48 protein-coding genes and 3 pseudogenes are annotated in these 56,715 nt (G+C 67.2%); 16 read left to right on the top strand and 35 right to left on the bottom strand.

Annotated features, from left to right (window positions below; all coding sequences use genetic code 11):
* Positions 1-171 precede the first annotated feature (171 nt).
* Complete coding sequence (locus DIE08_RS22745; RefSeq protein WP_059524072.1) at positions 172-1,392, top strand: CaiB/BaiF CoA-transferase family protein; 1,221 nt, start codon at positions 172-174, stop codon at positions 1,390-1,392.
* A 111-nt stretch (positions 1,393-1,503) separates the two neighbouring features.
* Here DIE08_RS22745 and DIE08_RS22740 read toward each other — a convergent pair whose 3' ends face one another.
* Together DIE08_RS22740 and DIE08_RS22735 are read right to left on the bottom strand one after the other, a co-directional pair.
* Positions 1,504-2,052, bottom strand: coding sequence for an alpha/beta hydrolase (locus tag DIE08_RS22740; protein ID WP_124903684.1), 549 nt, complete (start codon positions 2,050-2,052; stop codon positions 1,504-1,506).
* A gap of 172 nt (positions 2,053-2,224) precedes the next feature.
* Positions 2,225-2,434, bottom strand: a complete 210-nt coding sequence (locus DIE08_RS22735) for an ornithine acetyltransferase (RefSeq protein WP_006497729.1) — start codon at positions 2,432-2,434, stop codon at positions 2,225-2,227.
* A gap of 253 nt (positions 2,435-2,687) precedes the next feature.
* Between DIE08_RS22735 and DIE08_RS22730 the strand changes: the two genes are divergently transcribed.
* Positions 2,688-4,397, top strand: a complete 1,710-nt coding sequence (locus tag DIE08_RS22730) for a glutamine--tRNA ligase/YqeY domain fusion protein (RefSeq protein WP_059606487.1) — start codon at positions 2,688-2,690, stop codon at positions 4,395-4,397.
* Between the two features lie 119 nt (positions 4,398-4,516).
* On the opposite strand, the gene DIE08_RS22725 is transcribed toward DIE08_RS22730, so the two are convergent.
* From DIE08_RS22725 to DIE08_RS22715, 3 genes are all read right to left on the bottom strand, one after another.
* Positions 4,517-4,987, bottom strand: coding sequence for an NUDIX hydrolase (locus DIE08_RS22725; protein WP_124626563.1), 471 nt, complete (start codon positions 4,985-4,987; stop codon positions 4,517-4,519).
* An 11-nt stretch (positions 4,988-4,998) separates the two neighbouring features.
* Positions 4,999-5,385, bottom strand: a complete 387-nt coding sequence (locus tag DIE08_RS22720) for a hypothetical protein (RefSeq protein WP_059606483.1) — start codon at positions 5,383-5,385, stop codon at positions 4,999-5,001.
* A gap of 112 nt (positions 5,386-5,497) precedes the next feature.
* Positions 5,498-6,847, bottom strand: coding sequence for a cytochrome-c peroxidase (locus DIE08_RS22715; RefSeq protein ID WP_124903682.1), 1,350 nt, complete (start codon positions 6,845-6,847; stop codon positions 5,498-5,500).
* Between the two features lie 223 nt (positions 6,848-7,070).
* Here DIE08_RS22715 and DIE08_RS22710 point away from each other — a divergent pair, with 223 nt between their 5' ends.
* The gene (locus DIE08_RS22710; protein WP_124903680.1) at positions 7,071-8,657 is read left to right on the top strand and encodes an acid phosphatase; all 1,587 of its coding nucleotides are present in this window, start codon (positions 7,071-7,073) and stop codon (positions 8,655-8,657) included.
* Positions 8,658-8,762: 105 nt separating this feature from the next.
* On the opposite strand, the gene DIE08_RS22705 is transcribed toward DIE08_RS22710, so the two are convergent.
* The 5 genes and pseudogenes from DIE08_RS22705 to DIE08_RS22685 all read right to left on the bottom strand — a co-directional run bounded on the left by DIE08_RS22705 (position 8,763) and on the right by DIE08_RS22685 (position 12,380).
* Positions 8,763-10,265, bottom strand: coding sequence for an alginate export family protein (locus tag DIE08_RS22705; protein ID WP_124903678.1), 1,503 nt, complete (start codon positions 10,263-10,265; stop codon positions 8,763-8,765).
* Positions 10,262-10,960 carry a YoaK family protein gene (locus tag DIE08_RS22700; protein WP_124903676.1) on the bottom strand — a complete coding sequence of 233 codons (699 nt, stop codon included), beginning with the start codon at positions 10,958-10,960 and terminating at the stop codon, positions 10,262-10,264. Before DIE08_RS22700 ends, DIE08_RS22705 begins: the two co-directional genes overlap by 4 nt.
* Positions 10,957-11,871, bottom strand: coding sequence for a glyoxalase (locus DIE08_RS22695; protein WP_124903675.1), 915 nt, complete (start codon positions 11,869-11,871; stop codon positions 10,957-10,959). The genes DIE08_RS22700 and DIE08_RS22695 overlap by 4 nt, the downstream gene beginning before the upstream one ends.
* Positions 11,872-11,924: 53 nt before the next feature.
* A pseudogene (locus DIE08_RS35720) lies at positions 11,925-12,082 on the bottom strand (DoxX family protein); the annotation flags it as partial.
* A gap of 130 nt (positions 12,083-12,212) precedes the next feature.
* Positions 12,213-12,380, bottom strand: a complete 168-nt coding sequence (locus DIE08_RS22685; protein WP_059467730.1) for a DUF1427 family protein — start codon at positions 12,378-12,380, stop codon at positions 12,213-12,215.
* Positions 12,381-12,493: 113 nt separating this feature from the next.
* Between DIE08_RS22685 and DIE08_RS22680 the strand changes: the two genes are divergently transcribed.
* Positions 12,494-13,417, top strand: coding sequence for a LysR family transcriptional regulator (locus tag DIE08_RS22680; RefSeq protein WP_124903674.1), 924 nt, complete (start codon positions 12,494-12,496; stop codon positions 13,415-13,417).
* Positions 13,418-13,435: 18 nt separating this feature from the next.
* On the opposite strand, the gene DIE08_RS22675 is transcribed toward DIE08_RS22680, so the two are convergent.
* Positions 13,436-14,122: a hydrolase gene (locus DIE08_RS22675; protein WP_124903673.1), complete on the bottom strand. Its 687-nt coding sequence runs from the start codon at positions 14,120-14,122 to the stop codon at positions 13,436-13,438.
* A gap of 284 nt (positions 14,123-14,406) precedes the next feature.
* Here DIE08_RS22675 and DIE08_RS22670 point away from each other — a divergent pair, with 284 nt between their 5' ends.
* Genes DIE08_RS22670 through DIE08_RS22655 form a run of 4 tightly spaced genes read left to right on the top strand, consistent with a single transcriptional unit; the run spans position 14,407 to position 17,612 of the window.
* Positions 14,407-14,667, top strand: coding sequence for a DUF1427 family protein (locus DIE08_RS22670; RefSeq protein ID WP_059508791.1), 261 nt, complete (start codon positions 14,407-14,409; stop codon positions 14,665-14,667).
* A gap of 10 nt (positions 14,668-14,677) precedes the next feature.
* Complete coding sequence (locus DIE08_RS22665; protein ID WP_124903672.1) at positions 14,678-16,258, top strand: Na+/H+ antiporter; 1,581 nt, start codon at positions 14,678-14,680, stop codon at positions 16,256-16,258.
* Positions 16,259-16,310: 52 nt separating this feature from the next.
* Positions 16,311-16,703, top strand: coding sequence for an OsmC family protein (locus tag DIE08_RS22660; protein WP_124903671.1), 393 nt, complete (start codon positions 16,311-16,313; stop codon positions 16,701-16,703).
* A 24-nt stretch (positions 16,704-16,727) separates the two neighbouring features.
* The gene (locus tag DIE08_RS22655) at positions 16,728-17,612 is read left to right on the top strand and encodes a pirin family protein (protein ID WP_059606463.1); all 885 of its coding nucleotides are present in this window, start codon (positions 16,728-16,730) and stop codon (positions 17,610-17,612) included.
* A 60-nt stretch (positions 17,613-17,672) separates the two neighbouring features.
* On the opposite strand, the gene DIE08_RS22650 is transcribed toward DIE08_RS22655, so the two are convergent.
* The 9 genes from DIE08_RS22650 to bcsB are packed head-to-tail and all read right to left on the bottom strand — an operon-like array spanning position 17,673 to position 32,397.
* Complete coding sequence (locus DIE08_RS22650; protein WP_059691215.1) at positions 17,673-17,867, bottom strand: hypothetical protein; 195 nt, start codon at positions 17,865-17,867, stop codon at positions 17,673-17,675.
* On the bottom strand, positions 17,849-19,402 hold the full coding sequence (bcsG, locus tag DIE08_RS22645; protein ID WP_124903670.1) for a cellulose biosynthesis protein BcsG: 1,554 nt from the start codon (positions 19,400-19,402) through the stop codon (positions 17,849-17,851). Before bcsG ends, DIE08_RS22650 begins: the two co-directional genes overlap by 19 nt.
* A 27-nt stretch (positions 19,403-19,429) precedes the next feature.
* Positions 19,430-21,967, bottom strand: coding sequence for a UDP-forming cellulose synthase catalytic subunit (gene bcsA / locus DIE08_RS22640; RefSeq protein WP_124903669.1), 2,538 nt, complete (start codon positions 21,965-21,967; stop codon positions 19,430-19,432).
* A complete protein-coding gene (gene bcsQ, locus DIE08_RS22635; protein ID WP_124903668.1) occupies positions 21,964-22,752 on the bottom strand; it encodes a cellulose biosynthesis protein BcsQ in 789 nt (262 codons plus the stop codon). The genes bcsA and bcsQ overlap by 4 nt, the downstream gene beginning before the upstream one ends.
* A complete protein-coding gene (locus tag DIE08_RS22630) occupies positions 22,749-22,958 on the bottom strand; it encodes a hypothetical protein (protein WP_059606456.1) in 210 nt (69 codons plus the stop codon). Before DIE08_RS22630 ends, bcsQ begins: the two co-directional genes overlap by 4 nt.
* Entirely contained in the window at positions 22,955-24,910 is a 1,956-nt protein-coding gene (gene bcsE / locus DIE08_RS22625; protein WP_124903667.1) for a cellulose biosynthesis protein BcsE, read from the bottom strand. Before bcsE ends, DIE08_RS22630 begins: the two co-directional genes overlap by 4 nt.
* 9 nt (positions 24,911-24,919) lie before the next feature.
* The gene (locus DIE08_RS22620) at positions 24,920-28,861 is read right to left on the bottom strand and encodes a cellulose synthase subunit BcsC-related outer membrane protein (RefSeq protein ID WP_124903666.1); all 3,942 of its coding nucleotides are present in this window, start codon (positions 28,859-28,861) and stop codon (positions 24,920-24,922) included.
* The gene (gene bcsZ / locus DIE08_RS22615) at positions 28,846-30,066 is read right to left on the bottom strand and encodes a cellulose synthase complex periplasmic endoglucanase BcsZ (RefSeq protein WP_124903664.1); all 1,221 of its coding nucleotides are present in this window, start codon (positions 30,064-30,066) and stop codon (positions 28,846-28,848) included. The genes DIE08_RS22620 and bcsZ overlap by 16 nt, the downstream gene beginning before the upstream one ends.
* A gap of 3 nt (positions 30,067-30,069) precedes the next feature.
* Positions 30,070-32,397, bottom strand: a complete 2,328-nt coding sequence (gene bcsB / locus DIE08_RS22610) for a cellulose biosynthesis cyclic di-GMP-binding regulatory protein BcsB (protein WP_124903662.1) — start codon at positions 32,395-32,397, stop codon at positions 30,070-30,072.
* A 504-nt stretch (positions 32,398-32,901) separates the two neighbouring features.
* Here bcsB and DIE08_RS22605 point away from each other — a divergent pair.
* Complete coding sequence (locus DIE08_RS22605) at positions 32,902-33,924, top strand: sensor domain-containing diguanylate cyclase (RefSeq protein WP_124903660.1); 1,023 nt, start codon at positions 32,902-32,904, stop codon at positions 33,922-33,924.
* A gap of 37 nt (positions 33,925-33,961) precedes the next feature.
* Here the strand turns inward: DIE08_RS22605 and DIE08_RS36285 are convergent.
* Together DIE08_RS36285 and DIE08_RS22595 are read right to left on the bottom strand one after the other, a co-directional pair.
* Positions 33,962-34,234: pseudogene (locus DIE08_RS36285) on the bottom strand (serine aminopeptidase domain-containing protein); the annotation flags it as partial.
* Positions 34,235-34,302: 68 nt separating this feature from the next.
* Positions 34,303-34,908, bottom strand: coding sequence for a CDP-alcohol phosphatidyltransferase family protein (locus DIE08_RS22595; RefSeq protein ID WP_124903658.1), 606 nt, complete (start codon positions 34,906-34,908; stop codon positions 34,303-34,305).
* 190 nt (positions 34,909-35,098) lie between these two features.
* On the opposite strand from DIE08_RS22595, the gene DIE08_RS36280 reads away from it, so the two are divergent.
* Genes DIE08_RS36280 through DIE08_RS22580 form a run of 3 tightly spaced genes read left to right on the top strand, consistent with a single transcriptional unit; the run spans position 35,099 to position 36,959 of the window.
* A complete protein-coding gene (locus tag DIE08_RS36280) occupies positions 35,099-35,362 on the top strand; it encodes a hypothetical protein (protein ID WP_260436554.1) in 264 nt (87 codons plus the stop codon).
* Positions 35,359-35,991 (top strand): lysophospholipid acyltransferase family protein, encoded by a 633-nt coding sequence (locus DIE08_RS22585; RefSeq protein ID WP_059467781.1) that lies wholly within the window; start codon positions 35,359-35,361, stop codon positions 35,989-35,991. The genes DIE08_RS36280 and DIE08_RS22585 overlap by 4 nt, the downstream gene beginning before the upstream one ends.
* A 38-nt stretch (positions 35,992-36,029) precedes the next feature.
* Positions 36,030-36,959, top strand: a complete 930-nt coding sequence (locus tag DIE08_RS22580) for a phosphatidate cytidylyltransferase (RefSeq protein ID WP_124626602.1) — start codon at positions 36,030-36,032, stop codon at positions 36,957-36,959.
* A 104-nt stretch (positions 36,960-37,063) separates the two neighbouring features.
* On the opposite strand, the gene DIE08_RS22575 is transcribed toward DIE08_RS22580, so the two are convergent.
* Positions 37,064-37,648, bottom strand: a complete 585-nt coding sequence (locus DIE08_RS22575) for a flavin reductase family protein (protein ID WP_124903654.1) — start codon at positions 37,646-37,648, stop codon at positions 37,064-37,066.
* Between the two features lie 434 nt (positions 37,649-38,082).
* Between DIE08_RS22575 and DIE08_RS22570 the strand changes: the two genes are divergently transcribed.
* Positions 38,083-39,243: a porin gene (locus tag DIE08_RS22570; RefSeq protein ID WP_124626604.1), complete on the top strand. Its 1,161-nt coding sequence runs from the start codon at positions 38,083-38,085 to the stop codon at positions 39,241-39,243.
* Here DIE08_RS22570 and DIE08_RS22565 read toward each other — a convergent pair.
* Positions 39,231-39,527, bottom strand: a complete 297-nt coding sequence (locus tag DIE08_RS22565; RefSeq protein ID WP_124903652.1) for a hypothetical protein — start codon at positions 39,525-39,527, stop codon at positions 39,231-39,233. The two genes, DIE08_RS22570 and DIE08_RS22565, sit on opposite strands and share 13 nt — an antisense overlap.
* Positions 39,528-39,660: 133 nt before the next feature.
* Between DIE08_RS22565 and DIE08_RS22560 the strand changes: the two genes are divergently transcribed.
* Entirely contained in the window at positions 39,661-40,875 is a 1,215-nt protein-coding gene (locus tag DIE08_RS22560; RefSeq protein ID WP_124903650.1) for a transglycosylase SLT domain-containing protein, read from the top strand.
* A 21-nt stretch (positions 40,876-40,896) separates the two neighbouring features.
* Here the strand turns inward: DIE08_RS22560 and DIE08_RS22555 are convergent, their stop codons facing one another.
* Together DIE08_RS22555 and DIE08_RS22550 are read right to left on the bottom strand one after the other, a co-directional pair.
* Positions 40,897-41,232 (bottom strand): hypothetical protein, encoded by a 336-nt coding sequence (locus DIE08_RS22555; RefSeq protein ID WP_059606433.1) that lies wholly within the window; start codon positions 41,230-41,232, stop codon positions 40,897-40,899.
* Between the two features lie 273 nt (positions 41,233-41,505).
* Positions 41,506-42,264 carry a MipA/OmpV family protein gene (locus tag DIE08_RS22550; RefSeq protein ID WP_260436553.1) on the bottom strand — a complete coding sequence of 253 codons (759 nt, stop codon included), beginning with the start codon at positions 42,262-42,264 and terminating at the stop codon, positions 41,506-41,508.
* A gap of 246 nt (positions 42,265-42,510) precedes the next feature.
* Here DIE08_RS22550 and DIE08_RS22545 point away from each other — a divergent pair, with 246 nt between their 5' ends.
* Together DIE08_RS22545 and DIE08_RS22540 are read left to right on the top strand one after the other, a co-directional pair.
* Positions 42,511-43,236, top strand: coding sequence for a response regulator (locus tag DIE08_RS22545; protein ID WP_124903648.1), 726 nt, complete (start codon positions 42,511-42,513; stop codon positions 43,234-43,236).
* On the top strand, positions 43,237-44,607 hold the full coding sequence (locus tag DIE08_RS22540) for an ATP-binding protein (protein WP_124903646.1): 1,371 nt from the start codon (positions 43,237-43,239) through the stop codon (positions 44,605-44,607).
* Between the two features lie 24 nt (positions 44,608-44,631).
* On the opposite strand, the gene DIE08_RS22535 is transcribed toward DIE08_RS22540, so the two are convergent.
* The 9 genes and pseudogenes from DIE08_RS22535 to DIE08_RS22495 form a co-directional block, all read right to left on the bottom strand.
* Entirely contained in the window at positions 44,632-45,069 is a 438-nt protein-coding gene (locus DIE08_RS22535; protein WP_124903644.1) for a nuclear transport factor 2 family protein, read from the bottom strand.
* Positions 45,070-45,160: 91 nt separating this feature from the next.
* Positions 45,161-46,141 carry an NADPH:quinone oxidoreductase family protein gene (locus DIE08_RS22530; protein WP_059606595.1) on the bottom strand — a complete coding sequence of 327 codons (981 nt, stop codon included), beginning with the start codon at positions 46,139-46,141 and terminating at the stop codon, positions 45,161-45,163.
* A 126-nt stretch (positions 46,142-46,267) separates the two neighbouring features.
* Positions 46,268-48,097 (bottom strand): acyl-CoA dehydrogenase, encoded by a 1,830-nt coding sequence (locus DIE08_RS22525; protein WP_124903642.1) that lies wholly within the window; start codon positions 48,095-48,097, stop codon positions 46,268-46,270.
* Positions 48,098-48,296: 199 nt separating this feature from the next.
* Complete coding sequence (locus DIE08_RS22520; RefSeq protein WP_124903640.1) at positions 48,297-48,863, bottom strand: S-layer family protein; 567 nt, start codon at positions 48,861-48,863, stop codon at positions 48,297-48,299.
* A gap of 30 nt (positions 48,864-48,893) precedes the next feature.
* Complete coding sequence (locus DIE08_RS36275; RefSeq protein WP_260436552.1) at positions 48,894-49,019, bottom strand: hypothetical protein; 126 nt, start codon at positions 49,017-49,019, stop codon at positions 48,894-48,896.
* A 719-nt stretch (positions 49,020-49,738) separates the two neighbouring features.
* Positions 49,739-49,993: a hypothetical protein gene (locus tag DIE08_RS22515; RefSeq protein WP_124903638.1), complete on the bottom strand. Its 255-nt coding sequence runs from the start codon at positions 49,991-49,993 to the stop codon at positions 49,739-49,741.
* A 110-nt stretch (positions 49,994-50,103) separates the two neighbouring features.
* A complete protein-coding gene (locus DIE08_RS22510) occupies positions 50,104-50,535 on the bottom strand; it encodes a hypothetical protein (protein ID WP_124903636.1) in 432 nt (143 codons plus the stop codon).
* 501 nt (positions 50,536-51,036) lie between these two features.
* Positions 51,037-52,233, bottom strand: coding sequence for a hemolysin (locus tag DIE08_RS35715; RefSeq protein WP_185715887.1), 1,197 nt, complete (start codon positions 52,231-52,233; stop codon positions 51,037-51,039).
* A 1,464-nt stretch (positions 52,234-53,697) separates the two neighbouring features.
* Positions 53,698-56,715, bottom strand: a pseudogene (locus tag DIE08_RS22495) (hemagglutinin repeat-containing protein); the annotation flags it as partial.

Genomic DNA, 56,715 nt, shown 5'->3' with positions numbered 1-56,715 from the left:
AATATCGTAAACGAACGATTATACGATACAGACCGGCGCCCCAGACGGCAGCGGCCCGGCGCGGCGGACGACCGGCCTGGGCCACCCGTGCGGCCGATTCGCCTTAAGATGCTCGGCATGCCAATCCGCCTTGCCCCGGCCAGGCGAGCCATGAAAGGAGACGATTCGACGATGGGTGCCTTGAGCCATATCCGCGTGCTTGACCTGACCCGCGTGCTCGCGGGCCCGTGGTGCGCGCAGACGCTCGCCGACTTCGGCGCGGACGTAATCAAGGTCGAGCGCCCCGGCGCCGGCGACGACACGCGCCACTGGGGGCCGCCGTACCTGAAGGACGCGAACGGCGACGATACGGCGGAGGCCGCGTACTATCTCGCGGCGAACCGCAACAAGCGCTCGGTGACGGTCGACATCGCGACGCCGGAAGGCCAGCAGATCGTGCGCGAGCTCGCCGCGCAGAGCGACGTCGTGCTCGAGAACTACAAGGTCGGGCAGTTGAAGAAGTACGGGCTCGATTACGAATCGCTGCGCGCGGTGAAACCCGATCTCGTCTACTGCTCGGTCACGGGCTTTGGCCAGACGGGCCCGTACGCGCACCGCGCGGGCTACGACTTCATCGTCCAGGGAATCGGCGGATTCATGAGCATCACCGGCGAGCGCGACAGCGAGCCGGGCGGCGGCCCGCAGAAGGCCGGCGTCGCGATCGCCGATCTCGCGACGGGCCTCTACTCGACGATCGCGGTACTCGCCGCGCTTGCGCACCGCGACCGGACGGGCGAAGGCCAGTACATCGACATGGCGCTGCTCGACGTGCAGGTCGCGCTGCTCGCGAACATGAACACCAACTTCCTTGCGAGCGGCAAGCCGCCGGTGCGCTGGGGCAACGCGCACCCGAACATCGTGCCGTACCAGACGTTCCAGACGAGCGACGGCTGGATCATCGTCGCGGTCGGCAACGACGGGCAGTTCCGCAAGTTCGTCGAGGCCGGTGGCCGGCCCGAGCTGGCCGACGACGAACGGTTCGCGACCAACCCGTCGCGCGTGCGCCATCGCGATACGCTGGTGCCGATCCTCGCCGAGATGGTGAAGACGCGCGGCAAGGCCGACTGGATCGGCGCGCTCGAAGCGGCCGGCGTGCCGTGCGGGCCGATCAACGAACTCGACGAGGTGTTCGACAACGAGCAGGTGGTCGCGCGCGGGATGCAGGTGTCGCTGCCGCACCCGTGCGGCGCGGACGTGAAGCTCGTGCGCAATCCGATCCGGATGAGCGCGACGCCGCCCGATGCGCGCACCGCCCCGCCGCTGCTCGGCGCGCAGACGGAAGACGTACTGCGCGACATGCTCGGCTACGACGAGGCGCGCATTGCGGCGCTGAAGGCGAAACAGGCGATCTGAACCGACCCGGACGAGCGCGCCGCGGCGTCTTCCGGGGGCACGCGGCGTGCCCGAGCGCCGGCGGACGCTGACGGATCGATGGACCGGCGGTTAACGGTTAGCAGCTAACCACTAGCGCGCGAGCGCATCGAGCCAGCCTCGCGCGTCGGGCCAGTCGCCGAGTCCGCTGTCCGCGTTGATGTGGCCGCGCGGGCCGAGGTCATGGAAGGCGCTGCCCCACGCATCCGCGCAGCCGCGCGCGAACGCGATCGAGCCGTACGGATCGTCGCTGCTTGCAACCACGCAGGTCGGAAACGGCAGCCGCTCATGCGGCACCGGCCCGAAGCCGTGCGCGTCGGCCGGAAACGCCGGCCCGGCAGGATCGGGCAACGCGACGAGCAACGCGCCGCGCACCTTCGCGAGCGCGGCCGGCCGCGCGTAGCGCGTCGCCCACCACGCGGTGGTCAACGTGCCGAGGCTGTGCGCGGCGATCGTCACGGGGCCCGGCGCGGCCTCGACCGCGCGGTCGAGCGCGAGACACCAGCCGTTGCGGAACGCACTGTTCCAGTCGGGCATCGCGACGCGCACGAAACGCGCGTCGGCGCGCTCCCAACGGCTTTGCCAGTGGAGCGGACCGGAGTTGCCGTAGCCCGGCAGCACGAAAACGAGAGAATCGCTCATGGATGGTTCGTCGACGAATGAAGTCGTTATGTAACGTCGACGAAGTGTCGCACACCCGCTCCTCCCTGATGCTGCCTGTCGAATCGCGGAATGGATGTGCGAAGCAGAAACGGGCCGTGACGCTGCGGCAACACCGTCACGCCCAGCCGGCGCTCACGCGCGCCGGCCTCAATCAGCGCACGCCGGCGCCGACCAGGCCACCCGCCGCGGCGCCGGCAACCGTGCCGACCGGGCCGCCCGTGATCAGGTAGCCCAGCGCGCCGCCCGCGGCCGCGCCGATACCGGCATTACGCTGCGTATGCGTCATCGCGCATGCGCCGAGCTGCGACAGGGCCGCGACGATTACCGCGGTACGAACGAGAAAAGTGGTCTTCTTCATCATGATTGTTGGTGTCCTCCCGCCAGCAAAAAATACGAATGGCGGCATTGAATCGGTAAAAGCCATCATAGGAAAAGCCGAATGCGGCGGGCAATCCGATTTACGTCGTGTTACAGCCGACACACAATCGAGATATTGCGGTTCCGCGCCGCGAACCGCCCGCCCGGTGGCGCAACCCGCGCGGGACGGACCCCGGTCAGGTAGAATTGCGGGATTACCCCGGCGCGACGCGCCGACACAACCTGACGCCAACCGCATGAGCACCGAACGCAACGACGCCCCCGCGGCTTCCAATTTCATCCGCAACATCATCGACGACGACAACCGCACCGGCAAATGGGGCGGCCGCGTCGAGACGCGCTTTCCGCCCGAGCCGAACGGCTATCTGCACATCGGCCATGCCAAGAGCATCTGCCTGAACTTCAGCGTCGCGCGCGACTACGGCGGCGTGTGCCACCTGCGCTTCGACGACACGAACCCGGAAAAGGAAAGCGTCGAGTACGTCGACTCGATCGTCGACGCGGTCCGCTGGCTCGGCTTCGACTGGCGCAAGGATGCGGTCGATCACCAGTATTTCGCGAGCGACTACTACGACAAGCTGTACGAATTCGCCGAGTTGCTGATCCAGCGCGGCAAGGCATACGTCGACAGCCAGAGCGCCGAGGAAATGCGCGCGAACCGCGGCTCGCTGACCGAAGGCGGCAAGCCGTCGCCGTTCCGCGACCGTTCGCCCGAGGAAAACCTCGACCTGTTCCGCCGCATGAAGGCCGGCGAGTTCAAGGAAGGCGAGCACGTGCTGCGCGCGAAGATCGACATGGCTTCGCCGAACATGAACATGCGCGATCCGGTGATCTACCGGATCCGCTACGCGCACCACTACCGCACCGGCGACGCGTGGTGCGTGTATCCGATGTACGACTACACGCACTGCATCTCGGATGCGCTCGAAGGCATCACGCATTCGCTGTGCACGCTCGAGTTCGAGGATCACCGCCCGCTGTACGACTGGGTGCTGAACGAACTCGCGGAAGCCGGCGTGTTCACGCGCCCGCTGCCGCAGCAAATCGAATTCTCGCGGCTGAACCTCACGTACGCGATCACGAGCAAGCGCAAGCTGCTGCAGCTCGTCACCGAAGGCCACGTCGACGGCTGGGACGACCCGCGGATGCCGACGATCGTCGGCGTGCGACGCCGCGGCTTCACGCCGGAGAGCATCCACTTGTTCTGCGAGCGGATCGGCGTGACGAAGATCGATTCGTGGATCGACATGAGCATCTTCGAAGGCGCGCTGCGCGACGACCTCGACGACAAGGCGGCGCGTACGGTCGCGGTGCTCGATCCGCTGAAGCTCGTGATCGACAACTATCCGGAAGGCCAGGAAGAAGCGTGCACGGCGCCCGTGCATCCGCATCACCCGGAGCGCGGCGTGCGCACGTTCCCGATCTCGCGCGAGCTGTGGATCGAACGCGAGGACTTCGTCGAGAACCCGCCGAAGGGTTATTTCCGCCTGTTCCCGGGCAACAAGGTGCGCCTGCGCTACGGCTACGTGATCGAGTGCACGGGCTTCGACAAGGACGCCGACGGCAACGTGACGGCCGTGCACTGCAACTATTTCCCGGACAGCAAGTCGGGCACCGAAGGCGCGAACACCTACAAGGTCAAGGGCAACATCCACTGGGTCAGCGTGAAGCATGCGCAGGCGGCCGAAGTCCGGATCTACGACCGGCTGTTCAAGGAGCCGCATCCGGACGCGGGCGGTGCGAACTTCCTCGAGGCGCTGAATCCGGATTCGAAGAAGGTCACGCAGGCCTACGTCGAACCGGGCGCCGGCGACGTTGCGCCGGAAACGCGCCTCCAGTTCGAGCGTCACGGCTATTTCGTCGCCGACCGCGTTGATTCGAAACCGGGCAAGCCCGTGTTCAACCGGATCGTCGGGCTGCGCGACAGCTGGGGCAAGCCGGCCTGACGGCCTGCTCCATGCACGGCGCGCGGCTCCGGGCCGGCGTCGCGCGACGATAAAAAAACCGGCCTTCGGGCCGGTTTTTTATTGCGCGCGCGGGATCGTCGGAATCGACGCGGCAGCGCTCACGCGCCCGCCAGTCGCCGGTGCAGATCCGCGAGCGACAGCGTCGTGCGAAACAACCGCGCGAGGCTGCGGCTTGCATATGCGTCGACGTCGCCGGGCGCGGTCCAGCGATACGCGTCCATCTCGGGAATCGGCGAGCCGTCGCGACGGCTCGGGAACATCGACGTGCACGTGCAGTGCGCGAGATCGATCTCGTCGTCCGCGACCTGCACCGCGAACAGGTGCAGGTCCTTGTCGTGACGATATGCGAAGCGGCCGAGATCGAGCAGCCGCGCCGCCGCGAGTTCGATGCCGGTTTCCTCGCGCAACTCCCGCAGCGCCGCGTCGGCCGGCGACTCGCCGGGCTCGCCCTGCCCCTTCGGGATGTCCCAGTGCGTGGTATCCGTCGCGTGCGCGAGGAACACGCGGCCGGCCCCGTCGAGAATCACGACGCCGCACGATACCGTGCGCCGCGCACCGCTGCGCTTCATTGCTCGCGCGCTCAGCGCTTCTGCAGCTGCCACTTGCCCGCGGCGGTCTTGCAGTAGACGGGCTTGAGCGTCATCGTCTGGCCCTTCGCGGTAATGTCGGTGGCGATTTCGCGGCAGGTCTTGCCGTCGTTCTCGGACGTCGACGGCGTGAGCTTCGCGTCGATCTGCGTGCCGCGGCCGCTGCTCTGCCACGTCGTGGTCTCGCCGTCCTTGCCTTCGTCGCGCACCTGCACGACGGCCTTGGCCAGCGACGCGCGGTCGGTCTTGCTGAAGTAGGTCAGCGGCGTGTCGTTCAGGAAGCCCAGGTTGCTTTGCGCGTGGGCGGGCAGCATCGCGGCTGCGCACGCGGCGCCGGCCAGCACGCGCGTGACGACGGAAAGGGATGCACGCATCGACATGTGTTGTTCTCCTTGGATGTTCGATCGAACGGCGTGGCGCACGGCCGGCGACCCGGCACGCGCCACGCCCGTCAGCCAGCGAGCATAGCATGCGTGCCGCAAGGCCCGTGTTCTAGCGCGCGGCCGACGTGGCCGCCGGTTGATATCCGTCGGTCAGCGTGTTCAGGAACGCGATCACGTCCTTGATCTCGGCCGCATTCAGCGCGGGGGCGTCGCCGCGCTTGCGGTCGAACGGCGGCTCGCGGTTGATGTTCGGCCAGTAGCGCTTCGGCAGGTCGTCATACACCTGCACCTTGCCGTGCACGACCGGATAGAACTTCTCGGGATGGATGTCGCGCTCGACATAGAAGCGCATCACGTCCTCGAGCGAGTGGTACACGCCGTTGTGGAAGAACGTCTTGCGCAACGCGACGTTGCGCAGCGACGGTGTGCGGAACAGCCCGCAGAATTCGTCGCGGCCCTTCAGGTCGGTGCGCTCGGGGCCGCACGCGCCGAGATCGTGGAAGCGCGGATCGCGATTGACCGGCAGCGCGCGGTTGCGCGGCACCGCGATCGCGATCAGGCCGAAATCGCTGAACTGCGGCGGCCCCCCTTCGAGCGTGCGCTGGCTCACGTGACAGCTCGCGCAGTTGCCCTTCTTCTCGTCGTTGAACAGCTGCAGCCCGTGCAACTCGGCGGGCGTGAGTTGCGCGTGGCCGGCCAGATACGCGTCGTACTTGCTCGTGTACGGATCGAACAATGCCGGCTGCTGCTGGAATACGTCGAGCGCACGCAGCACCGCTCCGAACGTCGCCTGGTCGTCGCCGAGGACCCGATCGCCGAATGCCTTGCGGAACGCGTCGGCATAGGGCGCGGCACGCACCGCCTTCGCGACCCGCGCCGGCGAGCTGCTCATCTCGAATGGCGACGTGAGGGGAATACGCGCCTGCGCATCGCGCGTGTCGACGCGACCGTCCCAGGTCAATCCACCGGTCGGGCCTGCATCGATGCTTTCGTCGCCTTCGTCGGGCGAATCGTGGAAGTGCTCGGTGAATGGCGGAATGCCGCGCACGTACTTCAGCGACGGCACCGCGCGAAAGCCCATGCGATGCATGTCGTCGCCGCCGAGCTGCACCGACAGCGCGTTCGGCGGGCCGAACGCATGCTCGGCGCTATGACACGACGCGCATGCGAGCTTGCCGGAGCCGGACAGCGACGGATCGAAGAACAACTGCTTGCCGAGCGCCGTCATCTGCTTCACGCCCTCGAATACCTGCGCGCGTGTCTGCGGCTGGCTGGCCGGCGCGATCGCCGGGGTGGCCGGGGCGGCTTGTGCCGCCGACACGACGGAGACCGCCTGCGCGTTCGCACCGGGCCGCGCATCGCAGCCGGCGAGCGGCGCGAGCCCGCCCATCAGCGCGAGCGTCGCCGCGGCGGGGATCAACGATCGCGCGAACGCGAAGGATTTCAGAAGGCTGTGCATCGTCGTTCTTCTTGTAGCGGTGGGCAATCGGCCGGAGCTTATGTCAGTTCCGTGACCGGTGCATGACGTTCGACCGACAGTCAATTGAAAGCGCCCCTACACCCGGCTGTCAAACGGGTTCCAGATAATGCGCGCAGCCGGTTGGTGCCCCGTGGTTCCTGCGCCGGCCCGACGCCAACCCGGTTCCCACACGCGACAAACGACGAAAGAGAGAGAACATCGCATGAAGAAGCACGCCTGGATTCGCTACACGCCGATCGCCCTCGCGGCCGCGCTCAGCCTGACCGCCTGCGGCGGCGACGATGTCACGCAGCAAGGCCTGTCGGCCGTCAAGAACGTCGTCGTGATCTACGCGGAAAACCGCAGCTTCGACAACCTCTACGGCAACTTCCCGGGCGCGAACGGTCTGCAGAACGCAACGACTGCGAACTCGGTGCAGAAGGATCGCGACGGCTCGACGATGGCGACGCTGCCGAAGGTCTGGGGTGGCCTGACCGCAACCGGCATCACGCCCGCGGTCACCGAAGCGATGACGGCGAACCTGCCGAACGCACCGTTCGCGATCGACGATCCCAACGGCTTCAACCAGTCGATGAGCATCGCGACGCGCGACATCGTGCACCGCTTCTACCAGGACCAGATGCAGATCGACGGCGGCAAGAACGACATGTATGCCGCATGGACCGATGCGGGCGGCCTGACGATGGGCCACTACACGCCGGATCCGTCGAAGCTGCCGCTGTGGAAGATCGCGCAGCAATACGTGCTGGCCGACAACTTCTTCATGGGCGCGTTCGGCGGCTCGTTCCTGAACCACCAGTACCTGATCTGCGCGTGCGCGCCGTTCTACGCGAACGCCGACAAGAGTCCGGCGGCCGGCAAGATCGCAGTCCTGAACGCCGACGGCAAGTCGCTCGCAGTCGCCTCGAACTCGCCGGCCTCGGCGCTGAGCGGCCCGCCGAAGTTCGTCAACGACGGCGCACTGACGCCGGACTTCTACGGTGTCAACACGATGCAGCCGGCGTACCAGCCGAGCGGTAACAAGGCCGCCACGGGCGGCGACCCGCTGCTCGCCGACCCGGCCAATCCTTCGACGATGCCGCCGCAGACGGCAACCAACATCGGCGACCTGATGACCAATGCAAACGTGTCGTGGGCATGGTATAGCGGCGCATGGGGCCAGGCGCTGCAGGCGAGCCAGAACGGCACGTCGAACGTGATCTACGGCGCCGACCTCTCGACGCCGAACTTCCAGCCGCACCATCAGCCGTTCAACTACTACGCGAACCAGGCACCGGGCACCGCGAGCCGCGCGCAGCACCTGCTCGACGGCGGCGCGAACGGCGCGGACTTCATCAAGGCGATCGACGCGGGCACGCTGCCGCAAGTTACGTTCTACAAGCCGCAGGGCAACCTGAACGAGCACCCGGGGTACACGGACGTCACCTCCGGCGATCAGCACATCGCGGACGTGATCGCGCACCTGCAGGCCAGCCCGCAATGGAAGAACATGGTCGTGGTCGTCACGTACGACGAAAACGGCGGCTTCTGGGATCACGCAGCGCCGCCGAGCGGCGATCGCTGGGGCCCCGGCACCCGCATTCCGGCGCTGATCGTGTCGCCGTTCGCGAAGAAGGGTTTCGTGGACCATACGCAGTACGACACGGGTTCGATCCTGCGCTTCATCACGCGTCGCTTCTCGCTGCCGCGCCTCGCGGGCCTGCAGCAGCGCGACGACGCGCTGAAGGCGAACGGCGCGCAGCCGATGGGCGACCTGACGAACGCGCTCGCGCTGTCGCCGAACCTGTAACGCCATCGCGGCGAACGGGCCGGCCGCGGTGCCGGCCCGGACGAACGAAGGGCGGCCCCGCGGGGCCGCCCTTTTTTCATGCGCGCGCGGTGCCGCGCGGCCGCGTCACCAGCCGTACTTCAGCTCGATGCCGGCGTAGTCCGCGTTGTGCCCGCCCGCCTGCCGGATCGCGTCGCCGACCTGGAAGTGCACGGCCTCGACCGCGCCGATCAGGTTCGCGGCGATCGTCCAGTCCGCACGCAGCTGCACGTACATCCCCGTCCACAGGCCGCCCTTGCCTGCCGTGCCGGGCACCGCGACGTTCGGCTGCTGATAGACGGCGTCGCCGGCGGTCTCGCGCCACTGGAAGCCGAGCGCACCGAGCAGCGACAGGTTCGGCGACGGCTTCAGCGTCACCGACGGCTTCACGTGGATCAGGTTCGAGTAGCCCGTGTAGCCGGCCAGCGTGAAGTAATAACCGTTCGGAAAGAGCGGGTTGAAGGTGCCGACGCGGCCATCGTGCGGATGCCGGTCACCCGATGCCGCATCGACCTGCAGCGCGATGCGCGGCGACCACGGCGCATCGAGCTTGTAGCCGGCGATCGAGCCGACAGCCCACGCACCGATCGTGTTGTTACCGACCGTCCCCGTCTGCAGCATCGTCTCGAGATCCCAGTCGAAGCGGCCCTGCGTGCCGGTGTAGCGCAAGTCCCATACGTCGCGATGCTCGGGGCCGCTCGCATCGAGGAAACGCGCGTTGCTGCGGTTGTAGCGCGACCAGTAGCCGGACAGATCCCCCGGCCCGACCGACTGCCGCTCGAAGCGCACGCCGCTGAACGTGAGGTCGCGGTTCGACACGTCATCGAACGCTGACATCGTGCGGTTCTGCACGGGCTGCGTCGCATACCCGATGAAGCGCCACTTCTGATATTCGTAGTCGGCCCACACTGCATCAAACGCCTGCCTCACGTTCGGGCCGTCGCGCGTGGCAATGAAGCGCTGCAAGTCGAACGCCATTTCCTGCCGCCCGACGCGGAACTTGAACGTGCCGCCGCCGAGCGCGCCCGTGTAGGTCGCGAACGCCTGTTCGAGATCGAGCGGGTTCCTGTCGACCGGCGAGATCGTGTTCTTGCCGAATGCGCGGTCGTCCTGCAACTGCACGAAGAACTGCCAGTGCTGGCCCAGATGCGCATCGGCATGCACTTCGACGCGCTGGATCAGGTACGTATCCGATTGCGCGGAGCCGATCCCGAACAGCGGCGCGTCGTTGGTCTCCAGCCGCTCGCGCAGGTTCACGCCGAGCGACAGATAGGAGGCCGGATCATTGCCGAGCGGAATGTATTTGAGCCCGTCGAGCGGCGCGCGCGGCACGCACGGATTCGCCAGCACCGACCAGTCTTCCTGCCAGCGGTTGAACAGCACCGTCGGCCGCTTCGCCGTGCATGTCGAAGCGGTTGCGTCACCGTGTGTCGATGTCGACGTGGAAGTCGACGTGGATGTCGCCGCCGTTTCCGCGAACGCCGCGTCGGCGCCCGCGAACAGCAGGCCCGCGACGATGGACAAGCGCGCGGCCTGCTCGAAGCGGCGGCCGTGGCGCCTCCCTTGACTCCCCCGCTCCCGCGCGATCATGCGCGCTCCTGCGTGGCCGGTCCGGCCGCTTGCGCCGCACACAGTGCGAGCATCGCAAGCACGCCGACGGGTACGAGCAGCGCCAGGAATCCGACATGGCGGAACCCGAGCGCACCGGCCGCCGCGCCGAGCGCGAACGCAACGATCGCCGGCAGCATCTTGCCGAAGCGCGCCCGCGCCGCCGCGCGCGCGGTGTCTGCGGTGCCGGCCGACAGCAGGTCGACGACATCGAGGATCGCCTGCGTCACGTTGCCCGTCATCACCGTATTCGGCACGCCGCCCGCACGCGGAATCACGCGCGGATGCGCGTTCTGCACCCCCATCGCGAACGTACCGACAATGCCGGCCACGAGTGCCGGCAACGCGTCGGGCTGCGTGACGGGCGTCGCCCACACGCCGGCCGCGCAGAAGCCGAGCAGCAGCACGGCCTGTACCGCGTGCAGCGCGCGCGCACCCTGCCAGGCGGGCCGCCCGGACATCGACCGCGCGATCAGGCTGCTCGCGATCACGCCGCACACGAACGCGGGAAACACGCTGAGCTTCAGCACGACACCCTGGCCGAAGCCCGCGATGCCCGCGCCGATCAGCACGAAGTTGCCGGTCACGTGTGCGGTGAACAGCCCGAATAGCGCGACGAAGCTCAGCGTATCGACGAAGCCGGCCACCGCGGCAAGGAGCGTGTCTTCGTGCTTCATCGCGCGGCGCTCGCATGGATCTCGGCGACATAGCCGCCCGGGAACTGCACGAGTGCTGCGTCGCGCCCATCCGCCGTGAACGGCGGCACGAGCACGGTCGCGCCCGCGGCTTCGGCCTTCTTCAGCGTCGCGGCGAGATCGGGCACGTCGTAGCCGGTCATCTCGCGTCCGAACGGGTAAGGCAGATGGCCGTCGGTCACGAGCACGGTCATCTTGCCGAAGCCCGACTCGATGCGGATGCGGCGGTACGTGTCGTTCGGCCGGCCGATCTCGATGCCCGGCGCCTGCAGGTTGTCCGACACCACCTTGCCCTTCGAGAACTTGACGAAGTCGTGCACGAACTTGCGTACGCTTTGCGGCGACACGTAGACGCGGTTCTCGGGGATCGTCTGCAACGCGTCGTAGTTCGGCGCCTGCGTATGCCAGTAGAGCTGCATCTTCACGCCGCCCGCCCACGCAATGACCGCATCGCGGCCGATGGGATCCGGGAACGTGTCGACGATCACGTCGGCGCCATGCTCGCGCGCCGACTTCACGGCGACATCCATGTCCGTGACGAGGTAGCCAGTGCGCTCCGCGCAGAACGGATACGGGATCGGCGTCTTGAAGCCGAACACCGAGATCGTGCCGACGGGCGTCAACACGAGCTGCGACATCGTCTGGCTCGGTGTCGGCGTGACCTGGAACACGCCCTGCTTCGACTTCTTGCCGCCGAACGTCGCGATCAAGCTGTCGGTGAAGCGGTCGAAGTCTTCCGGTGCCACGCACACGTGCGTCGTATCGTACTGCGGACCGACGGCAACCGTGGGCGCGACGGCGGGCGGCACGGGCGGTTTCGCGAACGCGGCAGGCGCGGCGACGAGGCCGCTGGCAACCGCAAGCGCCAGCAACGCGGAACGAAGGATTTTCATGACGGATGTCCTTGTTGTTTCATCAAATGGTGCAGCGGCTCGGGCGATCCCGGTCACCCAGGGCCGTCGCCGGCCGTTTGCCGAGCATCGTCGAGCACGGTCGCGAGCACGAGTGCCGCGATCACTCAAGATGCTCGAAAAAGCTGTTGAGCGCCATGAAATGTTCGGCGCCCGAGCGGTTCCAGAAATCGTTCGCCACGACCATCGCGACGAAGCGGCCAGCGGTGATCGCCACTGCGGCTGCAGACGGGTTTGCGCGGTCGAGCGTCGTGAACCTTCCGTCGTGAAGGATCAGGTCCGGTTGGGACTCGATTGCGCTCATCAATATGTCCTCGATGCAATCAGAAACCGAGCCAGTGACGGACCGGTGCGACGGCCGCCACGCCGATCAGCATGCCGGCCAGCCCGACCAGCGCGATCAACGGCGGTGCGGGCGAGCGCACCTTGATCACGCTGTACACGACGCCGACCAGCACGCCCGCGCCCAATGAAGCCAGATACGATTCCATACGCCCTTCCCGACTGAACTAGAATGTGCCGCATTGCCGCCCGGACGCCGTGCGACGGCGGCCCGAACCGTTGCCGCCCCGTCCGCTTCACTTCGCCGCCACGCTCTCCAGCCATGCAACATCTTCCCGATCTCGAAGCCTGGGCCATCTTCGCGCGCGTCGCCGAGACCGGTTCGTTCGCCAAGGCCGCCGACCTGCTCGGCATCTCGCAACCGACCGTGTCGAAAGCGATCGCACGCCTCGAAAAGCGCCTCGGCGCGATGCTGCTGTACCGCACGTCGCGCAAGCTGTCGCTCACACCGACCGGCGAACTGCTGCGCGATCGCGCGATCCGGCTGCTCGCCGACGCCGAGCTGATCGAGGGCGAGGCATCCGCGCACGCGCTCGAACCGCACGGCCTCGTGCGCGTGAACGCGCCGATGTCGTTCGGGCTGCGCCACCTGGCGCCGGTACTGCCCGCGTTTCTCGAACGCTACCCGCGCGTCGACATCGACCTCGTGCTGACCGACCACTTCGTCGACATCGTGTCGGGCGGTTTCGACGTCGCGATCCGGATCGCCGAGCTGAACGATTCCTCGCTGCGGGCGCGTCGTCTCTGCGCGGTGCGCCGGCCGCTCGTCGCATCGCCTGCGTATCTCGACCGGCATGGCCGGCCGACCCATCCGAGCGAACTCGACCAGCACGTGTGCCTGACCTACACGAACATCCCGACGCCCGACTACTGGCGCTTTCGCCACGCCGCGTCGAACGACGAAATCGGCATACCCGTGCGCGGCCGCATCCGCACCAACAACGCCGACGTCATTGGCCCCGCGCTGCTTGCAGGCCACGGTCTCGCGCTGCAGCCGACGTTCCTGGTGTGGGATGCGCTGCAAAGCGGCGAGCTCGAGGAAGTCATGCACGACTGGAAAATCGCCGACATCAACGTCAATCTCGTCACGCCACCCGGCATGCTGCGTGCCGCGCGCGTGACGGCATTGCTCGACTTCCTCGTCGAACATCTGTCGCACGCGCCGTGGGCACTGCCGCCCGTCTGAACGGGCGGCCCGCGCCCGTTACTTCGCCGGCACGGCCGGGATCGACTCGTGCCGCGTCGCGGTGCGCTGCGCGGCCTTGTGGACCATCGTGTACGCGTAGTCGACGCCCATGCCGTACGCACCCGAATGTTCCTTCGCGATCGCCATCACGGCGTCATACGTCTCGCGGCGTGCCCAGTCGCGCTGCCACTCGAGCGCGACCTGCTGCCAGGTGACGGGCACGACGCCGGCTTGGATCATCCGCTGCATCGCGAAGTCGTGCGCGTCCTTCGACGTGCCGCCCGACGCGTCGGCCACCATATAGATCTCGTAGTCGCCTTCGAGCATCGCGCAGAGCGCGAACGTCGTATTGCAGACTTCCGTCCACAGGCCCGAGACGACCACCTTCTTGCGACCATTCGCGGCCAGTGCATCGCGCACCTTCTGGTCGTCCCACGAGTTCATCGACGTGCGTTCGAGCGTCTTCTGGTTCGGGAACACGTCGAGCAGTTCGGGATAGGTGTAACCCGAGAAGCTGTCGCTTTCGACGGTCGTGATCGTGGTCGGGATGTTGAATGCCTTCGCGGCCTTGGCGAGCCCGACGACGTTGTTCTTCAACGTCTGGCGATCGATCGACTGCACGCCGAATGCCATCTGCGGCTGCTGGTCGATGAAGATCAACTGGCTGTTCTGGGGGGTGAGGACTTCAAGCTTCGGGTTGCGCATGGCGCGAATCATCCTTTGAACAGGAATCGTGGGAGGCTTGCCTCGATCGGAAACCGAGAGGAGCCGGCTGTGCGTTACCCCGGATCTGCGTCTTCCGGTTGCAGGCATTTAATCGGAAAAGCCGCGGCTCGAACACCCAAGAAATGGAATCGATCGAATTCCGAAAGAAGGGGCTCATCAAGGGCTATCCGCCCTTTTGTTCCACACGTAAACCCGATACGCTTCCAGCACGTTGAAGGCGCGCCCTTCGCCCCCCGATCAGCCTATCACGAGCGATTTTCATCATGAAACCGTATTTTCTGTCGCTGTTCGCAGGCATCCTCGCCGGTGTCATCTACGGCGCGCTCGGCGTGAATTCTCCGGCGCCGCCGATCATCGCGCTCCTCGGCCTGCTCGGCATGCTGGCCGGCGAGCAGATCCTGCCGCTCGCGCGCCGGATGCTGTCCGGCTACCGGCTGAATACCGCGTGGCGCGATGCGCAATGCAGCCAGCACATGTTCGGCGCGCTGCCGGGCGGCGCCGCGAACGACCGCAAACCGTCGTGATGCAAGGCTCATGACCAACGTCGAACTGTTTCATTACCTGCTGCTGTTGATCTGCGGCGCCGGCGCGCTCACGTGGCTCGCGGAGCGGATCTCGATTCCACCGGCCGTCGTGCTGCTGCTCGGCGGCTGCGTGGTGGCCGTCGCCGGCAAGCGCGTGCCCGACATGGACCCGGCGCTGCTGCTTGCGGCCGTGTTGCCGCCGCTGCTGATGTCGAGCGGCTTCTATACGGCATGGAAGGAATTCCGGCACGAGCTCGGATCGATCGCGTCGCTCGCGCTCGGTGCGGTGGCGTTCACGACGGTTGCGGTCGCGCTCGCCGTGCATGCGGTCAATCCGGCGCTGCCGTGGGCCGCGTGTTTCACGCTCGGCGCGATCGTGTCGCCGCCCGACGCGGTCGCCGCGAAGGCGATCCTGCAGCGCCATCCGCTGCCCGCCCGGCTCGTCGCGGTGCTCGAAGGCGAAAGCCTCGTCAACGATGCGTCGGGCCTGCTGCTGTATCAGATGGCCGTGTCCGCCGCGCTCGCCGTCACCATCACGACTGCGAGCGCCACCGGGCTGTTCTTCTCGCTCACGCTGATCGGCATCGCGGTCGGTCTCGCATGCGGTCATGCGATGTGCTGGGTGTTGCAGCGCCTGCGCGAGCCGATGCTCGGCATCGTCGTGACCTTCGCGATGGCGTGGGGCAGCTACGGGATCGCGGAAGCCGTGCACGGCTCGGGCGTGCTGTCGGTCGTGACCTGCGGCCTCGTGCTCGGCGTGCGCCAGCATCGCGTGTTCGACGCCGACATGCGGATCAAGGCGAAGGCGACCTGGGAAGCGATCGTCTTCGTGCTCGACGCGCTCGTGTTCATCCTGATCGGCCTCGCGCTGCACGCGATCCTCGCGCGCGTGAACCACGAAGGCGCGGTGCTGATAGCCGGCCTGCGCGTCGCTCTGCCGGCGACGGCCGCCGCGATCGCCGCGCGCGTCGTGTGGGTGTTCGTCGCGATGTGGCTGCCGGGCCGCCTGCGCACGCCGCGCGCGGGCCACGCGCCGTGGTCGTGGCGCGAGGCCGTCGTGCTCGGCTGGTCCGGCATGCGCGGGGTCGTGAGCCTCGCGGCCGCGATCGCGCTGCCGAACGACTTCCCCGGGCGCGACCTGATCCTGTTCAGCACGTTCCTGCTGATCATCGCGACGCTGGTGGTGCAAGGCGGCACGCTCGCGCCACTGATCCGCGTGCTGAAGCTGCGCCCGGCCGCGCGGCACACGATGTCCGAGCATGCGGCGCGCGCGTACACGTTCGGGGCGGCGCTCGCCGAACTCGATGCTCGCGAACAGCGCGGCCCGGGCCTCGAACGTGCATCGCTCGACCGGCTGCTGACCGAATACCGCAGCCGCGTCGCGTTCAACGAGCACGCGCACCGCGACGGCGCGCAACCGGCGGACGTACGCGCGCGGATGCTGCGCGTCGAGCTCGAGTTGGTCGGCGTGTCGCGCGACGCGCTGCTCGACCTGCATCGCGACGGCCGGGTCGACGACGCGGTGCTGCACCGCATAGAATCCGAGCTGGATTTCGAGGAACTGCGGCTGCAGCGCCTGCTCGAACCGTGACGCCCGGCCATGCCTGGCCGGCCCGTCTCCCCTTTCCCCACATGGAATTGCAATGAGCGAACTGTCCGTCGAAGCGAGCATCGGCTCCGTCGATTACCTGGTCCATTTCACCGACGGCGTGCATCAGTGGCGCGCCGACGAACCCGTGTCGCTCGGCGGCGGCGACACCGCACCGACACCCGTCGCGCTGCTGCTGTCGAGCCTCGGCGCCTGCACCGCGATCACCCTGAAGATGTACGCGCAACGCAAGGGCTGGCCGCTCGCCGAAGTCCACGTGAAGCTCGCGCACGAATCAGGCAGCGCGGGCAGCACGATCATGCGCCGCATCACGCTCGACGGCGACCTGACCGACGAGCAGCGCGAGCGCCTGCTGCAGATCGCGAACGCGTGCCCGGTGCACAAGATCCTCACGCACCCGATCACGATCGATACGGCCATCGCCTGACTCCCCGAAATCGAGAGACCCACCATGTCCGCATCGATCAAGACCCTGCTCACGCCGCGCGAGAGCGACATCGGCAACCTCGTCGTGCGGCGCGTGCTGCCCGCGCGCGCCGCGCGCCTCGTCGGTCCGTTCATCTTCTTCGACGAAATGGGGCCGGCCGTGCTGCCGGCCGGCAGCGGGATCGACGTGTTGCCGCATCCGCACATCGGCCTCGCGACCGTCACCTACCTGTTCGACGGCACGCTGATGCATCACGACAGCCTCGGCTTCCGGCAAAAGATCGTGCCCGGCGACGTGAACTGGATGACGGCCGGGCGCGGCATCGTCCACTCGGAGCGCTCGCCCGACGAGGACCGCCCGCATGAACAGCCCGTGCACGGGATCCAGACCTGGGTCGCGCTGCCGGTCGAGCACGAGGACACGGCGCCCGCGTTCGTGCATCACGCGGCCGACACGCTGCCGTCGTTCACGCGCGACGGCGCGAGCGTGCGCGTGATCGCGGGCACTGCATTCGGGCTCACGTCGCCCGTCGCCGTGTTCTCGCCGACGCTGTATGCGTATGCGGAATTCGCCGCGGGCGGGCAACTCGCGCTCGATGCGGAACACGACGAGCGCGGCGTGTATCTCGTCGACGGCGACCTCACGATCGACGGCACGCCGCTCGCAGCCGCGACGATGGCCGTGCTCGAACCCGGCGCGAACGTCGCGCTCGCCAGCGGGAACGGCGCGCGCGTCATGCTGCTCGGCGGTGCGCACCTGCCGGGCGAGCGGTTCATCGAATGGAATTTCGTGTCGAGCGAGCGCGCGAAAATCGAGGCGGCCCGCAACGCGTGGGCCGAGCAGACCTTCGGCAAGGTGCCCGGTGAGGAAAACGAGTGGACGCGCCAGCCGGCGCGCCGCGCGCAGTAGGCCGGCAGCAGTCGGCTCATCGATGCGACGCGGCCGGCTTTCACGCCGGCCGCGTCGCGTTTACCGCTTCAATCCCATCAGCTTCGCCAGCACCGGCCAGCGGTCGAGCGATTCGACGAACGCGCGCCGCGCCTGCTCGTCGACGTAGCGTGCCGGGTCCAGCGCGGGCAAGTGCCGCGCGAGGCCGAGCACGTCGTTCGGTTGCGACAGGCGATCGTCGTCGCCTTCGCCGATGTTTACTGTTCGTCGATCCATACGCCGTCCGGAGTCTTGACCGCATAGCCGGCGCTCGTCTGTATCGTCACCGTGCCTTCGTTCTCGCCGACCATCCGCGTGCGCGGCAGGTCGGCAGCATATTGCGCGAGCGTCGCGCCCGGCTTGAACGGGCTGTTCGACACGAGGTTCGACAGCAGCTGCGCGAGCGCGAGAAAGCTCGTCGGCTGGTCGATCACGGTCGTCGTGCCGTGATTGCCGGCGAAACCGACGAGCCGCACGCCGACCGGCCCGTGAACGATGCGCGGCGTCGGAATCTCGCGCAGGCCCGCGACCTGGTTCTTGTCGCCGCGCAGCGCGGCGCCGTGCTCGGGCACGAACACGATCACCGCGCGCCGGCCCGACTGCGCGATCAGGTCGGCGAGCCGGTCGAAGTCGTTCATCAGCTTGGTCGCGCGCTGCGGATACGAATCGATGCTGGTCAGCGCGCTACCCGCCACGCGGTTGCCGTCGTGCAGGCTGATCGTGTTGTAGTACAGCGCGACCGGGCCCGGCACCGACGCGCGCTGCGCGTACCAGTTCGCGAGCGTGCCGTAATCGTCCTTGATCGGCGAACCGTCGAACGCATGCATCGCGACCGGGGCGGCGGCGTTCGAGATCATCGGCGCGTCGGGCACGCCGATATTGTCGTGAATGACCTGCAGGAAGTTGTCGAAGTGGCCGTCGTGGTTCAGCAGCGACTGCACCGTGTAGCCGGCGGACGCGAGCTGCGAGAACAGATAGCACTGCTGGGGGGCGGCCTTGTAGAGGTCCGCATGCGCTTCCTGCCCGCAGCTTGCGCGCAGCACGCGGATCGCGGCCGGCCCGCTGTAGCTCGCGGCCGTGCTGAAGTTGTTGAACAGGTAGTCGAAGTGACTCAGCATCGGATGGTTGCGCACCTTCGCGGCGTCGAGGTCGTCCCACGACAGCGAGCAGACATGCAGCACGATCACGTCGAACTGCGCGGCCGAGTCGTTGCCGAGATGACCGAACGCGACCTGGCGCTGAGATTCCTGCGCGCGGAACGTCGCGAGCGCCGCGTTGTGATCCTCGGGCTGGCCGGCGCGCGCGCCCGTCGCATCGGCCTGCTGCGGAAGCGGCGCGACGACGCGCGCCATCAGCCCGTTGCCGGCCTGCCACAGCGGCATCACGATCAGCGCGGCCAGCACGAAGGTCGCGACACGCACCCAGCGGTTGACGACGAAATAGACGATCAGCACGCCCGCGACCGTCAGCACCAGCACCGGCGGCAACAGGCGCGGCAGCAGCTCCATCCAGTAGTCGAGGCGGAACGTGGCGACCTCGCGCGCGGCTTCGGCGAGGCGTGCGAGCGGCGGCGCATGCATTTCGCGCGCGAGAAGCGGCACCGCGATCGCGATCGCGACGAGCTGTCGCACGATGCGCCACGCGCGCCGCCGGATCGGCGCGCTCGCCGCGAGCGCCAGCGCGAACGCGAGGTTCGCGAGCCACAGCGGCTGCAGGTGGCCGGTCGCGAACAGCGCGAACTTCAGGATGAAATACAGATTCCAGAACGTCATCTAAACCACTCCGTGATGGGCGGCGCGTCAGTCGCGCGCCCGATCGAGCTTCGGCGCCAGCATCGACTGCACGCCGCGCGCCGCGCCCTTCCACATTCGTACGTAACCGTCCAGGCCCACGCGCAGCACTTCCTTCAGCCCGCGCAGCGGCGTGTCCGTGCGCGCGCCCGCGTGCCAGTCGAGCCACGCGTCCGCGCGGCCGAACGTGCACTGCACGAGCTGGCGCTCCTGCTCGAGCGTCAGCGCCTCGAAGCTCACGCCGACATGTGTCGGTGTCACGCGGCTCACGCGCACCGGGAACGGGAACGGCCGGTCGCCACGCGTCACGCACACCGTCAGCGTGTCGCCGACCGCGAGCGGCAGCCCCGGCACCGCTTCGAGGCCGAGCCCGCCGGTCGAGTAGTCGCTGGTGAAACAAGCCGCCGTCGACCCGTCGGCGAGCAGCAGCGTCGCCGGCACACGCATCGCGATCCGGTGCGTGACGCGCACCTGCTTGGTCTCGCGCGCGACGGCCAGCGCGGCGCCGAGCATCGCGAGGTTGTAGACGGTCCAGCCGAGCGTGATCAGGATCGTCGACGCCTCGTCGCCCTGGTCGGCCACGAGCCGCCACAGGCCGGCCGCGATCGCGAGCACGTTCAGCGCGAACAGCACGAGGTACGGCTTCGACGTCGACCAGTCGACGTAACCTTCGTCGATCTTGCCGCCCTTGTCGGTCACGTTGAACTTGCCGTGCTTCGGGCTGAAGAACGCGACGGTGGTCGGCAGCGCGATGTACCACGCGAGCACGGATTCGTAGACTTCGGCCCAGAACGAGTGGCGATAGCGCCCCTGCATCCGCGAGTTGGCGACGTTCGCGAGCACCAGGTACGGGATCACGTAGCTCGCGAGCGCGATCGACGACGCGTTGATGAAGTACAGGTGGAAGAACAGGTATGCGAGCGGGATCGTCAGGAACACGAGCCGCGGGATCCCGTAGAAGAAATGCAGCATCGCATTGCCGTAGCAGATCCGCTGGATGAGGCCGAGCCCGCGCCCGAGGAACGGATTGTCGATGCGGAAGATCTGCGCCATCCCGCGCGCCCAGCGCGTACGCTGCTTCACGTGGCCCGCGAGGCTCTCGGTCGCGAGGCCGGCCGCCTGCACGGTCGGCAAGTATGCCGACGTGTAGCCGCGGCGATGCAGCTTGAGCGCGGTGTGCGCGTCCTCGGTCACGGTCTCGACGGCGACGCCGCCCACCTCCTCCAGCGCGCTGCGCTTGAGCACCGCGCACGATCCGCAGAAGAACGTCGCGTTCCACAGGTCGTTGCCCGACTGCACGAGCCCGTAGAACAGGTTGCCCTCGTTCGGGATCTCGCGGAACGTGCCGAGGTTGCGCTCGAACGGATCGGGCGAGAAGAAATGGTGCGGCGTCTGCACCAGCGCGCACTTCGGATCGCGCAGGAACACGCCCATCGTGGTCTGCAGGAACGAGCGTGTCGGCACGTGATCGCAGTCGAAGATCGCGATGTATTCGCCGTGCGTCTTCGGCAGCGCGCGGTTGATGTTGCCGGCCTTCGCGTGGCGATTGTCGTCGCGCGTCAGGTAGCCGATTCCCGCTTCCCGCGCGAACGCCTCGAACTCGGGGCGGCGGCCGTCGTCGAGCAGGTACACGCGCAGCTTGGCCGTCGGCCAGTCGATGCTCTGCGACGCGAACACGGTCGGCTTCACGACCGACAGCGGCTCGTTGTAGGTCGGGATATAGATGTCGACGCTCGGCCAGCTGTCGGGATCGTCGGGCAACGGCACGATCGGCCGATCGAGCGGCCATGCGGTCTGTATGAAGCCGAGCAGCAGGATCATCCACGTGTAGGCTTCGGCACCGTACAACAGGTAGCCGGCGAACGCCTCGACGGGGCTGCGGAAATCGAGCGTCTGGGTCGTGCGCCACCACACATAGCGGACCGTGGCGAGCAGCGCGAGCGACGCGAGCGCGAGGGTCGGCAGATGGCCCGGCAGGCGGCGCAGCGCCAGCGCCAGCACCGCGACGATCGCGAAAAACGCGAACTGCGCACCGGGCATCAGCGGCGACATCCCGGCCGCGGCCCACATCAGCGCACCGGCAATCAGCAGCAGCGGCGCAAGCCAGCGGTGCCGGCCGACGCCGTGCGCGCGCGCGTCGAGCCAGCCGCCCCAGCGCGCCCACGGCAGGCGCCCGAGCAGCGCGTCGAGGCGGGCGCCGAGCGCGCGCGCCGCGACGTAGACCGGCACGACGAACGTGTCGAACCATGCGAGCGGATCGCGCGCGGGCCGCTCGTCGGCCGCGCGCGGCGCGCGCACGATCGCGCGCCACAGCCATTCGCGCGGGCTCAGCGGCTGCAGCACGCCCCACTCCTGCGCGAGCCGCAGGAAGACGACGCGCGCCCGGCGGCCCACGGGATCGGCCCGGCCGGGCGGCGGCGCATGGAAGAACAGCCGCACGAGCCAGTCGAGCAGTGTGCGCTGGGCCGGCAGCCCGATCCCGCGCGCGCACCAGTCGGTCGCACGCCGGGTCGCGGCGCGCCAGCGCGACACGAACGCGGCCTTCATCGCCGCGCTCCCGTGCGGCCGGCCGCGGCTGCCACGAGCCACGTGTCGACCCAGTTCGCGACGCCGTTCAGGTCGTGCGACGCCTGCGAATACGGTGCGTCGTCGAAGATCCAGGTGCCGCGCGCAAGCGTCTCGGGCACGGCCGCATCGACGTGAATCCGCTGTTCGAGCATCGACGCGGACCCCGCGACCGCGCGCAGCATCGCGAGTGCATCGCGCTGCATGTCGCGCGCCGGGTTCAGCCGGTTCACGACGATCTGCAGGTCGCCGCCGCCAGCCCGCAACGCATCGAGGCGCGCGGCGACCGTCGCGCACGCGGCCGGTTCGGGCGGCACGACGACGAGCGTCAGGTCGGCACGGCGAATCGCCTGCTCGGCCTGCGGCGACGGATAGCGCGCGGTGTCGACCAGCACGACACCGTCGGCCGGCAGCGCGATCTCGTCGAGCGCGCGCGACAGCCAGGCCGGATCGGCCGCGAGCCGCGCATCGCAGGCGGCGGCGCCCGCCGCGTCGACCTGCCCGTACGGCACGAACAGCACGCCATCGGCATTGCGCCACGTATGCGCGTGCCACGGCGCGGCGTCGCCCGCGTCACCGAGCAGGCTGTGCGCGAGCCCGTGCTCGGCCAGCGTATCGAGACCGAGCGTCGCGCCCATCAGGTTCTGCGCGTCGAACTCGACCGCGACGACGGGCCGGCCGCGGCGCGCGAGCAGCACCGCGAGCGCGCCCGCGAGCGTCGTGCGGCCCGCGCCGCCGGTCGTCGACGTGACGGCGATCGTCTTCATGGCGCGGCCTCGTCGGTACGGCCGGCTTCGGGCAACAGGCGCCCGCGCAGCGCGACCGGCACGAGTTCGCACGGCACCGCGTCGCGCCGGTGCAGCCCGCGCGGCGCATGAAAGCCGCGGCCGAGGCCCAGGTGCTGCGCGATGATCCACACCGGCACCGCGATCGCGATGCCGACAACGAATCCGATGACGAGTTCGGCGATCATGCGCCCTCCGGCTTGCGCAGCGGCATCGCACTGCGGGTGGCGCCGCGCGTGCGCGCGACGGGAAATTCGGCGGACGGTGCCCGCGCATCGGCGGCCGGCGTTGCGTCGTCGGCGTGCGGCGGCGCATCGGCATGCTCGTCGACCGTCCCGGTCGCTGCGACTTCGGCGTCCGGTTCAGCGGGCGTCGCGACATCCCCCGCGCGTTCGACCGGCGCGCGCGCCGCACCGGCCCGCTTCACCGTCGCGAACAGGTCGCTGTAGTCGGCGATCGGCGCGCGCCGGTTCTCGGTCTTCAGCGCATCGAGCTCGGTGTCGATGCTGCCCTGCCCGAGACACACGACGCGATCGGACAGCGTATCGACCGGCACGTCGAAGATCCGTGCAAGCGCGTCATCGGCATCGGCCGGCTCGCACGCGAACAGGAACACGTACAGGTGTCCGGCATCGGCGGTCACGACATCGCCCGCGCGGCGCGGCCGGCAGTGCCGCAGCGCATCGACGTGCGACACGCCGGGCAGCAGCGCGATCTTCGCGAGCGTATGCGGCAACGCGAGCACGGCGCCGCGATCGAGCACCGCGCGAATCCGCAGGCAGAAGGCGCCGACCGGCAGGTAGCCCAGCACCGAATCGCCGAGCGCGGCCGCGAGCGCCGCACGATAGTCGGCCGCGACGGGCCGCGCATAGAGCTGCCCGCGCAGCGCGTTCACGGCCGCGTGCATCCGCGACACCGGCAGGTCGCGCGCGACGACGCGGTTCGCGCCGACGCTCAGCACGAGCATCTCGAACTGCTGGCGCAGCACCTCCCCGCGTTCGACGACGGCGATCTTCAATGCACCGCCGGATTGCCGGCGCAGCGTGTGAACGGCCGCGCACAGCGCCTCGAGCTGCGCGTGCGTGCGGAACGCCAGAACCGCGGTCGCGGCCTGCGCATGCGCACAGGCGGCGACGACCGCCGCATTGTCGTCGACGATTTCCCAGCCGGCGGGTACGCGACTCGCTTCGTCGAGCGCCGCGCGGCTGACGACGACGCGATCCTCGTCGATCGCGAGCTTCATGCGGCGCGACGGCTCGGCGGCGCCGCCGTCGACGATCGCCGCGAGCCGACCGCTCGGCGCGAAACGCAGCGGCCGCACTTCACCGGCCGCGAGCGTGTCGCCGGCACGCCAGAAATCGACGACCCACAGCAGCTCGCCATGCGTGCGCTGCAGCTGCGAGACGCCCGAGCACACCGCGTGAAAGCCGCTGCGCGGCGCGCGATTCGCATCGCGCACGAGCGGCGGATCGTCGGTATCCGGGTCCGCGCCGGTGCGCACGATCTCGGGATCGACCAGCAGCACCAGCGCGATCCGGTGCGTGCGGCACCAGTCGGCGAGCGCATGTGCCTCTTCCGCGAGCGCCGCCGGATCGGCCCAGCTGAACCAGCGCTGCGCGCCTTCGATGAAATACAGCGAGCGCGCACGAAAGCCGTAGCGCTTCATCGCGCGCAAGCCGCCGGTGAGCCGTGCGAACGGAGCGGGCACCGCACGGCGCGGCGCACCCGGTTCGCGCGCGGCATCGCCGCCGGCCGGCTCATGCGCGGGCGGCATCGCCAGCACGTTCAGGTTACGCGGCCAGCCCGCCGGCTGCGCGCCGCCCGCGAAACCGCGCGACGCCATCTGCGCGGCAACGCGCGCCGCGTCGCGCGACAGCACGACCGTCACGTCGCGCGTGCGCGACTGCCGCGCGCTTTCCCACACCAGCGCGTCGCACGCCGGCGTGCCGGCAGCGGCATAGATCGTGTACAGGCCGCCCGCTTCCAGCTGCGTCCATGCATCGGGCAGCCCGTCGATCGCGAGCCGGCTCAGCGGGCCGGTGCGGCCGCCGGGCCGCCCGGTGCGCAGCAGCGCGCGCAGGCGGCCCAGCAGGCCGGCGGCGCCGAGCGCGGGACGGGTTGCATCGATTTCCGTATTCACGCGCTTCCCCTAGTAATCCGAATAAAGCCGCACCGGCGTCGGCGTGACAAGCCAGCTGCGCTCCGCGCGTGCGTCGAATGCATAGCGCAGGTACACGAGCGCCGAACTTGGCGCATAGTCGTGCGACCGATCGACGTGCAGTTGCGCGCCGACGCTCAGGTGCGGATTCACGCGATATTCGACGATGCCGTTCACGCCGTACGAGAACGACACGCCACGTGTCGAACTGCTCGCGTAGACGAGCCCCGCCGCCTCCTGCGCGGCACGCTGGTTCGCGAGGGTCGGGTAGAACAGCGAATCCTTTTCGTAGCTGTTCGAGATCCCGGCCGTGACGGTCAGGTCCCACGACAGCGCGTCGCGCCGCCCTGCCCACTCGATCGGCACGCCGAGCGACAGGTAGCGCTGCGGGCTGTAGTAACCGCCCTGCCCATACGTGTAGTAACGCAGGTTCTGCGCGTAGTGCCACGCATTGCCGACGAGCCCCGTGCTCACCTTCATCGTCGCCCGTTCGTACACGGGCACCGTGAAGCCCGAGCGCAGCGTCACTTCCGCGTTGCGCTCGACGTTGCGGCCGGACAGCACGCCCGCGCCGAGTTCGGCGAACAGGTTCACGCGCCCGACGTCGACCGACCCGCGCAGGTTCACGCCATCGCGACGCACGCCGCCCCATACCGCCCCGGTCCACGGATCGCGCATCCCCGCATACGACAGCACGCTGCTCGTCTCCGGCCGGCGCGACGCGTTCACGCTGAAGCTCGCCGGCCCCGCGTCGAAGCGATAGCGTACGCCGCCGACCAGGTAATGCACCGGGAAGCCGAGCGGCGACGTGCCGAGATCGACGCGCCATGCGTCCGTGAGATAGCCGGCGCCGAGCGCGACGCCCGTCATCGGCTGATGCAGGTCGCCCGGCGGATGCGCGATCAACGCGGCGGCCGACGGATTCGCGGCGAACGGCGCGGGCAGCCCGATCGGCGTGTTGAGCGCCGCGTAGGTCCCGAACGTCTTCAGCGAATACGCGTTCGGGTCGCTCGTATCGAGCGTGCCGGCGTCCAGATGCACGGTGTCGAGTTGCAGGAACGCATGCCCGTCGTAGCGCACCGGCAGCTGCATGTAGATCGGCACCTGCTGCGCGCGGTACGCGGAAATCCCCTCGTCGCCCGACTTGTACGCGGGCAGCCAGCCCATCTCGATCTCGGGATCGCGCCGCTGTGCGAGATCCGCGAATGCGGCCTGCGCGGGCGTGCGGCCGTCGCGGCCCGGGCTCACGCCGCTCGTGCGCTCCTGCGACAGCGACAGCCGGTACAGCGATGCGGCATCGTCGTAGCGGCCCTGCGCCTCGGCCACGCGCCCCGCCGCGACCGTCACGTCGGCACGTGCCGGGTACGCGGCCTGCAGCGGGTCGATCACCTGCGCGGCATCGTCCGCGCGGCGCAGCGCGTTCAGGCGGCGCACGACCGACAGCCGCGTGTCGACGTCGTCGTCCGGCGTACGCGCGAGCACGGCCTGCACGCGTGCGAGCGCGGCCGCGCGGTGGCCGCTGTCCTCGTCGATGCGCGCGAGCGCGAGCTGCGTATCGGCATCGTCCGGCGTGCGCGCGACGACCGGCGCGAGCGCATCGCGTGCCGCGTCGTAATGGCCCTGCGCGCGTTCGAGGTCGGCCAGTTCAAGTGCGTAGCGCTTGTCCGCGCGTCCCGCCGGACTCGCCTGCTCGAGCAGCGTGCGGGCGCGCGCATAGTCGCGTCGCGCGATCGCGTCGTCCGTCCGCCGCAGAACGAGCCGCAGCGACTGGTCCTCGATCCGCGCGGTCTGTGCCGGCGTCAGCGCCGGCTCGCGGCGCAGCGCGTCGAGCCACGCGGCGAGCGCGTCGTCGCGCCCCGCGCTGCCGAGCAGGTCGCCGTAGCGCAAGCGCACGTCGGGATCGGCCTCGTGCGGATGCGCGGCGATCCAGTCGCGCAGCGGCGCGAGGCCGCGCTCGGGTTCGCCCGCGTCGATCCACTGCGCGCCGATCGCGGCCAGCATGTCGGGATCGTCCGGCGCGCTCGCCTGCGCATGTGCGAGCGACGCGGCGAAGGCCGCACGATCGCCACGGCCGAGCGCGCCGCGCGCGCCGGCCAACGAACTTTCCGCGTCGAGCTTGCGCGCGAGCGCACGCATGCCGTCCGAGCGTTGCGCGTCATCGACGCCCGCAAGCGCGGCCTGGGCGCCCGCGATGTCGTCGAGCGAGTTGCGATACAGCGCGGTCGCATAGCGCATCTCGGGCGTGTCGCTTTGCGCGAGCCCGTCGTCCATCACCGTGCGGCCGAGCTGCGGCAGCCCCATGTCGCGATACAACCGGGCGAGCGCGAAACGCGTCCACGGCGCATCGGGCGCCGCGCGCACCGCCGCTTCGTAGTGTTGCGCGGCTGGCCCGCGTTCGCCCTTGTCCGCAAGCGCGCGGGCCTCGCTCGCGAGCAGGTCGGCGCGCAAGCCGTCGAGCGCGCGGCGGTCGTCGCGGCCCGTCACGCGGCTCTGCAGCGCGTCGAGCAGCGGGCCGATTCGATCCGCGCGGCCGGTGTTCTCGTACAGCGTCGCCGTGCCGCGCACCGCCGACAGATTCGGCGAACGTGCGGCGAGCAACTCGCGCAGCAACGGCTCCGCGCGCGCCCAGTCGCGCTGCGCGAGCAGCGCATCGGCAAGCTGCAGCTTCGCGTCCGGGCTGTCGGGCTGCATCGCGAGCGCGGCGCGCGCCGCGCGCTCGGCATCCTGCGGCCGTCCGGCCGACGCCGCCGCGCGCCCCTGCGCGATCAGCCCCCAGAACTGCGCGGTGCGTGCGAGGCTCTGCCACTTGCCGCGCTGGTCGGTCGACAGCGCCGCGGCGCGCGTAAACAGCGCGCGCGCTTCGTCGTGCCGGCCTTCGCGCAGACGCAGCAGGCCGAGCCCGCCGACCGCATCGGCGTCGCCCGCACGCGCCTGCGCGGCGCGCGCGAGCAGCGGATCGGCGCCGGCCAGGTCGCCGCGCGCGAGCGCCTGCAAGCCACGCTGTTGCGCGATGTAGCCCGGATCGCGCTCAAGCAGCCGCTGCGCGTCGCGCTGCCGGTCGAGTGCGCCGACACGATCGCGGAATTCGGTGTCGTCCGGCACGAGCGCGAGATATGCATGCAATGCGTCGAGATAGGCGGGATCGGTGCCGGCGGACTGCAGCACGCGCCGCCACACGGCCATCGCTTCCGTATGATCGGCGTCGCCCCGCTTCGCGAGCGACCACGCGATGCGGTTGGCCTCCGCACGCGTGTCGTCGCGCTGGTTCAGGAGCCGCGCGAGCGCCAGCGCCGCGCTCGAATCCTGTGGGTCGGCCGCGACCGCGCGGCGCAGCGCGGCGATCGCCGGTTCGCGGCCGCCAGGCGCGTTCGCGACGATCTGGTAGTACTCGGCGCCGAGCGCACCGGACGGCGCACCGTTCGGAAACAGCGCGACGATCCGCCGGGCCGCCTCGTCGGCGCGGCCGCTGCGCGCGAGCAGGCGGATCTGCGCCATCTCGCCGCGGCCGCTCGTCGCGACGCGGTATTCGTCGGCCGCGCGGCGCGTGTCGGGCGCCGCGGGCGCGCGCGCCTGCAGGCGTGCCAGCGTGGCCTGCGCACCTTGCGCGTCGCCGAGCCGCAGCAGCACGCGCACCTGTTCCGCGAGCAGTTCGGGATCGTCCGGCGCGATCAGGAGTCCCTTGCGCAGTGCGTCCCGCGCGAGGTCGTCGCGATGCTTGGCGCCCCACATGCGGGCGGTCGCGAGCTGAAGCCGGGCATCGGACGAAGCGGACGAAGCGGACGCAGCGGCCGAAGCCGGCGCCGACGCGACTTTCGGCGCGACGGGTTTCGTCGCCGCGACGGCAACGGCGGCCGGCACCCCCGCAGAGACCGACGACGCGAGCCACGCAAGCCCCGCGACACGCCGCGCGGTGGACTTCATCGGCCTGCGCATGACCGGCCCTCCCAGCGCGCATCGAGCGACCCGTCCGCGCCGAACCGGTAGCGGCCATCGCGCCATCCGAGGCCGAACAGCGTCAGCACGCTCGTGTAGTAGCCGGGCGCCGACTGGCGCGCGAGCGCGTCGACACGGGCCACCTGGGCATCGGCGAGCGCATGCTGGCCGCGCGCGTCGAGGAACGGCACGGCCGCCGCCGAGAAGCCGCCATTGCCGTCGTTCGGCCCCGCGACGCCGGTTGTCGTGTCGACCTTCTCCGGCGGCGCGCCATGCGCGGCGATGTGATCGGCGAACGGCGCGAAGCGCGCGAGCAGCGGTGCCGCGAGCGGATCGGCGCGATCGAGCATGCCGGCCCACAAATACACGCGAATCGCGTTGTAGGCGCTTTCCGCGTGGGTCTGCGGATCGGGCGCGAAGCCGGCACCGGCGCGATACAACGCCCAGTCCGGCGCAAAGCCCTTCGGTGCGGTGTCGAGCAGCACGCGGCCGGTGCTGGCCGCGAGCGCGGACCAGCGGCGATCGTCCGGCAGGCGCGCGGCGAGCCCGCGGATCACCTGCGGCGGCGAATAACTCGGGTTCACGCGCCATCGACCGTCGGCCAGCCTGAAGCCGGTCGGCCCGGGCAGCAGCGTGAGGCCGAGGCCCGGCACGCTGGCCGTCTCGTCGTCGAGCACGCGCTTCGCGAGCAGCGCGCCGCGCGCGGTGTAGCTGCGCTCGTGCCACAGCCGTCCGGCTTCGACGAGCGTGTACGCGATCCACAGGTCGGCATCCGACGCCGCGTTCGCGTCGAGCACGCGCCACGCGCCGTCCGGCGCGCGGCCCCACAGCCACGCCGGCAGACGGGCGCTCAGGTCGCCCTGTGCAAGGTTGTTCTCGGTCCATGCGAGGATCGTGTCGAACGTGTGCCGGTCGTTCGCGACGAGCGCGAAGAACAGTCCATACGCCTGCCCCTCCGATACCGTGCGCGAATCCGCCGAGCCGACGTCGATCACCCGGCCGTCGGCCGACACGAAATCGCGCTTGAACGCGTCCCAGCGCGGCCACGCCGCGCCGCACCGCACGTCGGCCGCGCCGCTTTGCGCGGCCTGCGCGCGCCCGGCGCCGCCGGTCGCCGCGCACGCAGCCGCGACGGCCAGCACGAGCGTCGTGCCGACCCGCCGCGCCGGCTGCGTTGCCCGTCGCCTTGCGAATGCCCACGCCATCCGTTACATCCCCCGTCGGCGCGCGGCGATTCTCTGCAGCACGCTGAACACGCCGAGCGCGAGCAGCAGCCCCGCGACGACGCCGACCACGCCGAGCACCACCGGGTGCTGCGCCGCGTGCGTCCAGACGCGCGCGTACCACGGCACGAAGCCGACCACGTAAGGCTCACCGACGCGCAGGCTGTCGACCTGCCCCGGCCGCACCAGCGCGAGGTCGCCCTGCAGCTGCGACACGAGGCCCGGCTTCTCGAACACGTCGAGCAGGTCGGCAAGACGCGTCTGGTCGGTCGCCGTCAGCGCCACGACGCTGCGGCCATGGCTGCCCGGCAGCTCGAACCCGGCCAGCGCCGCGAGCGAGCCCGTCTGTTCGATATGCGCGCCGCCGTCGGCCATGCCGATGCCGTTGCGCCAGCGCTCCTTCACCGAAAACGCGACACGCGTCGCGCCCGTGCCGGCCTGCTGGTCGATCGACAGCGGCAACGCCGCGCGCCAGTGCGACAGCAGCGGCGACGCGGGCGAGCCGTCGATCACGAGCAGGTCCTTGCGGCCCGCGAGCGCGGCGACGTCGCCGGGCCGCGCGACCTGCACGCGCAACGCCGGGAAGCCGGTCCACTGCCCCATGTGGCCGAGCATCGTCAGGTAGGCTTCCAGTTCCTGCGGCGACGGCCGGTCCGGCATCACGACCGCCGTCTGCGACAGGTCGGCGAAGCGCGTGAACGGGAAACCGCTGTTCGCGAAGAACGCCAGGTTCGGCAATTGCGCGTAATGGACGAAGTGCGAGAAGTCGATCGTCGAATCCGGATCGATCGCCGCGCGCTGCGGCTCGGTCGCGGTGCTCGAGCAGAGCCCCGTCTTCTGCGAATCGAGCGTGAAGCGGAATTGCAGCTGGTTGCCGCTGCCGACGCGGAACGCCGGGATGTCGACATCGCTCGTCACGCGCCCTTCCGGCACCGACAGCAGCGGCAGTTGCATGCGCCCGCGCGCGTCTTCCGCGTGGGCCGGCCCGAGCCGGTAAGACTTCACGAGCTGTTCGTTGATCTCGACGGCGAGCGTCGAGTTGTCCTGCACGGTCGGCGCCGTGTAGCGATAGCGCAGCGTGATCGGCACGCCCGAGCCGTTCCACGAATGCAGATCGGCCGGCACGCGCAGGTTCAGCCGGATCGCGTCGGGCGACGTGCCGCGCACTTCGAGTTCGCGCGGATCCGACACCAATTCGCGGAACGCGATCGGCCGGTTCACCGGCAGCCAGCGCGGTGCGTCGTACGGCTTGCGCGGCGCGCCGAGATCCACGTGCGCGACCGTCGCCGCCGGGCCGGACAGCGCCGCGCGGCCGAGCACGAGCGCCGCGACCGCGTCGTCGACCTCGGCGGCCGTGCGGCCCGTCACGATCAGCAGCTTGCGGCCCGGCGCGGCCGGGTTGTCGGCGACGGCGAGCAACGGGCCGTTGACCGACGGCAGCGCGAGGCCGGCCGGCAACGTCGCGGCCGTGCCGACCACCACCGCCTGGTCGTCGGCCGGAAGCGTCGCTGCAACCGGGAAGCGCGCCTGCCGGTAGTCGGCCTGCGCGCCGAACCACGACGCGAGCACGCCGGCGCTGCGCAGCGTCGCCGAGTCGGGCGACGCAGGCAGCACGAACGGCAGCCGCAGGAGCCCGTTGTCACGCCGGTCGAAGAACGGCGCGGGCAAGAGCGCGAGATCGTTCGGCAAGCGCACCGGCGACTCGTCGAGGATGAGTTCGCTCGTCGGGCTCACGTCGGCCCACAGCGCCGAACTCGACGGATCCTCGCAGTGGTCGAGTGTGTAATGCGCGATCAGGCGCAGGCCGATCTGGTTGAAATCGGAGAAGTAGCGCGGATCGATCGGGATGTCCTGCGTGACCGTGCGGCCCGCGCGCGTCGCGTCGAACGGGACGGTCGCGACCACCTCGCCGTTCATCGACACCTTCAGGTGCGACATTGGGAAGACCAGCGACGGCGAATACGCGTAGGTCAGGCGCAGCCGCGCGCCGGTGACCACGCGGTCGAGCCGCACGCCCGCATTGATCGTGCGCGCGTCGTCGGCGCCGCGCAGGTGGACCGGATCGAACGCGCCGAGCGACGCGAACGGCAGGTGCACGGTCGTCGCGGGCAGGCCGGCGGACGCCGCGCTGGCGGCGCTCGGCATGGCCGCGAGCGGCGGCACGGCCGCGCCGCTGGCGAGCACCGGCACGGCCTGACTGCCGGCTGACGCCGAAGCGGCCGCAGCCGGCATGGGCGCGGCCGCCAGCGCGGCCGCATGGAACGCGCCGAACGTGGCGACCGACAGGACGAACAGCGACGCGGCCGGCTTCATGCGCGGCCCCGAATCGTCACGATCGTCCGGTCATCAAGCGCGCCGCAACCGACGCGCGCAAAGCAGCTATGCCCGTGAGTGCACATCCCCACTGCTTCCCCTCAAAGTCTGGCCTGAATGCATTTATCGAAACAACACGGCGAATCATTTCGCTGCCGGCTCATCGGACAGCGCGCACCTGGCACCGGCGCTCGCACATTCATCACACTATCTCAAAATCAAGACAAAACTCGCCCTGATTCGTGCTGACGAAGCGAAAAACAACTCAATCCGGTCGGAAATGCTGCGCGTCGCGATGGAATGGCAAGAGTTACACCGTTGCTGCCGGCCGGACCGACCGGCATACTGCCGGCGCCGCCGAACCGACGGCCCGGCGCCCCGGGTAACCGGCCGGATGCCGGCGGCGGCCCGTTGCGGGCCGCCCGGAACGCGCTGCCGCGTGAGCGGCGCGTATGCTACCGCAAGCTCGGACCGCGCGCTGTGCTTTCTTCCTGGAAAACTGACTTGGATCAAATCGTCGACACCGCCACTCCGTCCCCCGACACGCTGCTGCGCATCATCGCCGCGCAAACCGAGATCGCGAAACTCGGCCTCGACCTCGGCAGTGTGATGGCTTACGTGACCGAGCAGGTGCCGCAGCTCACGGGCGCGAGCGGCGCGGCGGTCGAATTCGCCGAAGGCGACGACATGGTGTACCGCGCCGCGTCAGGCTCCGCCGCCGGGATGCTCGGGCTGCGGCTGCGCCGCTCGGGCAGCCTGTCCGGCCTGTGCGTGACGCGCGGCGAACTGCTGCACTGCAAGGATTCGGAATCCGACCCCCGCGTCGACCGCGATGCGTGCCGCCGCGTGGGGCTGCGCTCGATGCTGGTGATGCCGCTCACCCATGCGGACACGACGGTCGGCGTGCTGAAGGTGATGTCGCCGGACCTCGACGGTTTTTCGGCCGCCGATGCCGGGACGCTGCGGCTCACGGCCGACCTGATCGCCGCCGCGATGTTCCATGCGGCGCGCAACGAGGCCAACGAGTTGTACCTGCGCGCGACGCACGACGCGCTCACCGGCCTGCCGAACCGCGCGCTGTTCTACGACCGCCTGCGCCAGTCGATGCATACGGCGCTGCGCGCGAACGGCCGGCTCGGCATCCTCAACATCGATATGGACGGGCTCAAGCCGATCAACGACGGCTACGGCCACCGCGCGGGCGACGCCGCGCTGCGTGCGATCGCCACGCGGATGCAGCGCGCCGTGCGGCGCTCGGATACGGTCGCGCGCGTGGGCGGCGACGAGTTCGCGGTGATCCTGCCGGACATCGGCAGCCGCGACGACGTCGATGCGCAACGCGCACGGCTCGCCCGGCAGGTCGGCGAGCCGTTCGAATTCGAGGGGCATCCGCTGCGGCTCGGCGTCAGTGTCGGCGTCGCGATACTGCCTGACGACGGCACCGACATGAACGCGCTGATCGAGCACGCGGACCAGGCGATGTACGCGGTGAAGCGCACGCGGACGCAGCGGGCGGCGCACGCATGACCCGCTTGGCCACCGCGAGCCGCGGCCGTCCGGGCCGGTCACGGATGGCTGACCGACGCGCGCCGGCGTCAAGCGCACTGCGCGCGCCGGGCGAGCGGCCGTGGCCGCGCGCCTCTCACGCGAAGAACGCGAAGTCCGGCAGGTCGAGCTCGTCGATGCGGTGCGCGACGCGCGCAGAATGTTCGTGGCCGCGATGCAGCAGCACGATCGCACCACGGCAGCGCGGACCCGTCGCGGGCCCGTGACGATAGAACGGCGCTTCGCCGTCGCGTGTGATGAAGTCGGCCTCGCGGGCCGCGCTTGCGTTCATGCGGTCTCGCTCGTTTCGTTATTCGAATCATGCGGCGGCGCCCTCCGGCGCCGGTCCCACTACCGCCGTCAGCCGCCCGCTTCGGCGATCCCGGCCTGCACGCGCCGCACCACCGTCACGATCGACAGCACGATCAGCACGCGCCACAGCCACGCGGCGAGGCTGCCGACCGGCAGACCGAAGCCGATCCACAGCGCGAACGCGCCGAGCGCGAGCGCGCGGTCGCTCTTGCCGAACGGGCCGTCGTAGCGGCGCGTCGCGCCGGCGAGCGGGCCGATCAGCCCCGCGCATTCGACGATGACCGCCGTCAGCGCGAACAGCCAGACGTCCGCCGCAGCGAAAGCGGGAATCGCGAGAAACGGCAGCACGAGCGCGACGTCGGACACGACGTCGCCGAGCTCGTTCAGGTACGCACCGAGCGTGCTCTTCTGCCCGTGCTCGCGGGCAAGCATGCCGTCGATCGCGTTGAGCGCCATCCGCACGAACAGCCAGATCGGGATCAGCAGGAACAGCACGCGAGCGAACACGCCAAGCCCCGCGAGCGCGCCGACGACGATCGAGCCGCCGGCCGCGAACAGCGTGACCTGGTTGGCCGTGACGCCGCGTTCGGCAAGCGAATCCGCGAACGGACGCAGACGATTCTGGAATTTCGGTTTGAGTGCGTAGAGGCTCATCGTTTTATTGGTTCTTTGCGTTCGGACACGTTTGCGGCCCGGCCCCGGGCAGCGCACCCGTCGGTGGCGGCTTTCGACAGGTGGGCGTAATCGTCGCCGAGCGGTCCCCACGCGTCAAGCCGCACCCCGCTCCGTGCCGCGCCGGGCAATCTGGCGTTTTCGACGGAAACTCGCGATAATCCGCTGGCCCGTGAGCGCAGCAATTCATTCGAACTGTGGCCGGGCGCGCGTGCAACAGCCGATTATCACGCCGTCGAACGGCGAATTCGCCGCGACGCAATACCCGCCGGTGCATCGTCCGATTATCGCGGCCCTGCAACAGGCAGCCACGAATTTGAAAAAACTTAAACAAGGGCCGACCGGCGCGCATCCTGCCGCGCCGGCATTCCGGGATTCCGCCTGCCGCGCATGCGCGGCCGCGCGGGCATGCATGCAGGAGGCGCGGCGCCGATGAACATCCTGAACGTCTGGCAGCGCGATTTCCTGCTGTCGATCGTGCGGCTCGTCGCCGGCGCGTATCCGGTCTGGCATCAGGCGCCGCCTTCCCCGACGCAGAAGATCTACTTCTCGAACCATACGAGCCACATCGACACGCTCGCGATCCTCGCCGCGCTGCCGCGCGACGTGCGCGCGGTCGTGCGGCCCGTCGCCGCGCGCGACTACTGGGACAGCAGCAACGTGAAGCGTCACATCGCGCAGAAGCTGCTGAATGTCGTGCTGATCGACCGTCACCGCGAAAGCGGCGGCGACCCGCTGGACCCGGTGCGCGACGCACTACGGCAAGGCCACTCGATCATCATCTTTCCGGAAGGCACGCGCGGCGCCGAAGTCTTGCCGCAGCCGTTCAAGAGCGGCCTGTTCCATCTCGCGACCGAGTTTCCGGAGGTCGCGCTCGCGCCGGTCTATCTCGAGAACCTGCAACGCATCATGCCGAAGGGCGCGATCTGGCCCGTGCCGCTGATCTGCAAGGTGCACTTCGGTGCGAACGAGGCGCTCGGCGCCGGCGAAGACAAGCCGACCTTCCTCGCCCGCATGCGCGACGCGATCGTCGCGCTCGCGCCGCCGCAGCGGCCGGCCGGCTGAACGCGGCGCCCCTCTCTCTCCCTTTTCCGGACCTCTCCATGCGAACTCTCTTCTGGGAACTGGTCGCAGGCGTCACCGGCGTGCTGGTGCTCGCGACCGTGATCGGCGCGATCCTCGGCGCGCGCAGCGGCGGCACCAGCGCAACCATCGTCAACCTGAACCAGCGCATCCGCGCGTGGTGGGCGATGATCGCGATCATGGTCATCGCGATCAGCCTCGGCAACAACGTCACGTATCTGGTGTTCGCGCTGCTGTCGTACCTGACGCTGCGCGAATTCATCACGCTCACGCCGACGACCGCAAGCGACCACACGACGCTCTTCATCGCGTTCTTCATCGCGATTCCGGTGCAGTACCTGCTGCTCGGGATCAACTGGTACGGGATGTATTCGATCTTCGTGCCGGTGCACCTGTTCTTCGCGATGTCGCTGGTGTCGGCACTCACGCAGGACACGCGGGAATTCCTGAGCCGCAACGCGAAGATCAACTGGGCGCTGATGGTGTGCGTGTACGGGTTGAGCCATGCGCCGGCCGTGCTGATCCTCGACATCCCGCGCTACGCCGGGCAGAACGCGCTGCTGCTGTTCTTCTTCCTGTTCGTCGTGCAGATCAGCGACGTGCTGCAATACGTCGTCGGCAAGCTGTTCGGACGCCGCAAGATCGCGCCGCAGCTGTCGCCGTCGAAGACGATCGAGGGCTTCATCGGCGGCGGGCTGCTGGCCACGCTGTGCGGTGCATCGCTGTATCGCGTGACGCCGTTCAGCTTCGGCGCGGCGTTCGGAATCTCGCTCGCGATCGTGATCGCGGGCTTCGTCGGCGGGCTGGTGCTGTCGGCCGTGAAGCGCTCGCTCGGCACCAAGGACTGGGGCTCGATGATCGCGGGCCATGGCGGGATGCTCGATCGCGTCGATTCGATCTGCTTCGCCGCGCCGGTGTTCTTCCACCTCGTGCGCTACGCGTACGTGTGATGCGCGGGCGGCGCCACGCCGCCCGGTTCCGATTGCTGCACGCTCGATCTCGCGCACGACGTCGTCGACGCCGCGCTGGACGCGGCCGGCTGCCCGCCCGACGCCTACTCAGCGGCCGGATCGACGTGCAGCGATTCGCCGATCGCATAAAAGTTGCCGCCCGCGATGTAGTGCAGGCTGCGCAGCGCCGGATCGGCCGATTCGAAATACCAGTGCCCGTCGCGGAACACCCGCGTGTCGGACCACGCCGCGACCACCTCCCCGATGAACAGGTCGTAGGTCTGCTGGTTGTGCGGCTCGGGAACCAGCCTGCACGCGAGCCAGCCCGAGCAGCCGGCGACGAACGGCAGGTCGTGGCCTTCGACGTCGAACAGCGTGACGCCCGCCTCGCGCAGCTTGTCCGGCCGCTCCGCGAGACTGTGGCTGCCCACCGCATGCGTGAGCTGCAGCTGCGCGGCCGTCGGCACCTGGATGACGAACGTCCCGCTGCGCTCGACGAGCTCGCGCGTCTTCGCCGACTTGTCGAGCACGACCGTCAGCTTCGGCGGCAGGAAGTCGAGCGCGCAGGCCCATGCGGCGGCCATCACGTTGTCGACGCCGTCATGACGGGCCGACACGAGCACGGTCGGGCCATGGTTGAGAAGACGGTAGGCTTTCTTCAGCTCCACCGGAGCGATGTGAATGTCCATGCGGGTTCCCTGGTGAGCGGCACGACGCGTGCCGGCCGAAGGCCGCATTCTCGCACCCGATGCCAATTGCCGCTGACGGTGAGCGCGCCGCATCACGCTCGCGCGATGCGCGCCATAACACACCCCGGCCCGCATCACGCGATTCAATTCATTAAATAATCAATTGATGAATCGACGACGAATGCGTCGCCATCGAAATTCGACCGAAAATCGCGCGGAATTATCACGAATCCGGCAATGCACCAATCGCCCCACCCTGAAATTCAGATCGATTGATGCACAGTTCTCAATAATGTGAATCTCTCAATGGACCTTGCCGCAGCATGTGCATGTCTGCTTTACGTCACATCGAAGAATTTCATTTTTGCCGTTCGTCGGCGGCTCGGTAGTCTCCTGCCCATCCGGTTCAAGCAAGCCAATCGCAAGGAGATGAAATGAAACGCACGACCCTCTCGCTGATTTCGCTCGCATCGTTCGCGGCGATGCCCGCCGCGCATGCGCAGTCGAGCGTCACGCTGTATGGCGTGATCGACACGTCGATCACGTACGTGAATCACGCGCAGGGTAAGGACAATGCATGGATGCTCGGCAACAGCAGCGCGGGCAATCTTGCCGGCAGCCGCTGGGGCGTGAAGGGCACCGAGGATCTCGGCGGCGGGCTGAAGGCGCTATTCCAGCTCGAGAGCGGCTTCGACCCGAGCAGCGGCCGGCAGGGCCAGGGCGGCCGCCTGTTCGGCCGGCAGGCGTTCGTCGGGCTGTCGAGCGACCGCTACGGCACGCTCACGTTCGGCCGCCAGTACGATCCGCTCGTCGACCTCGTGCAGGGCATCACCGCCGACAACTATCTCGGCAGCGTGTTCGCGACGCCGGGCGACGTCGACAACTACGACAACAGCTTCCGCGTCGACAACGCGGTGAAGTACACGTCGGCCGTGTATTCGGGCCTGCAGTTCTCGGCGATGTACTCGTTCGGCGGCATCGCCGGCAGCACCGGCGCCGCGCAGTCGTATTCGGCTGCCGTGTCGTACAACAACGGCCCGTTCAGCGTCGCGGGCGGCTACTTCCACGCGACCAACAGCCCCGCGTCGAACGGGCTGCGCAACGGCTGGACCAGCTCGTCGGACGGCACCTTCGACGGCCCGATCAACACCGGCTATGCGAGCGCGCACTCGATCGGCATCGCCCGCATCGCGGGCCAGTACGTCGCCGGCCCGTTCACGTTCGGCCTCGGCTACAGCAACGCGCAATACCGCCGCGACGCGAGCTCGGTGTTCAACTCGAACGAGCACTACAACACCGGCCAGGGCTTCGTGAACTACCAGGCGACCAATTCGCTGCTCGTCGGCGTCGGCTACAGCTATACGCGCTCGGGCGGCGATACGTCGGCGACCTATCACCAGGTTTCGGCCGGCGCGGACTACAACCTGTCGAAGCGCACCGACGTGTACCTGACCGCCGCGTACCAGCACGCGAGCGGCCAGACGGGCGACGGCAACGGCGGGGCGATGGCCGCGCAGGCGTCGATCGGTTCGTACGGCTATGCGGGCACCAGCTCGCAGACGATGGTCAACCTGGGCCTGCGTCACCGCTTCTGATCGACGATGGCCGGTTGCGCGGCATCGCGTGGCCGGTCGATCGGTACCGAATCAGGGATCGAGAAATCACCGACACGGCGGCCGCGGCCGCCGTCGTCGCTTCTACGGCCCGCGCACCGCCGGATGCGCCTCTCGTCATCCGCTTCGCTGCGCCATTCACTGCCGCCCTCGCTGCGCATCTGACGCGTGGCGTCAGTATTGCGACTGCGCGCGCCTGCCGGCATGCGCGCGATTGCAGTCTTTTTTACCGATTCCGTTCTGTCGCGCGTCGATACCGGCGCCAACGAAAATGCGCGACACATGCGCCGGCAAATGCAAAGGAAAGTTTGACGCGAGCCATTTGACTGCGCGCTATGGCACACTTCGCGTCTGCGTAATTTCCTTGCACCGGGCGGCCGGATTCCGCCCCATCCTGCCATGCCGCGTCAGACTGCCCGTTCGATCAGCCACGCCACGCCGAAGATCGCCGCGACGATCGCGCTGTCGTGCGCGCTGCACGGATTCGCGCGTGCCGACTGTCTCGACGACGCGGCCACGTTCCAGAAGGTGAGCGTGAGCCTGCTGCGCGGCATCGCGCAGGTCGAATCGGGAATGAACCCGAATGCCGTCAACACCAACACGAACGGCACCGTCGACATCGGGCTGATGCAGATCAACAGCACGTGGCTGCCGACGCTCGCGCGCGAAGGCATCTCGCGGGAAAGCCTGTTCGATGCGTGCACCAACGCGTACGTCGGCGCGTGGATCCTGTCGCAGAACATCCGCCAGCTCGGCGCCAACTGGAACGCGATCGGCGCGTACAACGCCGCGTCGCCCGACAAGCGCCTCGCGTATGCCCGCAAGGTCTATGATGCAATCCGGACCATGCCGGATTCGCCGGATACTCCCATGCCCATCCTGCCACCCTCTTTCACGCCGCCGCAGCAGGTGCAGGCGTACAACCCGTTCGCGAGCCTGAGCGTGTCGGCACCGCCGGTCGCGCGTGCCCGCACGCTCGCGCCGGCCGCCCCGCCGCCGCAGCCGCAAGGCGGGCCCGCCGGCCCGGCCGGCACGTACAACTTCGGCTGGACGGTCACGGGTGCCGACCAGGCCAAGCCGACCCAGGTGTTCGACGACGGCGCGCGAATCTACGTGCAGTTCAGCGACATGAAGCACGTGCCGGCGATCTTCACCGAGACGTCGTCGGGCCGCGTGCTGATGTCGTGGGAGCTGCAGTTCCCGTATGCCGTTCTGACGCGTCCCGCGCAAACGTTAATCTTCCAGCTCGGGCCGTTCGAGGCGCGCGCGCAGCGCGGTGCGGCAGGGGCGACTGCGCAGGCAGGGGCTGGGGCGGGAGCGGCAGCGGGAACGCCGCGTTCAGGCGCGACGGCGGCAACGGCTGCCGCGGCACCGACCGTGAAGCACACTGCCAATGCGCTCTGGTATATCGATACGGCGTCGACGTCGGGATCGGCGGCGACCTCGAGTACGGCAAATACCTCGACGGCATCGACCACGTCGCAGACGCCCGCGACGTGGCCCACCGCAGTGACGTCGAACACGCCGCCCCCCGTCGCGACACCTCAAGCGCCGGCCGCGACGAAGCCGGCCGCGCGCGTCAGCACCGACGCGCTCTGGTATATCTCGAAGTAACGCACGCACCGCCCAGCCGCATCACCCGCGCCGCACCCAGATCACCTTGCCGTCGCGAATGCCAAGGTCGCGGCGCTCCGGGCGATAGTCCATCGTGCCCGGCAACGACTGGCCGTCGCGCTCGAGCACGCGCCACAGGCAGCCGTCGAGCAGCGCGGCCGCCTCGCCCTCCGTCTTGCCGATCAGCGCATCGTCCGGCGCGGCGTCCGCCTTGCATGCGTTCACGGTGCCCGACGGAGCCGGGTTCGTCACTGCGCCGCCGGCGGTGGCGTTGCGGTGTTTCGTGTTCATGTCCGCACATCCTGCGAAGGTTGCGCTCGCAACGAGTGCCACGAGCATCGCGATCGTTCTCTTCATCGGTATCTCCCTGTCGCGGCCCGGCGATTCACATGCGGCATTCGTGCAAGGCCGGGTATTGCTTGCGTGATCGGCGCCGCGCGCCGCCGGCCCTATCCTGACGGATAGCAGCCGGCGAATGGCGGCGATGCACGACGCGGTCGAGCCGTTCAGGCGCACCGGCGTCGCAGGCCCGGCGCGACGCCGGACCCGCCCGCATGTTACCGCACGCGATTCGCGGCGACGGCCCGGCACCGGCGCGTCATGTCCAGCACGCGCGCTCCGGCCCCACGTTCAAAACCTGTAGGTCGCGCCGGCCATCCCGTAGTAGTTGCTGCGCGACTGGACGATCGGGCTGTCGCCATAGCGCCCGAGCAGGCGCGTCACGCCGCCCGTCGCGAGTACCGACCAGTGCCGCGACAGGTTCCAGTGCCACGCGACCGACATCGTCGCGCTGTCGATCCCGCCGCTCGTCGAATATGGCCGGAAGCGGCTCGCCATCGACTGCGCGTCGGTCACGCCGTAGAACGTCTGCGTGTAGCGTCCGGTCCCGGCATGCACGCTGCCCGTCACGACGATCTCGTGCCGCGCGGTCTTGAACACCGGCACCGCGAGGTCGACATGCCCCGACACGCCGCGCGACGTATGCGTCACCGGGGTGTCGACCGACACGCTCAGCTCCGCCGCATCGAACAGCGTCAGCCCTGCCCGCACGCCGACGAGCACCGAGCCGGGAATCCGGCCCATCCCCTTCAGGTAGTCCGAACCGGGCAGGTCGAAGCGGTTCTCGTCCGCGCGGCCCGCGTCGTAGCTCACCGCCGCCGACACGAACGCGCCGTGCGGGAGGTCCAGCCGATAGCCGGCGCCCGCGGTGCTGTCGATGAAGAAGCCGTTGCCGAACTTCGCGGAAAACCCCGGCGCGACGACGCCGCGATACTGGTTGCTCCCCTGGTAGCGTGGCGCGAACCCGCCGCCGAGCGAAAGCGAATACTGGTTTTCCGCATGGGCGGCGGCGGCAAGGGTCAGGCCGGCAGTCAGGCCGGCAAGCGGCACGCAATAACGGGAGCGGCGAAGGGTTGGGCGCACAATATTGAAATAGGAGTGACGGAGCCCGAAGTCTAGGTGCCGCCGTGCGCCGGGACTGTCCGGAATCTGCGGGGAATCTGTGCTCAATTGTGTTCGATTGTTCGCGATTGTCGCCTTGCTGCCCAGGCCGCCGGAACGCCGGATAGAATTCGCGTGCCGCGCCGCGCGCCCGCCTGCCGGGATGCGGGACGACGCGCGCGCATCGAGGAGACCATGTACGACAATCCGCTCAAATACCGTGTACTGCTGATCGAGGACGACGACCGCCTCGCGCAGCTCGTGCGCGAATACCTCGACAACTACGAATTCGCGGTGACGGTCGTGCGACGCGGCGACCTGGCGGTCGCGGCGGTGCGCGAACACCAGCCCGCGCTCGTGATCCTCGACCTGATGCTGCCGAACCTCGACGGGATGGAAGTGTGCCGGCGCATTCGCGCATTCACCAACGTCCCGGTGCTGATTCTCACCGCGCGCGCGGACGTCTACGATCAGGTCGCGGGCCTCGAAACCGGCGCCGACGACTACGTGACGAAGCCGATCGAGCCGCGGGTGCTGGTGGCGCGCGCCCGCGCGCTGCTGCGCCGCGCGCAGCCGGCCGCGACGGACAGGCCCGCTACCGCGCCCGAAGCGCTGGTATTCGGAGAACTGACGATCTCGCCGCCGAACCGCACCGTCACATGGCGCGGCGATCCTGTCGACCTGAAGACGGCCGAGTTCAACCTGCTGCTGATCCTCGCGCGCGCGGCCGGCACCGTGCTGAGCCGCGACGACATCCTGAAGCAGTTGCGCGGGATCGAGTTCGACGGGCTCGACCGCTCGGTCGATTCCGGCATCTCGAAGCTGCGCCGCCGCTTCGAGGATGCGTCGTCGGAGCCGCACAAGATCAAGACGATCTGGGGCCGCGGCTACCTGTTCAGCCCTTCCGCGTGGGACGAATAAATGCTGCGCCCGTTGATCAGGCTGTACCTCATCGTGATCCTGTGCGTCGCCGGATCGATCGCATTCATCCAGTTCTCGTTCGACCGGATCTTCTATGATCGCGTCGCGCAGGCGCAGCGCGATTCGCTGACGACCTACGCGTTCGTGCTGAACGATTATCTGGAGCGTCATCCGGGCGCGCAGCGCATGCTCGCGCTGCGCGAACTCGCGAAGCACGGCAACGAAGGATTCGGCTTCATGACGATGGCCGACGCCCGCGCGCAGTTGAGCGGCACACCGCTGCGCGATCTCGACGCGGGCCGGATCGCGATCAGCTACGACGCCAAGGATTACTACATGCCGCTCGCGGACGGGTCCGTGCTGCATGCGCGCCCGACCGAGGCGGCCGATCTCGACATCAAGATCTACGCGTACCTGCTGCTCGCGCTCGCCGCGCTGTTCGCCGTGGTGCTGTGGATCTCGTATCACTGGCGCGACCTGCGCAAGCTGCAGGCCGCCGCGCACGCGTTCGGCGCGGGCAAGCTGTCGACGCGCGTGAAGCTGTCGGGGCGATCGAACATCTACGAGCTGTCGCAGCAGTTCAACGACATGGCCGAGCGGATCGAGGCGTCGATCAAGCAGCAGCGCGAAATGATGCATGGCATCTCGCATGAGCTGAAGACGCCGCTCGCGCGCCTCGAATTCGGGCTCGCGCTGCTCGCCGAATCCGACGAGAGCGGGCGGATGCGCGAACGCCGCGACGAACTTCGACGCGACGTGCGCGAACTCGACGGTCTCGTGACCGAGCTGCTGACGATCGGGCGGCTCGAACAAGGCGCAAGCGAGCTCGCGCCGATGGACGTCGTCGTCGATGCGCTGATCGACAGCGTGGCCGGCAACGTCGCGAACGACGTCGCCGACCGCGGCCTCACGCTCGGCGTGTCGACGAGCGGCGCCCCTGCCTCGCACGTGTGCGATCCGAAGCTCGTCGCACGCGCGCTGCTGAACCTGATCCGCAACGGCGCGCGTTATGCGTCGCGCACCGTCCTGCTGTCCGCGACGCACGATGCGTCCGGCGCGCTGGTGCTGAGCGTCGACGACGACGGTCCCGGCATTCCGGTCGCCGAACGCGCGCGCGTGTTCGAACCGTTCCAGCGGCTCGACTCGAGCCGCGACCGGCAGACCGGCGGGTTCGGGCTCGGGCTCGCGATCGTGCGACGCGTCGCGCTCGTGCACGGCGGCGACGTGCGGCTCGAGGATTCGCCGCTCGGCGGCGCACGCTTCGTGATTACTCTACCGCCGCGGGCGTTGCCGGACTTCCTCGGCGACGCACCGGAGAATACGGCACGTGGCCGGGCTGGCCGCGCATCGTCGATTTCACTGCGTCAATGAATGCAAGCGGGGCGTCGCCGCCCCTCACCCGCCGCTCCTGAACACCGGCAGCTGCTGCCCGAGCCGCGCGCCCATTTCCGCGCCGAGCGCCTGCAGCGCGTTGAACGGACGGATCATCACCTCGAATTCGACGATCCGTCCGTCGGCGTCGAAGCGGATCATGTCGATCCCCTTCAGCCGCTTGTCGCCGACCGTCGCACTGAATTCCAGCACGACGCTCGTGCCGTCGTCGTCGGCGAACGCGCGGTGATATTCGAAGTTCTCGAGGATCGTGAGCACCGTGCGCAGCGCGAGCAACAGTGCGGGCGCCGGCCCGTACGGCTTGAACGCCATCGGCGAACGGAACACCGCATCCGGATGGACGATCGTGTCGAGCGCGCTGAAATCCTTGCGCGCGAGCATCGCGTGCCACGCAGCAAGCGAGGCCGCGACGGCGGGCTGCAGATTCGACAGGGATTGCATGGTCAGCGACTCCGGTAACGTTACACGAAAGAACCTCGATCGAAGGCGATGCCCGGGCGGGCCACCGCCGCGTGAACCGGCACCGGCGTGCTCACGCGTCCGGCAGGATCACGACCTTGCCCTTGACCTGCCGGTTCGCCATGCGCGCAATGGCGTCGGCCGCACCCGCGAGCGGCACGCGCTCGGTGATCGCGGGCCGCACCTTGCCGGCCGCGAACCATTGCGCGAGCTGGCGCATGTTCGCCGCATGCTGCGCCGGGTCGCGCCGCACCGCATCGCCCCAGAACACGCCCAGGATGTCGCGCTCCTTGAGCAGTGCAAGGTTCAGCGCGATCTTCGGAATTTCGCCGGCTGCGAAACCGACCACGAGGAACCGGCCGCGCCACGCGGTCGCGCGCAGCGCGGCCTCGCTGTACGCGCCGCCGACCGGATCGTAGACGACGTCCGCGCCGCGTCCGCCGGTCAGTTCGTCGACGCGGCGCCGCAAGTCCTCGGTCGCATAGTCGATCGTGTCGTCGGCGCCGGCTTCGCGGCATAGCGCCAGTTTGTCCGCGCTCGACGCGGCCGCGATCACGCGCGCGCCCAGCGCCTTCGCGATCTCGATCGCGGCGAGCCCGACACCGCCGCCCGCGCCCAGCACCAGCAGCGTCTCGCCCTGCTGCAGGCGCGCGCGCTGCTGCAGCGCATGCAGCGACGTGCCATACGCCAGCACGAGCGCCGCGCCCTGCTCGAACGTCATCCCCGGCGGCAGCGCCGCGATCTGGTGCACGTCGGCCACGCACTGCGCGGCGAAGCCGCCGTGGCCGGTGAACGCGACCACCTCGTCGCCCGGCCGCCAGGCGCTCACGCCGTCGCCGACCGCGTCGATCACGCCGGCGAATTCGGCGCCGGGCGAGAACGGCAATGCCGGCTTCACCTGATACAGCCCCTGGACGATCAGCGCATCGGGGAAATTGAGCGACGCCGCCTTCACGCGAATCCGCACCTGACCAGCGGCCGGTTCAGGAATCGCGACGTCCTCGATACGCAAGCGGTCGATCGGGCCGAATGCGGTACACAACAGCGCTTTCATGCTCTCCATTCTCCTTGCGCGACATCGCCGCGCATCGATACGGCAGCGGGACGCGCCCGCGCGACCGGCGCGCGGCGCAGGCCAGACGGCCCGCACCGCGGCACCTTCATCCGTGCGGCGCGACGCTCAGAACCACGCGTCGCGCATGTCGAGCGTCGTCGTATCGACGCTCGCCAGCAGGTCGAGCTGCGCATCCACCTTCGGCAGTTCCCAGCGAAAGAAGTATCGCGCGGCGGCTCGCTTGCCGTCGTGAAAATCGTCATCGCGTCCGCGCGCGGCGAGCGTCACGTCGAGCCACAGCCACGCGACAACCAGATGACCGAACGCCTCCAGATAGACGCTCGCATTCGCGAGCCGCACCTGCGGATCGCCGAGCGCGGCCAATGCGCGCGTGACGTCGACGAGCCGTGCCCAGCGCGGCGCCAGCGCATCGGCATGCACGCGCGTATCGCCATCCGCCGCCCGCGCGCGTTCGAGCGTCGTTTCGATACGTGCATCGAGCGTACGCAGCAGCGCGCCGTCGTCCTGACCGACCTTGCGGCCCAGCAGGTCGAGCGCCTGGATGCCGTGCGTGCCTTCATGGATCGGGTTCAGGCGGTTGTCGCGATAGAACCGCTCGACCGGATAGTCGCGCGTATAGCCATATCCGCCGTGCACCTGGATCGCGAGATCGTTGGCCGCGAGACACCACTGCGACGGCCAGCTTTTCGCGATCGGCGTCAGGATGTCGAGCAGGCGCGCGGCCTCGGCGCGCACCGCCGCATCGCCGTGCGCGCGCGCTTCGTCGACGAGCCGCGCGCAGTACAGGATCAGCGCGAGCCCGCCTTCGACGTACGCCTTCTGCGCGAGCAGCATGCGCCGCACGTCCGGGTGCGCGACGATCGGCGTCTGCGGCGCCGCCGCGTCCTTGCCGGCCGGTCCCAGCGGACGCCCCTGCGGCCGGTTGCGCGCATAGTCGAGCGCATGCAGGTAACCGGTGTAGCCGAGCGCCACCGCACCCGCGCCGACACCGATGCGCGCCTCGTTCATCATGTGGAACATGTAAGCGAGGCCGTGATTGGGCTCGCCGACCAGATAGCCGATCGCACCGGCGCGCCCCTGCGGACGATGGCGCGTGCCTTCGCCGAAGTTCAGCAGGCAGTTGGTCGTACCGCGATAGCCCATCTTGTGATTCAGGCCCGCAAGCACCACGTCGTTGTGCTCGCCTTGAGCGGCGCCGTCCTCGGCCGGCAGATACCTGGGGACGATGAACAGCGAGATGCCGCGCGTGCCGGGCAGCAGCCGCCCTTGTTCGTCGGGAATCTTCGCGAGCACGAGGTGAACGATGTTCTCCGCCAGTTCGTGCTCGCCACCCGAAATCCACATCTTGTTGCCGGTGATCCGGTAGCGCGGGCCGAGCGGCGACGCACGCTCGAAGTCGGCACGCGTGACGATGTCCGACAGCGACGAACCGGCCTGCGGCTCGGACAGGCACATCGTGCCGAAGAAGCGCCCTTCCAGCTCGGGACGCGCGAACGCGTCGATCTGCGCGGGGCTGCCGTGCGCGAGCAGCAGGTTCGCGTTCGCGACGGCGAGGAACGGATACGCGGCGGTCGCGATGTTCGCGGCCTGGAAGAACAGGAACGATGCGGCTTCGATGAGTTTCGGCAGCCGCATCCCGCCGAATGCTTCGTCCTGGCCCGCGGCGATCAGGCCGGCGGCGGCGAAGGCCCGCACCGCCGGCTCGACCTCGGGAATCAGCGTCACGCGCTCGCCGTCGAACCGCGGCTCCTCGCGGTCGCCGCGCGCCGCATGCGGCGCGAACAGGTCCGCCGCGATCCGCTCGCTGGTGTCGAGCACCGCATCGAACGTCTCGCGGCTGTGCTCCGCATAGCGCGGCAGCGCGGCGAGCGCGTCCGCATCGAGCCAGTCGTACAGCAGAAACGCGAGATCGCGTCGCGACAGCAGCAGGCTCATCGCGACGCCCTCCCCGCGGCCCGCACGCCCCGCTCGGTCCGCGGGTGCTCGATCGATGCATGTTCCATCACGTCTGTCTCCTGTCGGGCGACGCGCCGGCGCGCCCGTTGGCGCCGGTTGCCGGAACCGGATGATTAGGTCGGTGACTGCAAATGCTGGCGGGAATTTAGCACGGTCGTTCTAAAACAACAATGGCGAGTCACCCCGACGGCGAACCGAGGCGATGGCGGCGTGCGAAGGTCGGTCGATGCGGGGCTGTCTCGGCACTTGATCCTTCGAAGCGCAACGCTCTTGCAGCCTTCCAATTGCTTGCCGAATCCGGATTCGACTTCGGGAAAGACGGGAACCTGAACAAGATCATGGCAATTCGCATCGCCGTGCGCCCGCGACATCGACGCTGAGACGCCGAATCTGCCGGTGCCATATGACACCCCCAACGCTCGCACTCTTCGATTCGTTCGTACTGCGTGGGCCTTGCTGCGACTCGTATCCTGCCCCCCACCTCCGCAATCACCTCGTTGGCGTTGGCGTTGGCGTTGGCCCCAACGATATTGGTAATGATGGTGCCTTCGCCAGTCACGTCCACCGCATTAGCGCGCAGATACACCTGCGGCACCAGTACCGTCTGCTGACCGCCGTTCGGCAACGTCACCGTCTGATTCACGAGCCACACGATGTCGCTCGTCAGCGCGGCCATACCCGCGTCGGTCAGTGCCGTACCGACGTTCAGCCCGAACTGCTGCGACGCCTTCATGCCATTGGCCATCAGCGCCTGGTATTCGCTCTGGTTATCCGTCTAGTCGCCAATGAAACGCTGGCCGGTCGTCTGAATGATCTGTTGCTGAATCAGTTGCTGCTCGTAGAAGCCATCGCCGATGCGCTTGAGGACCGTATTGGGGTCGACCTTGAGCGCATCCAGCATCGTGTCGCTCGACAATCACTTCTTGAAGCGGTAAAAACAGCTGTGCGGCAGCAGAATTCCCCAAGCAAATAATTTTTTATATATTTATCAATAATTTATTGTAAATTTAGGCAACATCGCACGCCGATCGGAGTGCTGAAGCGGACGTGCTATCAATGCATCAATTCCGCTCGATTTACATGCAATCTTCAGCAAGGTCATTCTCGATTTTTTATTCAACAACATTGTTCGCCCGTCGATCCAATCCGATTACACAATGGCATCATGAATCATTTTTTTCGCACAAAATCTACTGTCACGAAAATGCAAAAAACAATCCCCAGCAGAGAGCCGTTCACCAAAACAAATCTTGTATCGCTACTCGCCCACAAGAAACCCCCACCATAAAAATAGGCCACGAAGATCATTACGAATAATTTTATGGAGGCAAAGCACACAAATGACAGCAGGAAAGCAGCAAAATACAAAAAAATCAACCTATTCATTTCTTCACTTCCCAATCCGAGATTTGGCATCGTTTATCGATTTCGCTTCTGATTCAGCGTCGGCAGCACCGCCGATACCAGCACCAATTGCAGGACCGGTATTCGGGTTAAACAGATTCTGCCCCGTCGTGGATTGGCCACCGCGCCTGGCAATGCCATCTGCTCCGGTGTCAGTGAGCTACCCTTATTCCAAGACAAGAACGGATTGTTGTACTCCGCCGACGTCCCGCTGAACTACCCGCCACTGTTCTGACTGATATACGCCACCGCCGTTGCGTCCCCTCCCGGTCCCTTGCTTGCCGCCGCATCCACCAAACGATAGCCGTTCGCCAGCAACATATTCCGCGCCTGCTCTGCAGTCAGCGACTTGCCGGTCTTTTCTTCATAGAACTTCGCGAAGTCCTTCGCCTTACCCTTCGCCCACTGCCTTTCGACAGGGTGCAACTGCCGGTTGAAGCGATCCACGGTGGCCGACGTCAACGCACCCATGCCGCCGCCGACAAGCGCACTCCGATTACGACACTACGCGACGCAGTATTTCCATGTCGAAATTAAGCCATCATCTGCCTTCACGGCCCCGGATCGGGAGCTGATACACATTACAATCGAACCGACATAGCCTGACCATGCTTAAAAAGCAAAAACCACTTTAAATCGGTTATTTCACAAAGGAATCGTCCATCACTTGATTTTGACAAGACGCCGGCAATTTCAGCTTGATCGCCGGACAAACATTCACCTCCCCCGAAGGCAGGAACGCTCGAAAGAAGCTTCTTTTTCAAATCACCATGGCATACCATAACAGCGCGATTCCTTTCCCAAATTTTGGCATCTGATTCGACAAAGTATCCATCCCATCCACCCATGACAAAGAAACCTTTCAAAACCACTTCCGCGCCAAAATCGATGGCATCGGCTCTTTCGTTGAGTTCGATAATTCCCACAGTTCTCACGCCCATCACCTCGTGCGCATATTTTCCCTTGCTTTTCTCGGCCAACTGCTTTGCGAGCGCTTTTTCTTGCGGATGCAACTGGCGATTGAACCGATTCGCTCTCCCAGTGCTTCATTGCTGTTAGGACTTGTCCTGTGTGTCATCCTTCACTTCGTAGCTCTTGCGCGCCTTTTTGTAGCTGTTATCGAACGGTTTGATTTTAAGCAGTCTTGCCTGGCTAGTCATTCCACCAACTATCGTCAGCCCAAAACCAAAACACACCATCAGAACGCTAACAATTGATGGAGGGCCGCACCTCAAGAAACCAAACATGATTACAACACCAATTAACACTATCGCCACACTCACGGGGCGCGAAAAATTCCCATCTACAATAATCCTCATTTTGATTTATTTCCGCCAATCAAACGACCCCACGATGAGTTCACAAAATCATGAATAGCAGCATAAGCGCCACTATTCGCAAAATAATTAACCGTTGCGTTAAACGCCGGAGCCAACAGAGGATATTTATCGGTCAACACTTTATTCCCAACCACATTCGCCACGTTGTACGTCAGATACCCCCCAATATTGGGGCTAACCAGTTAGCGACACCCCATCTGCCGCAACTCCAGTCGCCGTTGCCACAAGCGCAACAGTTCCAAATGCCGGCGCGTATGGTGAAGGTGCTGCGGCAAATGTACTCGCGGATGATGCAATCCATCCCGCCGTCAACGACGTGGCCGAGGCCAAGCTAGAAGACGTTGATTGAATCGAATTTACATCTGACTGGTCAAACTTCGTAAACGATCCCGTTATGTTGTATGACCCGCCGCCGCCCGTGAGTGCATAGGTGAATTGGCTCGGCACTCCCCCCGGGGAAGCTATGTTGTAGTTCGCGAGAATATACGACTGCAATTCGGGGTTCGCCTGCGCGGTGATCTGCGTCAGGATCGGCTTCCCGTCAGCCGTGGTCCCTCCCGAAATCCAGCATGCCCCGGAGTCGGTCGGCATCTGACCGACCAGCGTTGCCGGTGCGCCCGATTCGCTGGCCCCATTGACGCTAATGCCCATGACGCGCATCTGGTCTTCAATCTGCGCCTGCGTATATTTTCCGCCGCTCCTGTCGGCCAGCTGTTTCGCCAACGTCTTTTCTTCCTGATGCAACTGCCGATTGAACCGATCCACGGCCGCCGACGTCAACGCACCCGTGCCGCCACCGGCGAGCGCACCGGCGCCGCCCGCCAGCAGATTCGAGGTTACGTTAGCCAGCAGTTCGTCGACGTCCTTGTTGCCGGTCAGCCCCGCATCCTTGATCGACTGCGCAATCTCGGTCAACTCCGGCGCGACCTTCGCCGACACGCCTGCGCCTGCCGCGCCGCCCGCCGCACCCCAACCGCCCGCAGTCAAGCCACCCGTCAGCGCACCGCCGGCGATATGCAAGGCAACGCGGTTGTCACCACCTTCGGCCCAGTTCTTCGCATCCCGCATGTATTGCGCCTTGAGCGCCGGATCATCGGTCGCGGCGGCCGCGTCGCGTGCGGCTTGTTCCTTCTTGTCCGCATAATTGCCGATCTGCTTGGCGATCGTCTCGGATGCCGCCGTCGCGGCGTTCATCAAATCCGACTGCTTGTTCAGCACGTTTTGCAGATCGGGGGTCTTGCTGACCGTGCCGTTTAGGTTCGACGTATCACGATTGAGCGTCGCCACATCCTGCTTCTGGTTCGCCTGACCCGTGATCGTGATCGTGTCTACGCGGGTCGCGCTACTGCTGTCGCTCTCGCTCACATACATTGGCTGACTGCCACCCGTATAGGTTGAAACCCGCACTTCGACTGAAGGATCAAGTGATCGCGTTCGCCAAATATTCGCCCATATTCAGCACAACCACGATAGGAATTTCCTCAAGCAGATTGTGGAAATGACAGTTATTTGAGCCAGAATGCATTGAACTCTATCCAACTACGTTACTCGCATAACCTCGCCACAGTGGTCATGACTTGAACCAAGGTCCGAACTTCTCCGGGTCATCACTCAACAGCCCTGCCTTACGCAGCGGCTTTGGCAGGTGCCTCGCAAAAACGAAGAACAAGATAATGAATAACGGCAACCCAATTGAAAGTAGCGCTATAGTGTCATCTATTTTGAATGCAATGCGGCATAGTCCGGATACAAGGAATGACCAACAGCCAGCACCGACTGAAGAGGCGAGGCATACGGTGAAAAAAATTTGGGACGCTGCATATAATCTACGCCAGTTCACTTTCCACCTCCGCCTCGAATGTCGTTGATAACGGCTACACCCTTCGAGCCAACGCCGTAAAGCAAAAACCCCTGCGTCGTACCATATGGCCACGGTTGCTTAAGAAAAGGGAGTAAATTTACATTATTAATGCGCGGAACGGTTACGCCAAACATAGAAACCGGTCGATTAAATCCATCAGCAACGCCCACATTCAAAGGTACCGGTGCCTTCAAGGCGAGAATGGCCATTCCAAAATTAATTCCGTCATACACGGCACTTCCCCATTGTGGAGAAAGTTGGTTAAATCCCCAGCGCAACGGGTTATCTCCCGGCTCGCTGATTCCGTTGTACCGATTATACAAGCCGCCACCGCCTTCTACGACTTCACTCAATCCAAACGTGGTCATCCAGCCACCGACGGCACATCCAATACCACTTGTACACAGTACTGCTCCAGTTTTCGCCGTCATTCCACCAAGGGCGATTTTGGTCGTATCTTTTGCCACACCAACCGGATCGTTCTTGATGGCGTCGCCGCTTTTCTGCAGAAAAGTATATTCGAATAGACCCGAACTCTTCTGTTGGCTCACCCAGTCCAATTCTTTGGTAAGCGACGCCGCTTCAACCTCGCTAACAAAGTTCGTGTTTCGGTCATCGCTACCTACGGCATATTCCGCCCAGCATTTGACGGCATAACAAGCGGCCCGTGTCTGCCGCTTCTCTTCGTCCTTGTCGCCATTCGCCTTGTCGTGGATCGCCTTCTTCTCGTCCTGATTTAATTGCCGATTGAACCGATCAGTACTGGCCCCAGTCAACGCCCCAGTCCCACCACCGACCATCACACCGGCTCCGCCTGCCAGCACATTCGATGTCAAATTTCCCAGGAGCTCATCGACGTTCGCGTTACCAGTCGGTCCCGCATCCTTGATCGACTGCGCAATCTCACTCAGTTGCGGAGCAAGCTTGGCTGACACACCCGCACCCGCAGCTCCGCCAACCGCCCCCAATCCGCCACCGGTCAACCCGCCCGTCAACGCGCCGCCGGCAATATGCAGAGCAACACGATTATCACCACCCTCGGCCCAACTATTGGCTTCCTGCTGGTACTGTGCCTTGAGCGTCGGATCGGTCGCGTTGTTCGCGTTCGTCTGTGCCTCCTCCCGCTTCTTATCGGCGTAGCTCCCAATCTGCTTCGCAATCGTCTCCGCCGCCGCCTGCGCCGCCCCGATCACATCCGACTGATTGCTCAACACCTGCTGCAAATCCGGCGTCTTGGTGACCGTCCCGTTCAGATTCGACGTGTCGCGATTGACCGTCGCCACGTCCTGCTTCTGGTTCGCCTGATCCGTAATCGTGATGGTACCGGCACTGATCGCGCTCTTCGTGCTCGCGCTGCTGCCGTCGCTTTCGCTCACATACAGCGGTAACGCACCGCCCGTATTCTTCCCGCTAGTCTGGCCGTGCGTCGCATAGTTGTTGCCCCCATCACCCACACCGCCGCCCGCACTGATCCCGAAACTGCTCGCGTTGTAGCTCGAGCTATTCTGAATATCCGAGAACGACAACGTCCCGGTCGTCAGTTGATTCTTGTCCGGTGTCGCCGTGCTCGCGATATACGCCCCCTTCAGGTCCGTATTGCCCTTCACGTTGATGTCGAAACCACCGTCCCCGGCTTGAATACCCGCCTGCTCGTTCACACCCGCATAGTTACCGCTCGCATGGCCGTTCTGCATGCTGACGCTGGCGCTCGCACCGCCCCGGCTGACGCTGAACCCGCCGCCCGAACTGCTCTGGTGGGCCTCGCTACGGCTCGTATCCTGCACCGACGCGAGATTCAAGTTGCCGCCCACGTCCGCGATCACCTTGTTCGCATTGACGTTCGCACCGACGATATTAGTGTCTCCGCCGCTGATGATCGTCGCGGTGTTGCTTGCGTTGATGTGTGTATTGTTCTGCGTCGCCGCATCCGAATTCGCATCGCCGTGCGCGCGCGACATCGACGCCGAGACACCGAATCCGCCAGTGCCATACGACACGCCCACACTCGCGCTCTTCGACTCGTTCGTGCTGCGCGTGCTGTCGGTATCCGTGCTGTTGACCAGATTGACCTTGTTCGTCGCCTGCAGCAGCACGTCCTTCGCGTTCACGTCCGATCCCTGAATCGTCACGTTCCCTTGGCCCGCGTTCTTGTCACCCGTCGCGACGAATGCCGCCGTGCCGCCCGACTTCACGCTGCTGCCGTTGTTCTGCCTGCCGTCCTCGGTGAACGTCGTCTTGCTGTGCGAAGAACCGAAACTCAACTCCACTTTCGCCTCGACCTTGCCCTTCGGATCGTTCAGCGCCTTGGTCATATTGCCGGTCGCGCCGACCAGATCAGCCATGCCGCCGGCCGCGGCAATCGCATGCAGCGCTGCCGCCCGTCCGTCCTGACTACCACCCGCGCCCTGCGCCTGCTGATTCACGTTCTGGATCGCATCGATGACAGGCGACTTCACTGCCAGCGTGAAACCCGAACTCTTCACCTCGTGCGTTTCTTCGTGATGGCGATCCGTCTGCGACGCATCGATCGTCACTTCCTTCGCGATGCCCGTCACGTCCTTGCTCGCGACAATGTCGGAGCCCGTCACGTGGAGTTTGTTGCCCGCTACCATCGACACGCTGCCGTCGGTGCTGCCGATCAGGCTGCCCTGCGAACCCTTCACCGTGTCGCGGCTGGTATCGATGGTCTGGTTCGTGCCGTACGAGATCCCGGCGCCCGCGCTGCCGAGGCCCGACTTCTTCACGTCCTTGTAGTGATATTCGCTCGAGGCAGCGTCCGCCGTGGTGATCGTCAGATCGTGACCGGCCGTCAGGCTGACGTCGTGGGTCGCCGCAATCGTTGCTGCCTTTGCCGTCAGGTCATTGCCTGCCTGCACCGCGACACTGTTACCCGACAACGTCGTGCCAACCGCATTGGTGTAACTGCTCGAATCGATCGTGTGCGTCGATTTCGACGACAGGAAGCCGTTTTCCTTGTGATAGTGCTCGTCGTTCGCGCTCGCGCTCTGTTCACCGGCATTCAGATTCACATCGTGCCCGGCGCTGATGCCAATCGCACCCTGCGCATTCGCGTAAGCTGCCGTCGCATTCACGTCATGGTCCGCCACAATCGCCAGATTGCCACCCGTCGCGATCTGCGTGCCCGTATCGCTCGACGCCGAGTGTTCGGCGTGATTGCGGGCGTCCCACTTCACCGCGTCCTGACTGCTCTGGCGAATCGCGTTCAGATTGACGTCGTTGTTCGCGGCCAGCACTGCATCGCCGGTCGTCGCAATTACAGCCGCGTTGGCGTTCAGGTCTCGACCGGCAGCAGCCTGAAGCGTACCCGCATTGACCGTCGATACACGGTCGATGCCGGTCGCGCTGCCATTCGCCGCCTTCGCCGAACTGGTCGTGCTCGTCAGGTTGAGGTCGCGGCCAGCCGACAGCGCTACGGTATTGCCTTGAATCAACCCGCCGAGATTATTGAGGTCCTGGTTCGCACTGGCGAGCACAGTGCCACCCGACACCGTGCCGCTGTTGTCGATCGAATCGGCATGAATGATCGTGACGTTGCGGCTAGCGATCGTGCCCGAGTTCTTGTACGCGCCGTTGGCATCGACCGTGACGTTCTTGCCGGAGATGATCGTGCCTTCGCCTGTCACGTCCGCCGCGTTCGCGTGCAGATACACCTGCGGCACCAACACCGTCTGCTGACTACCGTTCGGCAATGTCACCGTCTGATTCACGAGCCACACGATGTCGCTCGTCAGTGCGGCCATTTGCGCGTCGGTCAGTGCCGTGCCGACATTCAGCCCGAACTGCTGCGACGCCTTCACGCCATTGGCCATCAGCGCTTCGTATTCGCTCTGATTGTCCGTATAGTCGCCAATGAAACGCTGGCCGGTCGTCTGAATGATCTGTTGCTGAATCAGTTGCTGCTCGTAGAAGCCATCGCCGATGCGCTTGAGGACCGTATTGGGGTCGACCTTGAGCGCATCCAGCATCGTGTC

The sequence above is a fragment of the Burkholderia sp. Bp9004 genome, from assembly GCF_003858025.1.
GTDB lineage: Bacteria > Pseudomonadota > Gammaproteobacteria > Burkholderiales > Burkholderiaceae > Burkholderia > Burkholderia diffusa.
Note: the sequence above shows the minus strand (reverse complement) of the source record. Positions and strands in the feature narration are given on the sequence as shown.

What these genes read in the sequence shown, in the direction of transcription:
- DIE08_RS22745 (WP_059524072.1), top strand. Translation starts at nt 172, where the DNA reads ATGGGTGCCTTGAGCCATATCCGCGTGCTTGACCTGACCCGCGTGCTC.
- DIE08_RS22740 (WP_124903684.1), bottom strand. Translation starts at nt 2,052, where the DNA reads ATGAGCGATTCTCTCGTTTTCGTGCTGCCGGGCTACGGCAACTCCGGT.
- DIE08_RS22735 (WP_006497729.1), bottom strand. Translation starts at nt 2,434, where the DNA reads ATGATGAAGAAGACCACTTTTCTCGTTCGTACCGCGGTAATCGTCGCG.
- DIE08_RS22730 (WP_059606487.1), top strand. Translation starts at nt 2,688, where the DNA reads ATGAGCACCGAACGCAACGACGCCCCCGCGGCTTCCAATTTCATCCGC.
- DIE08_RS22725 (WP_124626563.1), bottom strand. Translation starts at nt 4,987, where the DNA reads ATGAAGCGCAGCGGTGCGCGGCGCACGGTATCGTGCGGCGTCGTGATT.
- DIE08_RS22720 (WP_059606483.1), bottom strand. Translation starts at nt 5,385, where the DNA reads ATGTCGATGCGTGCATCCCTTTCCGTCGTCACGCGCGTGCTGGCCGGC.
- DIE08_RS22715 (WP_124903682.1), bottom strand. Translation starts at nt 6,847, where the DNA reads ATGCACAGCCTTCTGAAATCCTTCGCGTTCGCGCGATCGTTGATCCCC.
- DIE08_RS22710 (WP_124903680.1), top strand. Translation starts at nt 7,071, where the DNA reads ATGAAGAAGCACGCCTGGATTCGCTACACGCCGATCGCCCTCGCGGCC.
- DIE08_RS22705 (WP_124903678.1), bottom strand. Translation starts at nt 10,265, where the DNA reads ATGATCGCGCGGGAGCGGGGGAGTCAAGGGAGGCGCCACGGCCGCCGC.
- DIE08_RS22700 (WP_124903676.1), bottom strand. Translation starts at nt 10,960, where the DNA reads ATGAAGCACGAAGACACGCTCCTTGCCGCGGTGGCCGGCTTCGTCGAT.
- DIE08_RS22695 (WP_124903675.1), bottom strand. Translation starts at nt 11,871, where the DNA reads ATGAAAATCCTTCGTTCCGCGTTGCTGGCGCTTGCGGTTGCCAGCGGC.
- DIE08_RS22685 (WP_059467730.1), bottom strand. Translation starts at nt 12,380, where the DNA reads ATGGAATCGTATCTGGCTTCATTGGGCGCGGGCGTGCTGGTCGGCGTC.
- DIE08_RS22680 (WP_124903674.1), top strand. Translation starts at nt 12,494, where the DNA reads ATGCAACATCTTCCCGATCTCGAAGCCTGGGCCATCTTCGCGCGCGTC.
- DIE08_RS22675 (WP_124903673.1), bottom strand. Translation starts at nt 14,122, where the DNA reads ATGCGCAACCCGAAGCTTGAAGTCCTCACCCCCCAGAACAGCCAGTTG.
- DIE08_RS22670 (WP_059508791.1), top strand. Translation starts at nt 14,407, where the DNA reads ATGAAACCGTATTTTCTGTCGCTGTTCGCAGGCATCCTCGCCGGTGTC.
- DIE08_RS22665 (WP_124903672.1), top strand. Translation starts at nt 14,678, where the DNA reads ATGACCAACGTCGAACTGTTTCATTACCTGCTGCTGTTGATCTGCGGC.
- DIE08_RS22660 (WP_124903671.1), top strand. Translation starts at nt 16,311, where the DNA reads ATGAGCGAACTGTCCGTCGAAGCGAGCATCGGCTCCGTCGATTACCTG.
- DIE08_RS22655 (WP_059606463.1), top strand. Translation starts at nt 16,728, where the DNA reads ATGTCCGCATCGATCAAGACCCTGCTCACGCCGCGCGAGAGCGACATC.
- DIE08_RS22650 (WP_059691215.1), bottom strand. Translation starts at nt 17,867, where the DNA reads ATGGATCGACGAACAGTAAACATCGGCGAAGGCGACGACGATCGCCTG.
- bcsG (WP_124903670.1), bottom strand. Translation starts at nt 19,402, where the DNA reads ATGACGTTCTGGAATCTGTATTTCATCCTGAAGTTCGCGCTGTTCGCG.
- bcsA (WP_124903669.1), bottom strand. Translation starts at nt 21,967, where the DNA reads ATGAAGGCCGCGTTCGTGTCGCGCTGGCGCGCCGCGACCCGGCGTGCG.
- bcsQ (WP_124903668.1), bottom strand. Translation starts at nt 22,752, where the DNA reads ATGAAGACGATCGCCGTCACGTCGACGACCGGCGGCGCGGGCCGCACG.
- DIE08_RS22630 (WP_059606456.1), bottom strand. Translation starts at nt 22,958, where the DNA reads ATGATCGCCGAACTCGTCATCGGATTCGTTGTCGGCATCGCGATCGCG.
- DIE08_RS22620 (WP_124903666.1), bottom strand. Translation starts at nt 28,861, where the DNA reads ATGCGCAGGCCGATGAAGTCCACCGCGCGGCGTGTCGCGGGGCTTGCG.
- bcsZ (WP_124903664.1), bottom strand. Translation starts at nt 30,066, where the DNA reads ATGGCGTGGGCATTCGCAAGGCGACGGGCAACGCAGCCGGCGCGGCGG.
- bcsB (WP_124903662.1), bottom strand. Translation starts at nt 32,397, where the DNA reads ATGAAGCCGGCCGCGTCGCTGTTCGTCCTGTCGGTCGCCACGTTCGGC.
- DIE08_RS22595 (WP_124903658.1), bottom strand. Translation starts at nt 34,908, where the DNA reads ATGAGCCTCTACGCACTCAAACCGAAATTCCAGAATCGTCTGCGTCCG.
- DIE08_RS22585 (WP_059467781.1), top strand. Translation starts at nt 35,359, where the DNA reads ATGAACATCCTGAACGTCTGGCAGCGCGATTTCCTGCTGTCGATCGTG.
- DIE08_RS22580 (WP_124626602.1), top strand. Translation starts at nt 36,030, where the DNA reads ATGCGAACTCTCTTCTGGGAACTGGTCGCAGGCGTCACCGGCGTGCTG.
- DIE08_RS22575 (WP_124903654.1), bottom strand. Translation starts at nt 37,648, where the DNA reads ATGGACATTCACATCGCTCCGGTGGAGCTGAAGAAAGCCTACCGTCTT.
- DIE08_RS22570 (WP_124626604.1), top strand. Translation starts at nt 38,083, where the DNA reads ATGAAACGCACGACCCTCTCGCTGATTTCGCTCGCATCGTTCGCGGCG.
- DIE08_RS22560 (WP_124903650.1), top strand. Translation starts at nt 39,661, where the DNA reads ATGCCGCGTCAGACTGCCCGTTCGATCAGCCACGCCACGCCGAAGATC.
- DIE08_RS22555 (WP_059606433.1), bottom strand. Translation starts at nt 41,232, where the DNA reads ATGAAGAGAACGATCGCGATGCTCGTGGCACTCGTTGCGAGCGCAACC.
- DIE08_RS22545 (WP_124903648.1), top strand. Translation starts at nt 42,511, where the DNA reads ATGTACGACAATCCGCTCAAATACCGTGTACTGCTGATCGAGGACGAC.
- DIE08_RS22540 (WP_124903646.1), top strand. Translation starts at nt 43,237, where the DNA reads ATGCTGCGCCCGTTGATCAGGCTGTACCTCATCGTGATCCTGTGCGTC.
- DIE08_RS22535 (WP_124903644.1), bottom strand. Translation starts at nt 45,069, where the DNA reads ATGCAATCCCTGTCGAATCTGCAGCCCGCCGTCGCGGCCTCGCTTGCT.
- DIE08_RS22530 (WP_059606595.1), bottom strand. Translation starts at nt 46,141, where the DNA reads ATGAAAGCGCTGTTGTGTACCGCATTCGGCCCGATCGACCGCTTGCGT.
- DIE08_RS22525 (WP_124903642.1), bottom strand. Translation starts at nt 48,097, where the DNA reads ATGAGCCTGCTGCTGTCGCGACGCGATCTCGCGTTTCTGCTGTACGAC.
- DIE08_RS22520 (WP_124903640.1), bottom strand. Translation starts at nt 48,863, where the DNA reads ATGGCCAATGGCATGAAGGCGTCGCAGCAGTTCGGGCTGAACGTCGGT.
- DIE08_RS36275 (WP_260436552.1), bottom strand. Translation starts at nt 49,019, where the DNA reads ATGCTGGATGCGCTCAAGGTCGACCCCAATACGGTCCTCAAGCGCATC.
- DIE08_RS22515 (WP_124903638.1), bottom strand. Translation starts at nt 49,993, where the DNA reads ATGGGTGCGTTGACGTCGGCCACCGTGGATCGCTTCAACCGGCAGTTG.
- DIE08_RS35715 (WP_185715887.1), bottom strand. Translation starts at nt 52,233, where the DNA reads ATGTATGTGAGCGAGAGCGACAGCAGTAGCGCGACCCGCGTAGACACG.